This window comes from Comamonas sp. GCA5 (assembly GCF_036541385.1).
GTDB classification, from domain to species: domain Bacteria; phylum Pseudomonadota; class Gammaproteobacteria; order Burkholderiales; family Burkholderiaceae_C; genus Comamonas; species Comamonas aquatica.
On the sequence record NZ_JAZHFR010000020.1, the window covers coordinates 1 to 47,267 of the forward strand.

46 protein-coding genes, 1 tRNA gene and 2 pseudogenes are annotated in these 47,267 nt (G+C 66.4%); 24 read left to right on the forward strand and 25 right to left on the reverse strand.

The features are described from left to right. The 4 genes from SJH88_RS07040 to SJH88_RS07055 all read left to right on the forward strand — a co-directional run. A partial coding sequence (locus tag SJH88_RS07040) for an acyl-CoA synthetase family protein (RefSeq protein ID WP_274754022.1) occupies positions 1 to 635 on the forward strand: 635 nt, incomplete at its 5' end. 39 nt (positions 636 to 674) lie between these two features. Beyond that, positions 675 to 1,355 (forward strand): iron-containing redox enzyme family protein, encoded by a 681-nt coding sequence (locus SJH88_RS07045; RefSeq protein WP_274754023.1) that lies wholly within the window; start codon positions 675 to 677, stop codon positions 1,353 to 1,355. After that, entirely contained in the window at positions 1,352 to 2,233 is an 882-nt protein-coding gene (locus tag SJH88_RS07050; protein ID WP_274754024.1) for an SDR family oxidoreductase, read from the forward strand. The genes SJH88_RS07045 and SJH88_RS07050 overlap by 4 nt, the downstream gene beginning before the upstream one ends. A gap of 40 nt (positions 2,234 to 2,273) precedes the next feature. Then, the gene (locus SJH88_RS07055) at positions 2,274 to 2,969 is read left to right on the forward strand and encodes a tetratricopeptide repeat protein (RefSeq protein WP_274754025.1); all 696 of its coding nucleotides are present in this window, start codon (positions 2,274 to 2,276) and stop codon (positions 2,967 to 2,969) included. A 21-nt stretch (positions 2,970 to 2,990) separates the two neighbouring features. On the opposite strand, the gene SJH88_RS07060 is transcribed toward SJH88_RS07055, so the two are convergent. The 11 genes and pseudogenes from SJH88_RS07060 to SJH88_RS07110 form a co-directional block, all read right to left on the reverse strand. Beyond that, on the reverse strand, positions 2,991 to 4,349 hold the full coding sequence (locus SJH88_RS07060) for an ATP-binding protein (protein ID WP_274754026.1): 1,359 nt from the start codon (positions 4,347 to 4,349) through the stop codon (positions 2,991 to 2,993). Then, on the reverse strand, positions 4,346 to 5,020 hold the full coding sequence (locus SJH88_RS07065; RefSeq protein WP_043381211.1) for a response regulator: 675 nt from the start codon (positions 5,018 to 5,020) through the stop codon (positions 4,346 to 4,348). The genes SJH88_RS07060 and SJH88_RS07065 overlap by 4 nt, the downstream gene beginning before the upstream one ends. A 74-nt stretch (positions 5,021 to 5,094) precedes the next feature. Beyond that, positions 5,095 to 5,334 (reverse strand): hypothetical protein, encoded by a 240-nt coding sequence (locus tag SJH88_RS07070; RefSeq protein WP_154164837.1) that lies wholly within the window; start codon positions 5,332 to 5,334, stop codon positions 5,095 to 5,097. 149 nt (positions 5,335 to 5,483) lie between these two features. Beyond that, positions 5,484 to 6,056 (reverse strand): alkylhydroperoxidase domain protein, encoded by a 573-nt coding sequence (locus tag SJH88_RS07075; RefSeq protein WP_197022614.1) that lies wholly within the window; start codon positions 6,054 to 6,056, stop codon positions 5,484 to 5,486. Between the two features lie 144 nt (positions 6,057 to 6,200). Beyond that, a pseudogene (locus SJH88_RS07080) lies at positions 6,201 to 6,767 on the reverse strand (CMD domain protein); the annotation flags it as partial. 16 nt (positions 6,768 to 6,783) lie between these two features. Continuing rightward, positions 6,784 to 7,872 carry a putative FMN-dependent luciferase-like monooxygenase gene (locus SJH88_RS07085; RefSeq protein ID WP_274754028.1) on the reverse strand — a complete coding sequence of 363 codons (1,089 nt, stop codon included), beginning with the start codon at positions 7,870 to 7,872 and terminating at the stop codon, positions 6,784 to 6,786. After that, positions 7,811 to 9,571: a dipeptide ABC transporter ATP-binding protein gene (locus tag SJH88_RS07090; protein ID WP_274754029.1), complete on the reverse strand. Its 1,761-nt coding sequence runs from the start codon at positions 9,569 to 9,571 to the stop codon at positions 7,811 to 7,813. Before SJH88_RS07090 ends, SJH88_RS07085 begins: the two co-directional genes overlap by 62 nt. Further along, positions 9,568 to 10,512, reverse strand: coding sequence for an ABC transporter permease (locus SJH88_RS07095; RefSeq protein ID WP_083215382.1), 945 nt, complete (start codon positions 10,510 to 10,512; stop codon positions 9,568 to 9,570). The genes SJH88_RS07090 and SJH88_RS07095 overlap by 4 nt, the downstream gene beginning before the upstream one ends. Positions 10,513 to 10,516: 4 nt before the next feature. Further along, positions 10,517 to 11,458 carry an ABC transporter permease gene (locus SJH88_RS07100; protein WP_234686825.1) on the reverse strand — a complete coding sequence of 314 codons (942 nt, stop codon included), beginning with the start codon at positions 11,456 to 11,458 and terminating at the stop codon, positions 10,517 to 10,519. A 9-nt stretch (positions 11,459 to 11,467) separates the two neighbouring features. Continuing rightward, positions 11,468 to 13,135, reverse strand: coding sequence for a TIGR04028 family ABC transporter substrate-binding protein (locus SJH88_RS07105; RefSeq protein WP_274754030.1), 1,668 nt, complete (start codon positions 13,133 to 13,135; stop codon positions 11,468 to 11,470). A gap of 11 nt (positions 13,136 to 13,146) precedes the next feature. Beyond that, positions 13,147 to 14,763: a TIGR04028 family ABC transporter substrate-binding protein gene (locus SJH88_RS07110; RefSeq protein ID WP_239223921.1), complete on the reverse strand. Its 1,617-nt coding sequence runs from the start codon at positions 14,761 to 14,763 to the stop codon at positions 13,147 to 13,149. Between the two features lie 297 nt (positions 14,764 to 15,060). Here SJH88_RS07110 and SJH88_RS07115 point away from each other — a divergent pair, with 297 nt between their 5' ends. The 7 genes and pseudogenes from SJH88_RS07115 to SJH88_RS07145 all read left to right on the forward strand — a co-directional run bounded on the left by SJH88_RS07115 (position 15,061) and on the right by SJH88_RS07145 (position 21,572). Next, entirely contained in the window at positions 15,061 to 15,882 is an 822-nt protein-coding gene (locus SJH88_RS07115) for a VOC family protein (RefSeq protein WP_274754031.1), read from the forward strand. Between the two features lie 75 nt (positions 15,883 to 15,957). Next, entirely contained in the window at positions 15,958 to 16,785 is an 828-nt protein-coding gene (locus tag SJH88_RS07120) for a MetQ/NlpA family ABC transporter substrate-binding protein (protein ID WP_234686829.1), read from the forward strand. A 79-nt stretch (positions 16,786 to 16,864) separates the two neighbouring features. Beyond that, positions 16,865 to 17,623: a MetQ/NlpA family ABC transporter substrate-binding protein gene (locus SJH88_RS07125; RefSeq protein WP_420921725.1), complete on the forward strand. Its 759-nt coding sequence runs from the start codon at positions 16,865 to 16,867 to the stop codon at positions 17,621 to 17,623. 8 nt (positions 17,624 to 17,631) lie between these two features. Further along, positions 17,632 to 18,705, forward strand: a complete 1,074-nt coding sequence (locus SJH88_RS07130; protein WP_274754032.1) for a methionine ABC transporter ATP-binding protein — start codon at positions 17,632 to 17,634, stop codon at positions 18,703 to 18,705. Then, complete coding sequence (locus SJH88_RS07135; RefSeq protein ID WP_274754033.1) at positions 18,689 to 19,342, forward strand: methionine ABC transporter permease; 654 nt, start codon at positions 18,689 to 18,691, stop codon at positions 19,340 to 19,342. The genes SJH88_RS07130 and SJH88_RS07135 overlap by 17 nt, the downstream gene beginning before the upstream one ends. A gap of 155 nt (positions 19,343 to 19,497) precedes the next feature. Then, entirely contained in the window at positions 19,498 to 20,442 is a 945-nt protein-coding gene (gene rpoH / locus SJH88_RS07140) for an RNA polymerase sigma factor RpoH (protein WP_042414991.1), read from the forward strand. Between the two features lie 129 nt (positions 20,443 to 20,571). Then, positions 20,572 to 21,572, forward strand: a pseudogene (locus SJH88_RS07145) (Bug family tripartite tricarboxylate transporter substrate binding protein). 81 nt (positions 21,573 to 21,653) lie between these two features. Here SJH88_RS07145 and SJH88_RS07150 read toward each other — a convergent pair. The 4 genes from SJH88_RS07150 to SJH88_RS07165 all read right to left on the reverse strand — a co-directional run bounded on the left by SJH88_RS07150 (position 21,654) and on the right by SJH88_RS07165 (position 25,666). Next, a complete protein-coding gene (locus SJH88_RS07150) occupies positions 21,654 to 23,390 on the reverse strand; it encodes a putative bifunctional diguanylate cyclase/phosphodiesterase (RefSeq protein WP_274754034.1) in 1,737 nt (578 codons plus the stop codon). Between the two features lie 120 nt (positions 23,391 to 23,510). Then, a complete protein-coding gene (locus SJH88_RS07155; protein WP_183303047.1) occupies positions 23,511 to 24,128 on the reverse strand; it encodes an SCO family protein in 618 nt (205 codons plus the stop codon). 85 nt (positions 24,129 to 24,213) lie between these two features. Then, positions 24,214 to 24,909 (reverse strand): hypothetical protein, encoded by a 696-nt coding sequence (locus tag SJH88_RS07160; RefSeq protein WP_274754035.1) that lies wholly within the window; start codon positions 24,907 to 24,909, stop codon positions 24,214 to 24,216. Then, positions 24,890 to 25,666 carry an SURF1 family protein gene (locus tag SJH88_RS07165; RefSeq protein WP_331699410.1) on the reverse strand — a complete coding sequence of 259 codons (777 nt, stop codon included), beginning with the start codon at positions 25,664 to 25,666 and terminating at the stop codon, positions 24,890 to 24,892. Before SJH88_RS07165 ends, SJH88_RS07160 begins: the two co-directional genes overlap by 20 nt. Positions 25,667 to 25,690: 24 nt before the next feature. On the opposite strand from SJH88_RS07165, the gene SJH88_RS07170 reads away from it, so the two are divergent. After that, positions 25,691 to 25,921: a twin transmembrane helix small protein gene (locus SJH88_RS07170; RefSeq protein WP_155895360.1), complete on the forward strand. Its 231-nt coding sequence runs from the start codon at positions 25,691 to 25,693 to the stop codon at positions 25,919 to 25,921. A gap of 139 nt (positions 25,922 to 26,060) precedes the next feature. Here SJH88_RS07170 and SJH88_RS07175 read toward each other — a convergent pair whose 3' ends face one another. The 7 genes from SJH88_RS07175 to SJH88_RS07205 all read right to left on the reverse strand — a co-directional run bounded on the left by SJH88_RS07175 (position 26,061) and on the right by SJH88_RS07205 (position 32,602). Then, positions 26,061 to 26,942, reverse strand: a complete 882-nt coding sequence (locus SJH88_RS07175; RefSeq protein ID WP_042415000.1) for a cytochrome c oxidase subunit 3 — start codon at positions 26,940 to 26,942, stop codon at positions 26,061 to 26,063. A gap of 56 nt (positions 26,943 to 26,998) precedes the next feature. Beyond that, positions 26,999 to 27,199: a DUF2970 domain-containing protein gene (locus SJH88_RS07180; protein ID WP_179954956.1), complete on the reverse strand. Its 201-nt coding sequence runs from the start codon at positions 27,197 to 27,199 to the stop codon at positions 26,999 to 27,001. Beyond that, complete coding sequence (locus tag SJH88_RS07185; protein ID WP_042415006.1) at positions 27,196 to 27,801, reverse strand: cytochrome c oxidase assembly protein; 606 nt, start codon at positions 27,799 to 27,801, stop codon at positions 27,196 to 27,198. The genes SJH88_RS07180 and SJH88_RS07185 overlap by 4 nt, the downstream gene beginning before the upstream one ends. An 18-nt stretch (positions 27,802 to 27,819) precedes the next feature. Beyond that, positions 27,820 to 27,975 carry a cytochrome oxidase small assembly protein gene (locus SJH88_RS07190; protein ID WP_155895358.1) on the reverse strand — a complete coding sequence of 52 codons (156 nt, stop codon included), beginning with the start codon at positions 27,973 to 27,975 and terminating at the stop codon, positions 27,820 to 27,822. Positions 27,976 to 27,979: 4 nt separating this feature from the next. After that, positions 27,980 to 29,611 (reverse strand): cytochrome c oxidase subunit I, encoded by a 1,632-nt coding sequence (ctaD, locus tag SJH88_RS07195; protein WP_042415009.1) that lies wholly within the window; start codon positions 29,609 to 29,611, stop codon positions 27,980 to 27,982. A 35-nt stretch (positions 29,612 to 29,646) separates the two neighbouring features. Next, on the reverse strand, positions 29,647 to 31,215 hold the full coding sequence (gene coxB, locus SJH88_RS07200) for a cytochrome c oxidase subunit II (protein WP_045266286.1): 1,569 nt from the start codon (positions 31,213 to 31,215) through the stop codon (positions 29,647 to 29,649). Between the two features lie 478 nt (positions 31,216 to 31,693). Beyond that, complete coding sequence (locus tag SJH88_RS07205) at positions 31,694 to 32,602, reverse strand: class I SAM-dependent methyltransferase (protein WP_274754036.1); 909 nt, start codon at positions 32,600 to 32,602, stop codon at positions 31,694 to 31,696. A gap of 78 nt (positions 32,603 to 32,680) precedes the next feature. On the opposite strand from SJH88_RS07205, the gene SJH88_RS07210 reads away from it, so the two are divergent. The 3 genes from SJH88_RS07210 (at position 32,681) to SJH88_RS07220 (ending at position 34,378) form a co-directional block, all read left to right on the forward strand. Then, complete coding sequence (locus SJH88_RS07210; RefSeq protein WP_274754037.1) at positions 32,681 to 33,412, forward strand: ComF family protein; 732 nt, start codon at positions 32,681 to 32,683, stop codon at positions 33,410 to 33,412. Between the two features lie 40 nt (positions 33,413 to 33,452). Continuing rightward, positions 33,453 to 33,935, forward strand: coding sequence for a tRNA (uridine(34)/cytosine(34)/5-carboxymethylaminomethyluridine(34)-2'-O)-methyltransferase TrmL (gene trmL / locus SJH88_RS07215; RefSeq protein ID WP_154164585.1), 483 nt, complete (start codon positions 33,453 to 33,455; stop codon positions 33,933 to 33,935). A 149-nt stretch (positions 33,936 to 34,084) separates the two neighbouring features. Then, a complete protein-coding gene (locus SJH88_RS07220) occupies positions 34,085 to 34,378 on the forward strand; it encodes a DUF4148 domain-containing protein (protein WP_274754038.1) in 294 nt (97 codons plus the stop codon). Positions 34,379 to 34,426: 48 nt separating this feature from the next. On the opposite strand, the gene SJH88_RS07225 is transcribed toward SJH88_RS07220, so the two are convergent. Both SJH88_RS07225 and SJH88_RS07230 read right to left on the reverse strand, forming a co-directional pair. Then, entirely contained in the window at positions 34,427 to 34,897 is a 471-nt protein-coding gene (locus SJH88_RS07225; RefSeq protein ID WP_045266281.1) for a MaoC family dehydratase, read from the reverse strand. Between the two features lie 147 nt (positions 34,898 to 35,044). Further along, positions 35,045 to 35,683, reverse strand: coding sequence for a LysE family translocator (locus SJH88_RS07230; protein WP_042415028.1), 639 nt, complete (start codon positions 35,681 to 35,683; stop codon positions 35,045 to 35,047). Positions 35,684 to 35,750: 67 nt separating this feature from the next. Here SJH88_RS07230 and SJH88_RS07235 point away from each other — a divergent pair, with 67 nt between their 5' ends. Then, on the forward strand, positions 35,751 to 36,239 hold the full coding sequence (locus SJH88_RS07235; RefSeq protein WP_274754039.1) for a DUF1841 family protein: 489 nt from the start codon (positions 35,751 to 35,753) through the stop codon (positions 36,237 to 36,239). 70 nt (positions 36,240 to 36,309) lie between these two features. Here the strand turns inward: SJH88_RS07235 and SJH88_RS07240 are convergent, their stop codons facing one another. Continuing rightward, positions 36,310 to 36,966, reverse strand: a complete 657-nt coding sequence (locus SJH88_RS07240) for a c-type cytochrome (protein WP_043381095.1) — start codon at positions 36,964 to 36,966, stop codon at positions 36,310 to 36,312. Between the two features lie 236 nt (positions 36,967 to 37,202). Here SJH88_RS07240 and SJH88_RS07245 point away from each other — a divergent pair, with 236 nt between their 5' ends. The 8 genes from SJH88_RS07245 to SJH88_RS07280 all read left to right on the forward strand — a co-directional run bounded on the left by SJH88_RS07245 (position 37,203) and on the right by SJH88_RS07280 (position 47,080). After that, entirely contained in the window at positions 37,203 to 38,045 is an 843-nt protein-coding gene (locus SJH88_RS07245) for an AAA family ATPase (protein ID WP_045266280.1), read from the forward strand. Positions 38,046 to 38,145: 100 nt separating this feature from the next. Continuing rightward, positions 38,146 to 38,394 (forward strand): hypothetical protein, encoded by a 249-nt coding sequence (locus SJH88_RS07250; RefSeq protein ID WP_274754040.1) that lies wholly within the window; start codon positions 38,146 to 38,148, stop codon positions 38,392 to 38,394. 25 nt (positions 38,395 to 38,419) lie between these two features. Beyond that, the gene (locus SJH88_RS07255; RefSeq protein WP_274754041.1) at positions 38,420 to 39,046 is read left to right on the forward strand and encodes a GNAT family N-acetyltransferase; all 627 of its coding nucleotides are present in this window, start codon (positions 38,420 to 38,422) and stop codon (positions 39,044 to 39,046) included. Between the two features lie 73 nt (positions 39,047 to 39,119). Further along, positions 39,120 to 40,307, forward strand: a complete 1,188-nt coding sequence (locus SJH88_RS07260) for a vWA domain-containing protein (RefSeq protein WP_043381079.1) — start codon at positions 39,120 to 39,122, stop codon at positions 40,305 to 40,307. 4 nt (positions 40,308 to 40,311) lie between these two features. Continuing rightward, entirely contained in the window at positions 40,312 to 42,174 is a 1,863-nt protein-coding gene (locus SJH88_RS07265; protein ID WP_274754042.1) for an autotransporter assembly complex protein TamA, read from the forward strand. A 4-nt stretch (positions 42,175 to 42,178) separates the two neighbouring features. Then, a complete protein-coding gene (locus SJH88_RS07270) occupies positions 42,179 to 46,252 on the forward strand; it encodes a translocation/assembly module TamB domain-containing protein (RefSeq protein WP_420921724.1) in 4,074 nt (1,357 codons plus the stop codon). 73 nt (positions 46,253 to 46,325) lie between these two features. Beyond that, positions 46,326 to 46,400: transfer RNA gene (locus SJH88_RS07275), tRNA-Arg, on the forward strand. A gap of 287 nt (positions 46,401 to 46,687) precedes the next feature. Further along, entirely contained in the window at positions 46,688 to 47,080 is a 393-nt protein-coding gene (locus SJH88_RS07280; protein ID WP_274754044.1) for a hypothetical protein, read from the forward strand. Positions 47,081 to 47,267: the final 187 nt, after the last annotated feature.

Consider the following 47,267-nt stretch of genomic DNA (forward strand, 5'->3'; position numbering starts at 1 on the left):
GTGCTGGCCGCGCCGGGCCTGGCATCCCGGCCTACGAAGGCTACGGCCTGTCGGAAGGCGCCTCGGTCCAGACCCTGAACCTGCCCGGGCGTGACCGGCCCGGCAGCGCCGGGGCTGCGCTGCCGCACGCGCAGCTGCGCATCGCCGCCGATGGCGAGATCGAGGTGGCGGGCAGCCTGTTCAGCGGCTACCTGGGACAGGCCACGCCCGTGGGCCTCTGGTGGCCCACCGGGGACCTGGGGCGCCTGGACGCCGACGGCTTCCTGCATGTGGACGGGCGCAAAAAGCATGTGCTGATCACCGCCTTCGGGCGCAATGTCGCCCCCGAATGGGTGGAAACCGCGCTGGGCAACGAAGCCGCGATTGCCCAGGCGGTGGTGCTGGGCGACGGCCAGCCCTTCCTGAGCGCCGTGCTCTGGCCGGTGACACCGGCCACCAGCAATGCGCAGCTGCAGGCCGCGATTGATGCTGCCAACCTGACGCTGCCCGACTACGCCCAGATCCACCACTGGTGCCGGGGGCAAGCCCCCTTCACCAGCGAATTCGGCATGGCCACCGCAAACGGCCGACCCCGGCGCGAGGTCGTGCGCCACGTCCATGCCAGCGCGCTGGGCCTGGAAGCCCGCGGCGCCTAAAGGCCCCTCCCCCCATTTGTCCCACCTGAGGAAATCGTCATGAGCTTTTACCAACGCCTGGCCACCGAGACCGCCCCCGACCGTGCCGGCCTGCTGGGCACCCCCATCATCCAGGGCTGCCTGCAGGGCCAGGTCTCCCTGCCCAGCTACCAGGCCTTCTTGCGCGAAGCTTTCCACCATGTGCGCCACACCGTGCCGCTGCTGCAGGCCTGCCAGCAGGCCCTGCCGGCCCGCAACGCCTGGCTGCACGCCCCCCTGGACGAATACATCGAAGAGGAGCAGGGGCACGAGCTGTGGATCCTGGACGACATCCGCGCCAGTGGCGGCGACGCCGAAGCCGTGCGCCACGGACCTCCGGGGCATGCCACGGAAGTGATGGTGGCCTATGCCTATGACACCATCGCCCGTCGCAACCCGTTGGGTTTCTTTGGCATGGTGCATGTGCTGGAAGGCACCAGCGTGGCCATCGCGCTGATGGCCGCCGAGCAGATCCAGCAGCCGCTGGGCCTGCCGGACGCGGCCTTCAGCTACCTGCGCTCGCACGGCACGCTGGACCAGGAGCACACCGCCCATTTCGCGTTGCTGATGGACCAGGTGCAAGCCCGCGAGGACCAGGAGGCCATCGTGCATGCGGCCAAGGCGTTTTACCGCCTGTACGGCGATGTGTTCCGCAGCCTGCCCCTGCCCCAGGCCGCCACAACCAGCGAGGTGCCGGCATGAAAATCAGCGACTGCAAGGTCTTGCTCACTGGCGCCAGTGGGGGCATTGGCTCGGCCTGCGCCCAGCGCCTGGTGCAGGCCGGTGCCAGCGTGATGCTGACCGGCCGCTCGCCGGCGCGTCTGGCAGCGCAGGCCCGAGCCCTGGTGCGCGAAGGCGGCGTGCCGCGCGAGCGGGTCGAGTGGTATGCCACCGACCTGACCCGCGTGACCAGCCTGGCGCCGCTGGCCCAGGTGGCCGCCGAATGGCAGTGCAACGTGCTGGTGCACGGGGCGGGCATGCCGGCCTTTGGCCGCTTCGAGTCCTTCGATGCCAACACCATGGCGCAGGTGATGTACCTGAACCTGTTTTCGCCCATGCTGCTCACCCAGGCCCTGATGCCCCACCTGCGCCAGCAGGCGCAGGCACGCGTGGTGTGCATAGGCTCGGTCCTGGGACGCCTGGGCCTGCCCGGCTACAGCGTCTACAGCGCCAGCAAGTTCGGGCTGCGCGGCTTTGCCGAAGCCCTGCGCCGCGAGGTGGCCGACAGCACGGTGCAGGTCCAGTACCTGGGCCCGCGCAGCACCCGCACCGCATTCAACAGCGAGGCCGCCCAGCGCTACAACCAGGCCACCCGCACGGCCATGGACGATGTCGACACCGTTGCCCAGGCCCTGCTGCGCCTGCTGGAGCGCGGCGAGGCCGAGCGCTTCCTGGGCTTCCCCGAGGCCCTGGCGGTGCGCCTCAACGGTCTGGCGCCGTCACTGCTGGATGGCGCCTTTGCCACCCACCGGCGCAGCCTGGACCCGCTGGAACTGCCGCCCCCCCTGGCACTGAGCCCGGTGGTCGACTTCACCAGCCCGCCCCGGGACGCGCACTCGCTGCGCGCCCAGGAACTTTGACACCTGCCCCTCCCCCCACGCACCTGCAAGGAGTCCGACCATGCCCTTCGCCCCCCAAGCCCTGCCCCCCCTGACACCACACCGCCGCCAGTTGCTGGCCATCGGCCTGCTGACGGCCAGCGCCACCCTCACCGGCCTGCTGCCCCACCACGCCCAGGCGGCACCGGCGGACGACGCCGTCGCCGAGCTGCAGCACGACTGGGAAAGCATCCGCTACCAGGCCCCCGCACCCGAACGCAGCCAACGCTTCGAGGCGTTGGCTGCCAAGGCGCACAAGGTCAGTGCCGCCCACCCCGGACAACCCGAACCCCTGGTCTGGGAAGGCATCATCGTCAGCTCGCTGGCCGGTGAAAAAGGCGGCCTGGGGGCACTCGGACTGGCCAAGCAGGCCAAGGCCCTGTACGAGGCGGCGATTGCCATCAACGGGGATGCGCTGGAAGGCTCGGCCTACAACAGTCTGGGGGTGCTGTATTACAAGGTGCCAGGCTGGCCGGTGGGCTTTGGCGACAAGGCCAAGGCCAAGGAGCTGCTGCAAAAGGCCCTGAGCCTCAACCCCAAGGGCATCGATCCCAACTTCTTCTATGGCGAGTACCTGGTGGAAACCAAGCAGCCCGATCAGGCCATCCCCTACCTGGAGCGCGCGCTGCAGGCGCCAGGGCGCCAGGGGCGGCAGATCGCCGATGCAGGCCGGCGCGAGGAAATCCGCAGCCTGCTCGACAAGATCAAGCCGCGCTGAACCGGGGCTGCCGGCCAGGACTCAGCGGTGGGCGGCATCAAACTGCATCCTGGCGCGCACACCCTGGCCATCGTCGCGGGTGCCCATGCGCAGCTCCAGGCCATGCAGCTGGGCAATGCGCCGCACGATGGAAATGCCCAGGCCGCTGCCGCCATCGGGTTGGCCATCGGGCCGGTAAAAGCGCTCGCCCAGGCGTTCCAGTTGCTCGGGGGGCAGCGGGGGACCGTCGTTGTCCACCTCCAGGTGCTCACGGCCAAAGCGCAACACCACCGCACTGCCTTGCGGGGCATAGCGCACGGCGTTGTCCAGCAGGTTGCGCAGCAGCACGGTCAGCAAATGGGGATTGCCAAGCATGGGCAGCGGATGCCCCCCGGGCGACGGCCACTCGCAGGCCAGCTCAATGTGCCGGCGCGTGGCCAGGGCCAGGCAATCGCCCATGGTCTGCTCGACGATGGCCTGCCAGTCGATTTCGGTCTCCATGTCGGGGATGACCCCGGACTCGGCCCTCGACAGCGCCAGCATCTGCGTGACCAGGCGCTCCATGCGATCCAGGCCAGCACTGAGCTTGTTCTCGGCCAGCCGCCGCTCGGCCGGCGTGCTGGCCTGGCGCACCACATCCCACTGTGCACGCAGCACCGCCAGCGGGGTGCGTAGTTCGTGCGCGGCATCGGCCGTAAAGCGGCGCTCGCGCTGCAGCAGTTGCTGGATGCGCACGAACAGGCCATTCATGGCCCCCAGCAGCGGACGCAGCTCGGTCGGGGCATCGTCCTCCGGCATGGGATGCAGGTCTTGGGCATCGCGGGTGGCCAGTTCATCGGTCAGTCGGTGCATGGGCGCCAGCGCCCGGCGGACCGCCCAGGCCATGACCACCAGCAGCACAGGCAGCACCAGCAGCCAGGGCACGACCTGGGCCAGCGTCAGGCCATAGACCAGCTCATCGCGCTCGTACAGACTCTGGCCCGCAGCGACCTGCCACTGGCCATCGCTGGACGACAGGTAGTACAGCCGCCAGGGCTTGCCCTGCACCTCCAGGTTCGTGAACCCGGTGGTCTGCCCACGAAATGGCAAGGCCATGCCATCGCGATCGGCCAGTGCCAGGTGCCCATGTACATCCCACACCGTCACGGCCAGATCGCGCACATCGGCATCCCCGCTGGCCTGGCCCCCGATGGCCGTCATGGGCAACAGCGGGGTGGTATCAGGTTGCGGGTAGCCCTGCCCCAGCGTGGCCTGCACCTGCTGCGCCAAGCGCACCAGCTGGGTGTCAAACAGCTCATTGACTTCGTGCCGGGCCTCACGGACCGAGAAATAGAGGGCCACACCCCAGACCAGGGGCGCACAGACCAGCAGATACAGCAACAGGCGGCGCTGCAAGCTCATGGCGCCACCCCGCAGGCCCCCAGGGCGTAGCCCACCCCCCGGACGGTGCGCACGATGCCGGGGTCGATCTTGCGCCGCAGGTGGTGGATGTGCACCTCCAGCGAATTGCTCTCGGGCTCTGTGCCACTCCAGTCGTACAGCTTTTCCAGCAGGTGCGAACGCGACAGCACCCGCTGGGGCTGGGCCAGCAAGGCCTCGAGCACGGCCAGCTCACGCCCCGTCAGCGCCACGGGAGCCCCACGCCAGTGCACGGCCTTGGCGGCGGGATCGTAGGCCAGCTCCCCGTGCTGCCAGACGGCCTGGGTGTGCCCTGCGGTGCGGCGCGTCAGGGCCCGCAGCCGCGCGGCCAGCTCGTCCTGCGTGATGGGCTTGACCAGGTAGTCGTCGGCCCCGGCGTCCAGCCCGGCGATGCGCTGCTCCACCGCATCGCGCGCGGTGAGTACCAGGATCGGCAGTTGCAGGCCCGACTGGCGCCAGCGCTGCAGCCACTCCATGCCATCGCGCCCCGGCAACCCCAGGTCCAGCACCACGGCATCGAAGGGGGCGCCGGCCAGCGCGGCATCGGCTGCGGCGCCATGCTGGAACCAGTCGACGGCATGGCCGCGCTGGCGCAGCCCCTGTGCCAGGGCGTCACCAAGCAGGCTGTCATCTTCAACAATCATCAGGCGCATAACGTGGCATCACGAGGGGCAGGAGTCCCATTCTCTTCGAAACCGTGTGCCACGCCACCACCTGTCGGCACCGTTCAGCCCGAACACCCCACCAGGTTCCACCCCGCAGTCGCCACCAGCGTGCACAAGGCGGAGCCATCAAAACGCAGCACGCTGTCCCCGGCCATCGCACGGTAGAACTCGCAATCCAGCGCCAGGATCAGCAGCAGTGCCCCAGCCAGCGCAGCCAGGCGCAGCACCTGCACGATGCGGCGCCGCCCAGGGCGCAAGCGGGTGGATGGCGGGGGGGGATCGGGCATCGAAACGAGAGACATGGGCACTCCTCCAAGGACTGCCCGCATTCTGGAAACCCCAGATTTGTTTTTGCTTAACGCCGTCCTGGGAGCGCGCCCGCTTGCACAGCCCCAGGACGGCCGGCGGGAGGAGGACTGCCCCCCGCGCGGCACGCCCTTTCGCCCACAGCTCAATAGCGCGGTGCGCCCAGCGACAGCATCAGCCGGTTGGCCCAATTGAAGAAGGCTGCCGCATGCACCAGGTCTGCCGCCGCCTGGGCATCCAGGCCCTGGGCGCGCAAGGCCGCCACGTGCGCGACCTCCAGGCGCTGCGGCGTGGCCGTCAGCGCCACGCTGGCGTCCACGATCGCATTCCAGCGCGCGCCCAGATCGGCCTGCACGCCCTCATCCAGCAGGCGCTGCACATCGTCCTTGCGGTGCGAGAAGTGGCTGGCAAAGCGCGCATGCACGGACGCGCAGTAGATGCACCCGTTGTAGCGCGAGGTGGCGGCCGCCGCCAGCTCACGCTCGGCCCTGGGCAGACCCGCCGCGGGGTTGTAGAAGATGTCCTTGTCGGTGCGGGTGCGTGCGCCCAGCGTGTCCGGGTCGCGCGCCAGCAGGCGGAAGTACGGGGATTTGGCACGCGACGCATCCACCAGCCCGTCCAGGTGGCGGGGCGTCAGCGCCCCTTCATCCAGCGGCGCCAGCCAGGGCTGCCACTGCAGCTCGGCCTGGGTGAACACCACGGGCTCCGCACCCGGCACCGGAGTGGCAACCGCTGCAGCAGCACCCTGCTGCGACGCCGTGCGACGCACGGCGGGCCCTGGCTCGACCTGCCAGCCGGCGGCCAGCACGCGCAGACCATCGACCACACGCAGCTGAAAGCTCAGGAACGCCACCAGTTGCGACAGCACGACGATATCGTCGGCCTGCCAGCCGGCGGCTTCCAGGGCCCGCACGCGCTGCGGTTCAGCATCACGGGGGTGGAACACCAGGAAATGCGCGTGCAGCAAGGCGGCATGCAAGCGCTCGCCCAGCACCGCACGCAGTGCCTGCGACAGCTGCAGCGCGGTGCCGTCCTGGTCCTCGGCCGTCAGCGGTCCGGCCGGAAAGTGCCCGTACGGGCCTTGCGTGGCACCTGCAGCCGCTGCATGGCGCACGGCCTCGAACCAGTGGGGCGACAGCTCCTGCAGCAGTTGCAGGTGCCAGTCTGCAGCCTCGGCCTGCTGGTGCAGCAGGGACACGAAGGCGGCCACGGCATGGCGTTCGGCACGGCTCACCTGCCCGGCAACCGGGGCCGTGGGGGTAAACAAGGCCTCGTGGCTTCTCTGCGCCTGGGCCCGTGTTTCAGGGCGTGCACGGCGCAGCTGGTCCAGCCAGTCACCGGGGGCGATGCCTGCCAGAAAATCGATCACATCCACCTGTTCCAGGGGCACCCCGGGCAGGGTGGGCTTCGCTTGCGACAGTTCGGTCATGGGAATACTCCTGGGTTCAGGCGGGTTGCAGCTCGGAAATGGCCGCCGGGGCAGCGACCGGGGCGGTGGTGGTGCCGGGGGCGCTCCAGCCCAGGGCGGGGGCCACGTGCCGGGCCGTCAGCTCCAGCGAACGCAGGATGGCCGCGTGCGGGGGATCGATGGAATGCACCTGGAACACCAGGTCCGTCGTGCGCGCCAGGGCCGTGTCGGCCTGCAGCGAGGCGATGACCTCGTCCGGCGTGCCCAGGTGCACGTCATAGGCCTTGATCAGAGCCTCCAGCGGCGCCGCCGGGTCAACGCGCGGAAAGGGTCCGGCCACCGGCTTGGCATGGCGCACCGCCAAGCGGCGCAAACCGGTTTCGGCCCAGCGCAGCGCGTCATCGCGGCGATCGGCCACGAACAGGGTCCGCGAGCCCAGGATGCGCGGCGCCTGCCCTGCGGGCAAGGCTGCCAGGTAGGCATCGATGATGGGGTTCTGAATGTCCGACAGCGACAGGTCCGGCGTCGCCGCGGGACGTGGCTGGGTGCGCGACAGCATCAGCCCTTCCCCGGCAGCCCCGGCACGCTGGCCGCCCTCCACCGAGAAGGTGGCCTGCCAGACGCGCTGCAGCAGATGGGCGGCTGTCGGATAGACCCGCACACCGCCCTGCAGCGCATCGCCACGCCATGCGGCCCGCAGCACCTCCAGGTTGCGGCCGTAGACGGCGCCACGGTCCTGGCTGGCCACGCCGAAGGCCTCGAACGACTCGGCCGTGCCCCCGGTGCCCAGGCCGATTTCCAGTCGTCCACCGGACAGCAGGTCCAGCACGGCGGTGTCTTCGGCGACACGGATGGCGTTCTCCATGGTCAGCGTCACCACCCCGGTGCCCAGACGGATGCGCTGCGCACGCTGGGCCACGTGTGCCAGGAACACCAGCGGGGATGGCAGGCCGCCTTCGTTTTCATGGAAATGGTGCTGCGCGACCCAGGCCGAGTCAAAGCCCAATGCCTCGGCATGGACGATCTGCTCGGTCACCAGGCGATAGCGCTCGCCCGCGGGCACGTCATCCAGCAAGCGGCTGAAGTAGCCCAAGCGTTTCTTCGTTGGTGGTGTGAGATTGGACAAAATCGATACTCCTTGTGCCGGGAATGGCAGCGATCAGTTCACGGGTGTAATGGCTGCGTGGCTGCAGGAAAACCTGCTCCACCGTGCCCTGCTCCACCACCTTGCCGTGCTGCAGCACGGAGACGGTGTGGGCGATCTGGCGCACCACCGACAGGTCGTGCGTGACAAATACATAGGTCAGTTGCAATTGCTGCTGCAGGGCTTCCAGCAGCCGCAGGATCTGCGCCTGCACGGTCACATCGAGGGCGGACACGGCTTCATCCAGCACCAGCACCTCGGGCTGCAGCACCAGGGCCCGGGCAATCGCCACCCGCTGGCGCTGCCCCCCGGACAGGGCATGCGGCCGGCGCCCCTGCAGCTCTGCAGCCAGGCCGACCCGCGCCAACGTGTCCTGCACCCGCTGGTGGCGCGCAGCGGCCGGCAGCCGGTCGAAGTTGCGCAGCGGCTCTTCGACAATGTCGAACACCGTCTGGCGTGGGTCCAGCGACGCGAAAGGGTTCTGGTAGACCAGTTGCACCTTGCGCCGGAACTGGCGCAGGGCCTCACCGCGCAAGGCTGTGACATCCGTGCCGGCGATCTGGATCTGGCCTGCCGTCGGCCGCAGCAGGCCCACCAGCGCACGGATGGTGGTGGTCTTGCCCGACCCGGACTCCCCCACGATCGCGTGCGTGCTGCCACGCCGCGCCTGGAAGGACACGCCATCAACGGCCAGGAACGGTTCCTCCTGGCCCGGCACCCTGAACTGCTGGCGCAGGCCCTGCACCTGCACCGCCAAGTCCTGCCCCCCATCGTCCACCAGGGGCGCACGGACGGGCTGCGCGGACAAGGCCGGCGCATCGGCCAGCAACTGGCGCGCATAGGCGCTGTGCGGCTGGCGCAGCACCTGCAAGGTCTCGCCAGCCTCCTGGACCTGACCATGGCGCAGCACGACGATGCGGTGCGCACGGTCAGCGGCCACCCCCAGGTCGTGGGTCACCAGCAGCACGGCCGTGCCCGTTTCGCGGCGCAGGGTGTCGATCAGATCCAGGATGCGGCGCTGCACGGTCACGTCCAAAGCGCTGGTCGGCTCGTCGGCAATGATCAGCGCGGGCTTCAGCGCCACCGCCATGGCGATCAGCACGCGCTGCTTCATGCCCCCCGACAGCTCGTGCGGGTACTGGCGGTAGCGCAGCTCGGGCCGCGTCAGGCCCACCTTGCGCAGCAGCTCCACCACCTGTTTTTCCACGGCCACGGCATCGCGCCAGCCGTGCAGCTGCAGCACCTCGGCCACCTGGGCGCCAATGGTGCGCACCGGGTTCAGCGAGGCTGTGGGGTCCTGCGGCACCAGGCTCACCACCCGGCCCCGCAGGCTGCGCCACTGCGCCTCATCCGCCCGGGTCACATCCTGGCCCAGCAGGCGGATGTGCCCCCCGACCACCTGGCCGTTGCCGGGCAGCAGGCCAATCGCCGCCTGGGAGGTGGTGGACTTGCCCGAGCCCGACTCGCCCACCAGGGCCACCACCTCGCCGGGCCGCACCGTCAGCGACACACCGTGCACCACCTGGCGCAACTGGTCGGCCTCCCGGTAGGCGATGCGCAGCTGGTCGATCTCCAACACGGCATCCGGCAGCACCGCTGGGGCCGTTGCCGTGGTGGGCGCCACGAGCGGCAGCCCGGCCGTGCGCAGCCAACGCTGCCGCCAAAATTGCCAGGCACTCATGACTGCCCCCCTGCCAGCGACACACTGATGCGGTTGACCGCCAGCACCACCGCCACCACCACCAGCCCCGGCACCGTGGTCAGCCACCAGGCTGTGGACAGGTAGTTGCGCCCTTCGGCAATCAGCAGCCCCCATTCCGGCGTGGGCGGCGGTGCGCCATAGCCCAGGAAGCCCAGCGTGGCGATGGCCAGGATGGCCGAGCCGAACTGCAATGCTGCCAATGCCACCACCGAGGTCAGCGAATTGGGCAGGACATGCCGCCACAGCACGGCACGGAAGCGCCCGCCACTGCCAAACGCGGCCTCGACATACTCGGTCCTGCGCACCCGAACGACTTCCGAGCGCACCAGCCGCGCAAAGCAGGCCACAGAGGCCACCCCCACGGCAATCGCGGCATTCACGGTGCCGAAGCCCAGCACGATGATGATGGCCAAGGACAGCAGCAGGGACGGCACCGCCAGCAGGACATCGACCAGGCGCATCAGGACATCGTCCGTGCGGCCGCCCACGGCCCCGGCCAGCAAGCCCAGGGTGGTGCCCACCAGCAGGCCCACGCCCACGGCCACCAGGGCCCCCGACAGCGAGTGCACGGAACCATGGACGACACGCGCCCAGACATCGCGCCCCAGCGCATCGGTCCCCAGCCAGTGGCCGGCATGCGGTGCACGCAGTTGCTGGCCCGCCTGGCCGACCAGCGGGTCATGGCTGCTGAACCAGCCGGGCACGATGGCCCACAGCAGCACCAGCGCCACCACGCCCCAGGCCAGCCACAGCCCCAGGGGCGCACGTGCCAGTTGCCGCCGCAGCACCTGCCAACCCCGGCGCTGGGCGCGTGGTGCCGCCTGCGGGGGGGCGCTTAACCCCTGGTGCTGTGGGGCGGCGCCCACCGGTTGTGGCGGCAGCTGCAGCGCCACCCCTTCGTTGTGTGTGAGTGCATTCATCGCGTCAGCCTCCTGCTGCATAGCGAAGCCGTGGATCCAGCCATGGATAGAGCAGATCCACGATCAGATTGATCGTTACAAAGGCCGCGGCCGAGACCATGACCACGGCTTGCAGGACGGCGGTGTCCTGGTTGCCCACGGCCTGCTGGGTCAGGCTGCCCAGGCCGTTGAGGCCAAACACCGCCTCGGTCACCACGGCACCGGCCAGCAACTCGCCAAACAGCACCCCGGCCATGGTCAGCACGGGCAACAGGGCATTGCGGGCGGCATGGCGCAGCAGCACGTGCAGCTGCGACGCCCCCTTGGCCCGCGCCACGGCCACATAGGGCTGGGCCATGGCGGCGTCCAGGTTGCGCATCAGGATCTGCGCCAGCGGTGCCGAGATGGGCACGGCCAGTGTCAGCGTCGGCAGGATCAGTCCCTGCCAGGGGCCGGGGTTGATCACCGGCACCCACCCCAGGCGGAAGGACACCCACTGGATCAGCATGATCCCCAGCCAGAACACGGGGATGGACACGAACAGCGAAGGCAGCGACTGCAGCAGCGCCCGCACCGCCCGAACGCGCACCACACTGGCCGCCAGGGCCAAGCCCAGGGCCAGCAACAGCGCCGCCGCCAAGCCCAGCGTGGCCAGGCGCAAGGTGGGGGGCAGGTTGGTGGCCAGACCTTCACGGACGGGCACCCCGGCCTGCAGCGAATAGCCGAAATTCCCCGTCAGAAACTGGCCCAACGTATGCAGGTACTGGCGCCAGGCAGGTTGGTCCGTGCCGTAGGCGGCCTGGATCTCGGCAATCTGCTCCGGCCCCAGGCCCAGGTCCGGGTTGAGGAACTTGATCAGGACAGCATCGCCGGGCATCAGCTGCAACAACACGAACGAGGTGGTGAAGGCGGCCCACAGCACCAGCAGGGCCTGACCGATGCGCCGCCACAGATAGGAAGTCGTCATGCGAAGCCCTCAGTGCTTGTCCAGCCAAGTGGTATAGAAGCTGGGCCGACCCACCGCCTCGAACGCCACCTCCTTGACCCAGGGGGCACCCGCAAACACCTGAGGCTCCTCGAACAAGGGAATCACATAGGCCTGGTCGACCAGGTAGTGCTGCACCTCGCGCGTCAGCGCCAGCCGGCGGGACACCACCGGCTCCCGGGCGATCGCGTCCAGCAGGCCGTTGAGCTTGTCATCCACAAAGCTGTGGACCTTCTGGCTCACGCCGCCCTTTTGCAGCAGCAGGTTGCGGTTGGTGGGGTAGTAGTTGCTCTTGATCACATCCGGATCGGCGCGACCGACCATGGCCGGGATCAGCGGTGTCTTGAGCGGGTCCAGGCTGTCCAGCGTCTTGCTGCCCAGATCGCCCGCCAGCACGTTGAGCCGGACGCCCACCTGCGCCCATTGCTGGGCCACCAACTGCAGCACTTCCTTGTTCTGCAGATAGTTCAGCGACTCGTAGGTGGTCAGCACCAGGGGCTGGCCGTCCTTTTCGCGGATGCCGATGGTGCCGGGCTTCCAGCCTGCGTCATCCAGCAGGGCCTTCGCCTGCTCGGGATTGAACTTCAGCTTGTCCGACAGGTCCACATAGCCCGCCGCCGTGGACACGATCACGCCAGTGGCCTGCGGATAGTGGGCCGAGAACAGCGTCTGCACGATCTGCCGCGCATCGGTGGCGTGCAGCAGGGCCTTGCGCACGCGCACATCCGCCACCAGGGGGTTGTCGGGGCGGAAGGCCAGGCTGTCGTTCACACCGCGGGTGGAGGAAGCGTAGATGAGGAACTGCTGGTCCTGCACCCGCTTTTCGTCGTAGGCCTGGATCTGGCGAATGAACCCCGCCTGCCCGGCCAGCAGTGCGCCGATGCGCACCCCGTCCTCGGGTGCCACCACGATCTGTATGCCATCCAGCCGTGCGCGCCCCTGGTGGGCCAGCTTGGCAGGGCCCCAGGCATAGTCCTGGCGCGCCACCAGGTGCAACTCCTTGCCCAAGGTCTCGCTGGCCACGACGAAAGGACCGGAGCCAATCACCTTGGTCGCATCCCCCAGCTCATCCAGCGGTAGGGCCAGCGTGGCCACCGACACCAGGCCCGAGCCGATCACCGACGTGGCCTGCAGGAAGCCCGGCGATGGCTGGCTGAAGTAGAACCTGACCGTGTGCGCATCCACCACCTCGCTGCGCTGGTAATTGTTGATGACCTCGGACACCGAATGCTTGAGCGCCTTGTTGCCCAGCCCGAAGGTGTCGAAGTTCTTGGCCACGGCGGCCGCATCCAGCGGTGTGCCGTCCGAGAAGGTCACGCCCTGGCGCAGCCGGAAGCTGTATTCGGTCGCTTCATCGTTGACCGTCCAGGACTCGGCAATCCAGGGCTCAATCTCCAGCGTTGTGGGGTTCTGGTAGGTCAGCTTGTCGGTGATCTGGTTCAGGATGCCGCCGTTGGGGTAGAAACCGCCGGCCGGTGGGTAGAGGCTGGTGTGGGCCTGTTGCTCCAGGTACACCAGGGTGACGCCCTGGATTGGCACGCCGGACTGCGCTGGCGCATCCGCCGTGCCGCTCTGGGGCGAGCAACCGGACAGCCACAGACCTGCGGCTACGGCTGCCAGCAGCAGCCCTGTGCGGCGGGAAATGGTTTGTTGCACCATGGGTGTCACCTTCAACGCTTGCTCAGCCAGGTGGCGTAGAAGCTGGGACGGCCCACGGCCTCAAAGCCCACGTCCTGCACCCAGGTGGCCCCTGCGAAGGCCTGCGGCTCCTCGAAGATCGGAATCACATAGGCCTGCGCGATCAGGTAGCGCTGCACCTCACCAGCCAGTTGCAGACGCCGGGTGGTGTCGGTTTCCGCGGCAATCGCATCCAGCAGGCCATTGAGCTTGTCGTCCACAAAGCTGTGGACCTTCTGGCTCACGCCGCCCTTTTGCAGCAGCGCATTGCGGTTGCTCGGGTAGAAGTAGCTCTTGATCACATCCGCATCGGCACGCCCCACCATGCCGGGTGTCACCGGCGTCTTGGTCGGATCCAGGTTGTCCACGGCACGGCTGCCGGCATCCCCGGCCAGCACATTCAGCTTGACACCCAGCTTGCCCCATTGCTGGGCCACCAGTTGCAGGGTTTCCTTGTTCTGTGGCTGTGGCAGCGCCTCGTAGGCGGTCAGCACCAAGTCCTGCCCGTCCTTCTGGCGCAGGCCCTGGCTGCCCAGGGTCCAGCCGGCTTCGTCGAGCAGGCGTTGGGCTTTCTCGGGATCGAACCGCAGCTCCGACGCCAGATCCACATAGCCAGCCGCCGACTTGGCCACGACCGAGGTGGCCTGTGGATAGTTCGCGGAAAACAGGGTCTGCACCACCTCGGCCGTGTTCGTGCCGTGCAGCAGCGCCTGGCGCACCCGCAGGTCCGCCACCAGCGGATTGTCCGGACGGAAGGCGACGCTGTTGTTCACGCCACGCGTCGAAGGTGCGTAGATCTGAAAGCCCTGTTCCTGCACACGCTTTTCGTCATAGGCCTGCACCTGGCGGATCAGGCCGGCCTGCCCCGACAGCAGGGCGCCGATGCGCACACTGTCTTCGGGGGTCACCACGAAGCGGATGCTGTCCAGGCGTGCACGCCCCTGGTGCGCATGCCGGGCCGGGCCCCAGTTGTAATCAGCCCGTGCTTTGAGTAGCAGTTCCTTGCCCAAGGTCTCGCGCTCCACCACGAAGGGGCCCGAGCCGATGATGCGCGTGGCATCACCCAGCTCTTCGAAGGGCCGCTCCAGCGTGGACAGCGACACCAGGCCGGAGCCGATCACCGACGTGCCCTGCAGGAAGCCGGGCGACGGCTTGCTGAAGTAGAACTTCACGGTCAGCGGATCGACCACCTCGCTGCGTTCGTAGTTGTTGATCACTTCGGACACCGGCAGCTTCAGGGACTTGTTGCCCAGGCCATAGGTGTCGAAGTTCTTGGCCACGGCCGCCGCATCCAGCGGGGTGCCGTCGGAGAACGTCACACCGGCGCGCAGCTTGAACGTGAACGCCGTGGCGTTGTCGTTGATGCTCCAGGACTCGGCAATCCAGGGCTGGATTTCCAGCGTCTTTGGGTCCTGGTAGGTCAGCTTGTCCGTGATCTGGTTGAGCACCCCGCCATTCGGATAGAAGCCACCCGCTGGGGGATACAGATTGGTGTGCGCCTGCTGCTCCAGATAGACCAGTTCCCCGCCCTGCACGGGGACGCCCTGCTGTGCGGCGGTCTCCGTGCCGGTTTGCTGCGAGCAGCCGGCCATCCAGACCCCTGCCACCATGGCTGCCAGCCACCACCCTTGACGTTTGCTTTTGCTGTGTTTCTGCACGAGACCATCCATCCTTCATGCCATTGCGGCGCTGTAATGCAAGAACTGGGAAGGCAAAACCCCTCTCCAGCTGCCATGCATGCTAGGAAGTGCACTCGCTTTTTTGAAGCTATGTTTTCACGCTTAGATATGCACGAAACAGATATGAATTCGGTGGCGTCGGACGCATAAGCAAGCGCATTTTTCGCATTTGTGCGCGGCCCCTGAAAACCCGATGCTGGCGCTTTCCCTCCTTCGAGAAAGCCCCCCATGTCACTGCCTTTGGACCACATCGTGATTGCCGTGCACGATCTGCACAGCGCCATCCATGACTACCGCAACCTGGGATTCACCGTCACCTCGGGCGGCGACCACCCGGGCCGCGCCACCCACAACGCGCTGGTGGTGTTCCAGGACGGCTCCTACTTCGAGCTGATCGCCTGGAAGGCCCCAGAAGCAACCCATCCCTGGTGGCCCAAGCTCAGCCGCTTCGGCCCCGGCATCGTCGACTTTGCGCTGCTGCCCGGCACCACCCCCCAGGTGGTGGCGCAGGCGCTGTCGCGCGGCCTGGCCTACCAGCCCCCGGTGGATGGCGGGCGGCTGCGCCCCGACGGGGTGGAACTGCGCTGGCAGAACGCACGTCCTGCCACGCCCGATCTGCCTTTCCTGTGCGGCGACGTGACGCCCCGCGCCCTGCGCGTGCCCGAAGGCCCGGTGCGCGAACACGCCAATGGCGTGCAGGGCGTGGCCGAGCTGCGTGTGGCCGTGCACGATGTGGCTGCCACGCTGGAACGCTACCGCGCCCTGCTGGGTCTGGCGGAGGTCCCGGTCCCCGCCGAAGGTGCTGCCAGCCTGCAACTGGGCCGCACCGTGCTGAAGCTGGAAACCGCCAGCGCCGGTGCCGAGGCCGCGCAGCGGCTGGCCCTGCAGGGTGAAGGCCCGTTTGCCATCGGCCTGCACACCACCCAGGCCCACCTGCTGGGCCCTGTGGTGCATGGCCACACCCATGGCGCACAGCTGGAGCTGATTGCCTTGCCTGAGATGTTGGCCGGCACCGCCCCTCGCCCTCATGCGCAAAGCGCATTTGCATAGCCGCAAAGCTTCGTTGCCCGGGCCCCGGCGGCCCGGAATACTGCCTTTTACTTCCTCCCACCGACCGGTTTCACCATGAACAAACGCGACTTTCTACGCACCTCTGCCGCCTTCCTGCTGCCGGCCGCCGCAGGCACCTTCTCCGCCCTGGCCACTGCGGCTGCCACCACGCCGGCCCTGATCCGCGTGGGCGTGCGCGGGGGTGTGGACGAGGAGATCTGGGAAGTGGTGACCAAGGTCGCCAAGGAGCGCGGCCTGAACGTCAAGCCCGTGGTGCTCAGCGGCTCGGTCAGCCCCAACGAAGGCGTGCACAACGGCGACCTGGAAGCCAACTCCTTCCAGCACCAGCCTTTCCTGCGCGACCAGAACCAGCAGCGCGGCTACCAGCTGGTGTCGGCGGGTGACACCTACATCTCGCCCATCGCCTTCTATTCCCGCAAATACAAGCGCCTGGCCGACCTGCCTGCCGGCGCGCGCGTGGGCATTCCCAACGACCCCAGCAACCAGACCCGAGCCTTGGTGGTGCTGCGCGACCAGGGGGTGCTGGATCTCAAACCCGGCTTCGACCCCTTCACCGGCACCGCCTCCCTGGCCGATGTGACGGCGCTGCGCCAGAAGGTGGAGCTGGTGGAAGTGGCCTCGGTGGTGCTGGCCCGTTCGCTGGACGATCTGGCCGCCGCCGCCATCGTCAACAGCTTTGCCTACCAGGCGGGACTGATCGCCACCCGCGACGGCATTGCCGTGGAAAAGCGCGAGCGTAACCCCTATACCAACCTCATCGCCGTGCGCGCCAAGGACCAGGACGCCCCTTGGGCCAAGCAGCTCGTGGCCGCCTACCACTCCGAACCGGTGCGCCAGTTCATCCTGCAGAAATACCAGGGCTCGGTGATCCCCGCGTTCTGAGAGAGCCTTCCATGATCCATTTTTCCCGAACTTCGCGCCGCGGCGCCCTGGCCGCCCTGCTGGGCGCCGGCGCCACCACCTGGCTGCAGCTTCCTTCCGCCCAGGCGCCCAGCGCGTGCGCGTGGGCATCCGTGGCGGCATCGGTGAAGAGCTGTGGGCCGAAGTGGCCAAGGCCGCCAAGGCCAAGGGCCTGGATGTGCAACTGGTCGTGCTGGGCGGTGCCGTCAGCCCCAATGAGGCACTGAACAACGGCGACCTGGAGGCCAATGCCTTCCAGCACCTGCCCTTTCTGCAGGACCAAGTGCGCCAGCGCGGCTACCAGATCGTCTCCGCAGGCAACACCCTGATCGCCCCGATCGCCTTCTACTCCCACAAGCACAAGCGCCTGCAGGATCTGCCGGCCAAGGCACGCGTGGGCATCCCCAACGACCCCAGCAACCAGACCCGCGCCCTGGTTATCCTGCGCGACCAGGGGCTGATCCAGCTGCGCGACGGGTTCGACCCCTTCTCCGGCACCGCAGGGCTGGCCGACATCACCGCCAACCCGCGCCAGCTGCAGCTGGTGGAAGCCGCCTCCAACGTGCTGGCCCGCTCGGTGCCCGATCTGGATGCCACCGCCGTCATCAACACCTTTGCCTACCAGGTCGGCCTGATCGCCACCCGCGACGGCATCGCCGTGGAAAAGCGCGAGCACAACCCCTACGTCAACATCATTGCCGTGCGCAGCAAGGACCAGGACGCGCCCTGGGTCAAGGCCCTGGTGGCGTCCTTCCAGACCGAGGCCATCCGCCGCTTCATCGAAACCAAGTACGAAGGCACGCTGATTCCGGCGTTCTGAGCGACTGCATGACCACCCTCCCTCCTCCGGTGCAGCTGGCACCGCACATCGTGTTCGACGGCGTGGGCAAGTCCTACGCCGGCCGCAGCAGCCAGGTCCAGGCGCTGTCGGGCGTGAACTTTGACATCCACCATGGCGAGGTATTCGGCATCATCGGCCGCAGCGGCGCCGGCAAATCGACGCTGCTGCGCACCATCAATGCGCTCGAGACCCCATCCGAAGGCCGGGTCCAGATCCATGGCGTGGACCCGGCGCAGCTGGACGAAAACGCCCTGGTCGCGCTGCGCCGGCGCATCGGCATGATCTTCCAGCACTTCAACCTGCTGTCCGCCAAGACCGTGCGCGAAAACGTGGCCCTGCCGCTGCGTGTGGCCGGCGAACGCCCGGCCATCATCAAGGCCCGGGTGGACGAGCTGCTGGCCCTGGTCGGCCTGTCGGACAAGGGCCATGCCTACCCGGCCCAGCTCTCCGGCGGCCAGAAACAGCGCGTCGGCATTGCCCGCGCCCTGGTGCACGGGCCCGAAGTGCTGCTGTGCGACGAAGCCACCAGCGCGCTGGACCCGGAAACCACGCAGTCCATCCTGTCCCTGCTGCGCGACATCAACCGCCAGCTGCACCTGACGGTGGTGCTGATCACCCACGACATGGCCGTGATCCGCGCCATCTGCGACCGCGTGCTGGTGCTGGACCAGGGCCAGGTGCAGGAAATCGGCGAGGTCTGGCGCGTCTTCGGTGCACCGCAGTCTGCCGCCACCCAGGCGCTGCTGCAACCATTGCAGCAAGGCCTGCCGCCCGACCTGGCCCGCCAGCTGCTGCCCCAGCCCTCCAGCAGCGCCGACCGCGCCGTGCTCAGCCTGCGCTTTGCTGGCGCCCAGCGCCCCCAGGGCCTGCCGCTGCAGGCCCTGGTCGCACTGGGCAGCCAGGCCACCTTGCTGCATGGCGGGCTGGACCGGTTGCGCGGCCATTCTCTGGGTCAGTTGCTGGTGTCCACACCAGCCACCGGCCTGCCTTCCCTCGATGCACTGCGCCACTCCACCGGCGCCGACCACCTGGAGTTGCTGGGCTATGTCCGCGCCGATTGACAGATACCTGCAGGCTTTTGCCGAAACCCTGTTGATGGTGGGTATCTCCTCGCTGATCGCCATCAGCCTGGGGCTGCTACTCGCCATCGTGCTCACCATAACCGGCCCGCGCGGTCTGTACACCCGGCCGCGCTTTTACAAAGGGCTGTCGGTAACGGTGAACATCTTTCGCGCCATTCCCTTCATCATCCTGCTGGTGGCCTTGCTGCCTGTCACCCGCAGCATCGTCGGCACCACCTTGGGCACCTGGGCGGCCGTGGTGCCGCTGTCGGTCAATCTGATCCCCTTCTATGCCCGCATCGCCCAGGTCAGCCTGAACGATGTGGATCCGGGCCTGGTGGAAGCCGCACGCGCCATGGGCTGCAAGCGCTGGCACATCGTGCGCCATGTGCTGCTGCCCGAAGCCCTGCCCGGCATCATCGGCGGCATGACGGTGAGCGTGATCGCCATGGTCAACGCCTCGGCCATGGCCGGTGCCGTGGGCGCTGGTGGCCTGGGCGACCTGGCCATCCGCTACGGCTACGAACGCTATGAAACCCTGGTGATGTTCGAAGTCATCGTGATCCTGGTGGCGCTGGTGTCCATCGTGCAGTTCGCCGGCGAGTTCCTGTCGCGGCGCGTCAACCACCGGCACTGATCCAGCATACCGGCAGGGCCGCATGCCTTGGCCTCCACATCCGTGCGGCTACTCTGCCTGCTATTTCCCGCTGCCGCCAAAGCTTGGGAACTTATGACTTAGCACTCAATCACAGAGAGTGCTAACATGAAGCAATGGATGAAAGGATGACTGCAATGACCTATACCACCGGCACCGTTGCGGCTTCGGCCTTGGCACCTGCAAATCCTTGGGCCTTGGTGCCACCTCTGGGCAATCTGGATGCCTACATCACGGCCGTGAACCGGCTGCCCATGCTCACCCAAGAGGAAGAGCAGGACTACGCCCGCAAGCTCAAAGAACACAACGACCTGGATGCCGCCGGGCGCCTGATCATGTCCCACCTGCGTCTGGTGGTCTCCATCTCGCGCCAGTATCTGGGCTATGGCCTGCCCCAAGGCGACCTGATCCAGGAAGGCAACGTCGGCTTGATGAAAGCCGTCAAGCGCTTTGACCCCGCACAGAATGTGCGCCTGGTCAGCTATGCCATGCACTGGATCAAGGCAGAGATCCACGAATACATTCTGAAGAACTGGCGCATGGTCAAGGTGGCCACCACCAAGGCACAGCGCAAGCTGTTCTTCAACCTGCGCTCCATGAAGCAAGGCATGCAGGCCGATGCCGCCCTGGACGACGAACTGACCCTGCGCGATACGCTGACCGAGCAGCAGATCGACGCCATGGCCGCCAAACTGAACGTCAAGCGTGAAGAGGTCATGGAGATGGAAACACGCCTGGCCGGTGGTGACGTCTTGCTGGACCCTTCGCCCAGCGATGATGGCGAGCATGCCTTCGGCCCGATTGCCTACCTGTCCGACGCTGCGCACGAACCCACGCAGATGATCGAGTCGCGCCAGCGCGATGTGCTGGCCACCGACGGCATCGCCCAGGCGCTGGACAGCCTGGATGCCCGCAGCCGCCGTATCGTGGAAGAACGCTGGCTGAAGGTCAACGACGATGGCTCCGGGGGTATGACCCTGCACGAACTGGCCGCCGAGTACGGCGTGAGCGCCGAGCGCATTCGCCAGATCGAGGTAGCGGCCATGAAAAAGATGAAAAAAGCGCTGACTGAGTTTGCCTGAATGTGCTGCTGCACCATCTGGCCTACACCGGCCAGATGACAGCCCCACCAAGCCCGGATAATTTCCGGGTTTTGTTTTTTCCACCCAAGCCCATAGATTTCTCGCAGCTTCTCCGCATCCATCGCCACCATGAACTTTCTCCGCCCCTTCACCCGACGTTCTGTCCTGGCTGCAGGCACCGCATTGGTAGCAGCCGCCAGCACCCATCTGGCCTTTGCTGCCGACTGGCCATCCAAGCCCGTGCGCATCGTGGTGGGCTTCCCGGGGGGCTCCTCGCCGGACCTGACCGCCCGCACCTTTGCCGATCCTCTGTCCAAGCTGCTGGGGCAACCCGTCATCGTGGAAAACAAGGTGGGCGCAGGTGGCAACATTGGTGCCGCCGAAGTGGCCCGCGCCAAGGACGACCACACCATCGGCCTGATGATCAACGGCAACATGACGATTGCCAAAATCCTCAACCCTGCGGCCCCCTACGACCCGCTCAAGGATCTGGCTCCACTCTCGCTCATCGGGGTGTCCCCGCTGGTGCTGACCGCGCCAGTCGAGCAAGCTGGTGTGCCCAAGAACGTCGATGCCAAGGCCTTCTTTGCGGCTGCACGCGCCGCCGGTGACAAGTGGAGCTATGGCACTCCGGGGATTGGCACCATCGGCCATCTGGGCACCGAACTGCTCAAGGCCCGCAGCGGCATCGCCCCGATCCATATCCCCTACAGCGGCTACCCCCAGGTTGCCACCGCCATGCTGGGCGGTCAGCTGCAGATGGCCCTGCTGCCACCAGCGCTGGCACTGTCCCAGGCGCAAGCCGGCAAATTGCGGCTGATTGGTGTGACGTCCAGCGGGCGCAGCGCGCTGGCTCCCGGGGTACCCAGCCTGGTGGAAGCAGGCATCAAAGACTTTGACCTGCAGATCTGGAATGCGTTTGCGGCCCCCGCAGCATGCCTGAGGCCCTGCGCACCAAGCTGGCTGGCATGCTGGTAGAAATTGCTCGCACCCCGGAAGTGCGCGAAAAGCTGTTTCAGCAGGGCTGGCAGATGGTGGCCACCTCGCCCGAAGGTTTGGCCAACCGTGTGCAGAAAGACACCCAGGAACTCAGCCGCCTGATCAAGGAACAGAAGATCAGCAACCAGTAAATCGCACACCCCCTGGATCGCCAAGCCGTCCCTCTGTGGCGGCTTTTTTTGGCCAGTCCACTCGGTGCGTGCGGTGCTCACTCACAGGTGCTGCACACGCCAGGCATCAAACTGTGACGCGCTCATGGCCTTGGACGACAGCCAGCCCTGGTAGCACCGGCACCCCAGCTTTTCCAGTTGCGCCCGCTGGGCCTCGGTCTCCACCCCCTCGGCCACCATGTCCAGCTCCAGGGCATGGCACAGCTGCACCATGGCGCCCAGCAACTTGTCCCGCAGGCGACCGGCACGCATGAAATCCTTGCCCAGCTTCAAGCGACGGACCGGCAAGAACTGCAAATAGGCCAGCGATGAATGCCCGTTGCCAAAATCATCCAGCGCCAGCCCCACCCCCAGCTCCGCCAGCTCTCCCAGCACACGGCAGGCATGCTCCGGGTCCTGCATGGCCTGGGACTCGGTCACTTCCAGCTCCAGCCAGTGGGCTGGTACCTGGTGCCGCACCAGGGCCGCACGCACCTGGTCCACCAGGTTGTGCTGGCGCAGTTGCTGGGGCGAAAGGTTGATCGCCACCCGCACGGGACGCTCGTGGTCCATCCATGCGCGGATCTGCCGGCATGCGGCATCCAGCACGTAGCTGCCAAGCCCCAAGATCAATCCCGAAGACTCGGCGACCGGAATGAAGCGATCCGGCGGGATCTCCCCCAGCACAGGATCGGTCCAGCGCAGCAGGGCTTCCACACCACAGACCTTGCCTGTGGCCGTTTCGATCTGGGGTTGGTAATGCAACTGAATGCCGCCATAGCCCAGGGCCAGCCGCAGGCGCTCCGACAACAGCACTTTCTCGGCCATGGCGTGTCCCATGCTTTCCTCATAGAACACAAAATTGCCGCGACCGCGTTCCTTGGCGCGGTACATCGCCATATCCGCACAGCGCATCAAGCTGGGAGGATCGCGTGCGTCCAGCGGAGAGAGGCCCACCCCGATGCTGGTGCCAAACTCGAGTTGCACCTGCCCCCACGCACAAGGCGCCTGCATGGCATGCAGGATCTGTTCGGCCCACTGGGCCGCAACGTCGGCATCGGCATGGGGCAACAGCACGGCAAACTCGTCGCCCCCCAGGCGTGCCAGCCAGCCCTGGCTGCGCAGCACCGCTTTCAGGCGCTTGGCCACTTCCTGCAGCACATGGTCGCCTGCCGGGTGGCCATAACCATCATTGATGGCCTTGAAATTGTCCAGGTCCAGCAAAAGCAGGGCCGATGGCTCGCCCGTGACCTGGGCCTGCTGCATGCACTCCTGCAAGTGCTGCTGGAATACCCAACGGTTGCCCAGGCCTGTGAGCGTGTCGTGCGTGGCCTGGTACTGCATGCGCTCTTCCATGCGCCGCATGTCGGTGACATCCCGCACAAAAGCCGCCACCAAGGGCTGCCCCTTGCGCAAGAAGCTGCCCAGGGCGATGTCCACAGGAATGTGCACCCGGTCTTTGCGCTGCAGCCACAGGATGCGCCCCTGCCCCATGTTGTGCCTGCGCGGCTGCTGGAAGAACTGTTGCAGATCCCCCCGGTGCTGCGCATGCAAGGCTTCGGGCAGAAGAATTTCTACCGACTGTCCGCGCAACTCCTCGGCCGAAAAGCCCGAGATCAAGCCCATCGCGGAATTGCTCACCAGAATGCGCCCCTGCGGATCAATCAACAGGATGCCGTCGGGCGCGGCATTCCACGCCTCCAGCATCCAGTCGTTCAGCATCGCCTCCTCCACCGCCGGGGCGGTGCCGCCCGAACGGGCCGCTGGGTGAGATGCTGGGGCGAATCCGGTATTGCTCATGTGCCAGCCCGATGGCTGCCCACCGCCGTGCAGCAGCCAGCCTGACTTGCATGCGCTATCACACGGGCAAACGCGTTGCAACGGCGGCATGCACCCGGTAGCCCACGGCGGGCGCAAGGCTTAGGCGGCTGCAGTTTCATCCAGCAAAGCCTTGGCGTCCTTGGCCAACGCCTGCGCGCCCTGCCCATAGCGGTGGTAGACGCGCAAACGCCCCTGGGGATCGTAGAGGTACAGGCCCGCCGAATGGTCCAGCGTATAGCTGCCTGGCTGGCGACCCTCGACCTTCTTGAAGAAAACCTTGAAGTCCTTGGCCACGGCCGCGATGTCGTCCTTGGAGCCGGTCAGTGCCACCATCCGGGGATCGAAGGCCTCAGCATAGGCGCGCAGCACTTCGGGGGTGTCGCGGTCCGGGTCCAGCGACACAAACACCCCTTGCAGGCGTTCGCCCTGCGCCCCCAGCAAGGCCTTGGCCTCCACCAGCTCCTGCAGGGTCGTCGGGCAGACATCCGGGCACTGGGTATAGCCAAAAAACACCACCACCACCTGGCCGGCGAAATCCTTCACGGAACGGCGCTGGCCCTTAGCATCTGGCAACGGAAAGTCCTTGCCGTACTCGGCGCCGGTGATGTCCACGCCCTCAAACTTGATCGGCGCAGGCTTGCACCCGGCAAGCAGGGTGACAGCCCCGGTGGCAAAAGCCCCTGCGATCAGGGTCTGCAAGGCATTTCTTCTGTGCATGGCAATCTTCGACAAATTCAGGCGGTCCATGCCGCAACCATAACCGACTGGCGAAGGCCCCCCGCAAGCCCGGGTTTGCGCCATGTCAGCGTCCCGGCTGGTCCCACGAGGACGAGGCCCGCAGCAAGCGCTCCAGATCGCGCCGGGCCTTGGCGGCGTCGGCGGCCTGCAGGCCCGCTGGAAAGCGCAGCATCCAGTGGCCTTGCGGGTCAATCATATACAGGTGTTCCGACAGCGCGTGCCCGGCGGCAGGCTGCAGCCAAGCGCCCAAGGCGGCAGCATCGACCTGCAGCACCTGGGCCGATTGCAAGGCCGCCTGCAAACGCGCGGGCGGCCGTTGGCCATCCTGGATCAGCCACACCCAGTCGACACGCTCCTTGTCGCGGCCCAGGCTCTCACGCAGTTGGCGCTGCAGGTACAAATGCTGCTCGCACGCGGCATCACAGGCACCGGGCGCGGTACTGAGCAGCAGCCACTGCCCCTGCAACTGGGCCAGCGGCACTTCCTGCCCCTGCAGGGTGCGGGCCATCAGGCCGACAGGCAGGGCGCGCTGCGGTTCGATCAATTCACCAAAATTGCGCCGCCCTTCAGGGCGGATCACGTAGTACGTGAAATAGGACGCCACCACCGGGGCGGCGCAGACCAGCAGCACGGCCAGCATCTTCCAGCGCCCCGTGCGCTGGCGTTGGGCGTCATGGGCCTGCGCGCGCAAGGCCTGGATGCTGGGTGGGTTGTGGACGGTCAGCCCCAGGGGCTGCAAATCAGTCTGGTTGTGCGACATGGGAAGCCTGGACGTTACGCAATGGCCGCAGCCATTGAAACCACAGAACCATCACCGCCAGGACGGCAGAGATGGCGAACCATTGGAAGGCATAACCGTGGTGGGTGGCAACACCACTGCCAGGCTGCGGCCAGGCGCGCAACAGGCCTTCGCTGGCGGCACCGCTCTGGACCACGGTCACGGGCCACAGGGGCAGGCCACTGGCCTGGGCGAAGGCCCCCAGGTCCAGGTTCTGCCGTATCTGCGGGTGCTGGGCATCGCTGGACTGGGCATCGCCCAGCTCGTAAAGGCGGGCGGGTGGGCCGGCCAGCCAGCCCTGCACCGTCACCGGGCCTGCTGGGGTCTGCACCGCCTGCAAGGCCTGCCGGTCCTGGAAATTGCGCGCAATCCAGCCACGCTGCACCAGCACGGCCTGGCCGCTGCCCAGTTGCAGGGGGGTGAACACATAAAATCCCGGGCGTCCCTGCATCTGCCGGTTGTCCAGATAGATGCTGTGCGCCGGCAGCCACTGGCCTTGCAGCACCACCGGCCGGTACAGCAGCGCCTGCACATCGCCAGCCTGGGCCTGCAGTGCCTGCTGCACGCCGGTGGCATCCAGGGGTTGCGCCGCGGCCTGGGCCTGCATCGCCAGGTGCCGCTGCTGCTTTTGCGCCGCCCGGTCCAGCTGCCAGAACCCCAGCGCGATGGCCACGCCCACCCCCAGCATGCCGCCCAGGGTGGCCAGCCAGCGCCACAGGTTGCCCCGCTTGCGCATCATGGGCAGCTCCCCATAATGGGCCGCATGACATACGCAGTGGCTTTGTTCTTTCTGGCGATCCTGGCCTGCCTGGCGGCGGCAGGGTTCTTCCTGCTGCGCAAAGGCGACGATGGCGCCAACGATGCCCAGCGCAGCCAACGCATGGCCCGCGCACTGGCCTGGCGCGTGGGGCTGTCCGTGGTGCTGTTCCTGTGCCTGCTGCTGGCATGGAAGCTGGGGTACATCCAACCCACGGGCTTGCTGCGCGCTGCATGACATAAAAAAGAGAGCTGCTTGCGCTGAATTTCTGAGGCATTCAATATGCTTGGATATTGAATCCTTGGATGGGCGTGCGCTAGCTGCTCTCTTTTTTTCAAAACTCCCTCCCGTGCCAGGGCGCCGGCCCTGGCGGCGTTCACATCCAGTAGACCAACACGTACAGGCCCAGCCAGACCACGTCCACAAAGTGCCAGTACCAGGCAGCGCCTTCGAAGCCAAAATGCCGCTCGGCCGTGAAATGACCGCTTTGCAGACGCAGGGTGATGAACAGCAGCATCAGCATGCCGACAAACACGTGCAAGCCGTGGAAGCCCGTCAGCAGGTAGAAGGTGGAGCCGAAGATGCCGGAGTTGAGCTTGAGGTTCAGGTCCGTGTACAGGTGGAAGTATTCATAGCCCTGCACGCACAGGAAGGTGATGCCCAGCAGCACCGTGAGCCACATGAAACCGATCGTCTTGGCGCGCTGCCCCAGGCGCAGGGCGTGGTGGGCGATGGTCAGCGTCACGCCGGAGGTCAGCAGCAGCGCGGTGTTGATGGTGGGCAGCCAGAACGGCCCCACGGTCTGGAAAGGCTCCACCGTACCGGCCGGCGAGGCCGTGGCCCCCGGCATGACGCTGGGCCAGACCGCCGAGAAGTTGGGCCACAGCAAGGCGTTGTCCAGGCTGCCCAGCGCAGGCACCGAGTGCGCCCGCCCCCACCACAGCGCGGTGAAGAAGGCGCCGAAGAACATGACTTCCGAGAAGATGAACCAGCTCATGCTCCAGCGGTAGGACAGGTCGATCTTGCGCCCGAACAGGCCGCGTTCGCTTTCCTGCGCGGCCTCGCGGAACCAGCGGAACAGCACCACCAGCCACCAGACCATGCCAAACAGCAGGCTCCACATGCCCCACTGGTGGTCGTTGATCCACATGCCGGCGCCCAGCACCACGAAAAACAGGCCAGCGGCCGCCCAGATGGGGTGGCCGGATTCGGCAGGCACAAAGTAGTACGGTGTGCTTGCAGTGTGCGGTGTCGCCATGTCAGCTCCTGTCATCACGCGTCAAAACGATTGCTCTTGCGGCCCTGCGCTGTGCGCTAGACCACCCAATTCACCACCCAGATCAACAACAGCACGAACGCAAAGATCGCCACCAGGCCCACGGCCACGATCTGCAGCGGCCGGACCTGCGCAGCGTCCTGCTGCCACTCGCTGCCTTTGCGCACCCCCAGCAGCGACCAGGCCACGGCCTTGATCGTGCGCCAGAACGAGGGCGAGGGATTGGGTGAGGTGCTCAAGACGCCCCCCCTGCTCCCGCGGCGGAGGCATTGGCCGCCACCGGCGCTGCGGGAATGCGCCCGCCCACCTCGAAAAAGGTGTACGACAAGGTGATGGTGGTCACATCCTTGGGAATGCGCGGATCGATCACGAAGGCCACGGGCCATTCCTTCTTCTCGCCCGGCGCCAGTTCGTACTGGTTGAAGCAGAAACACTCCATCTTCACGAAATGGGGTGCAGCCTGGCGCGGCGCATAGCTGGGCACGGCCTGCGCGGCCATGGCCCGGTCCTGCACGTTCTGGAACTCATACATCACCGTGGCCAGTTCGCCTGGATGCACCTGCAGGGAATGACGTTCGGGCTTGAAGTCCCAGGGGCCGCGCGCATTCGCGTCGAATTCCACCGTGATGGTGCGGCTGGTATCGACCTGGGTGTTGGCCGGCAACCGGCCCACAGCGCCGTTGCCGGGCACCTGGCGTTCGGAGATGCTGAGGATGTTGATGCCCAGCGCCTCGCACACATGGCGGTAGATGGGGATCAGCGCGTAGCCAAACGCAAACATGCCCACGGTGATCACCAACAGCTTGGTGACCATCTGCAGATTGGCGCGGCGCTTGTTCATCTCGGCACTCCGCAGCGGTCAGCCGCCGAGCAGGGCCATCTTGGCCACAAAGCCGACAAAGAAGGCCACGGCGATCGAGCCCAGAATCCAGCCCATGCGGGCATTGCGCTGGCGCTGCAGCATCCAGGCCTCGGTACGGTCGTCCATGGCATTGCGGTGCGTTGTCTTGGTCATGGTGTCATCCAATCACACGGGTGGCCGTGCTGTCCAGTTTGGGAGGTGTTTCAAACGTGTGGAAGGGCGCGGGCGAAGGCACTTCCCACTCCAGGCCCTCGGCGGCTTCCCAGGGTTTTTGCGGCGCCTTCTCCCCCTTGCCACGCATGGCAGGCAGGACCACGGCCACGAAGAAGTAGACCTGCATCAGACCAAAGCCGAAGGCCCCCACCGAAGCCACCGCGTTGAAATCGGCAAACTGCATGGGATAGTCGGCGTAGCGGCGTGGCATGCCGGCCAGCCCCAGGAAGTGCATGGGGAAGAAGGTGATGTTGAAGAAGATCAGCGAACCCCAGAAATGGATCTTGCCGCGCGTTTCGGAATACATCACCCCGGTCCACTTGGGCGACCAGTAGTAATAGGCCGCAAACATGGAAAACAACGAACCCGCCACCAGCACGTAGTGGAAGTGCGCCACCACGTAGTAGGTGTCCTGCAGCTGGATGTCGATGGGCGCCATCGACAGGATCAGGCCGGTGAAGCCGCCCATGGTGAACACGAAGATGAAGCCCACGGAGAACAGCATGGGCGTCTCGAAGGTCATGGAGCCACGCCACATGGTGGCCACCCAGTTGAAGATCTTCACAGCCGTGGGCACGGAGATCAGCATGGTGGAATACATGAAGAACAGCTGCCCCGTGACCGGCATGCCCGTGGTGAACATGTGGTGCGCCCAGACGATGAAGCTCAGGATGGCGATCGAGCTGGTCGCGTAGACCATGGAGGCATAGCCGAACAGCTTCTTGCGGCTGAAGGCCGGTACGATCTGGCTGATGATGCCGAAGGCCGGCAGGATCATGATGTAGACCTCGGGGTGGCCGAAGAACCAGAAGATGTGCTGGTACATCACCGGATCACCGCCGCCCGCGGGGTTGAAGAAGCTGGTGCCGAAATGGCGGTCGGTCAGCGTCATGGTGATGGCGCCGGCCAGCACCGGCATCACGGCGATCAGCAGGTAGGCGGTGATCAGCCAGGTCCAGGCAAACATAGGCATTTTCATCAGCGTCATGCCGGGCGCGCGCATGTTGAGGATGGTGACGATGATGTTGATCGAGCCCATGATGGAACTGGCACCCAGGATGTGCATCGCGAAGATGCTGGTGTCCATGGACGGGCCCATCTGCAGCGTCAGCGGCGCATACAGCGTCCAACCCGCAGCAGGCGCGCCACCGGGCATGAAGAACGAGCCCACCAGCAACATCCCTGCCGGCACCATCAGCCAGAAACTGAAGTTGTTCATGCGTGCGAACGCCATGTCGCTGGCGCCGATCTGCAGCGGCAGCATCCAGTTCGCAAAGCCCACGAAGGCCGGCATGATGGCCCCGAACACCATGATCAGGCCATGCATGGTGGTCAGTTGGTTGAACAGCTCGGGGTTGACCAGCTGCAGCCCGGGCTGGAACAGCTCGGCCCGGATCAGCAGGGCCAGCACGCCCCCCACCATCAGCATGGTGAAGCTGAACAGCAGGTACAGCGTGCCGATGTCCTTGTGGTTGGTGGCGTACAGCCAGCGGCGCCAGCCGGTGGGCGTGGCATGGTGGTGGTCACCGTGCGCATCGTGTGCCGCATCGTGAGAAGGTGGGTAAATGGCGCTCATCTACAGATCTCCCAATCGCTGTCTTGTGCTTGCACTCATTGCGCGGCCAGAATGTCGACGCGGCGGGCCTGGTCGCTCGCACCTGCACTGTCGGTGATGGTTTCGGGCTTGCGCAGCTCCAGGCGTTCCGGCGCAATCCCGGCCTCGGTCAACGCCTTGGCCACCGCCTGGGCGCGTTGCTTGGCCAGCTCCGCATTCACTTGCGCGCTGCCCGTGGCATCCACAAAGCCGGAGAGCACGATCTTCACATTCGGTTGCGCCGCCAACTGCTGGGCCGCCTGCCGGACAGTGGCCAGTGCCTGGTCGTCCAGGCTGCCCTGGCCCGTGGCAAAGAACACCTGGTAGGACTGGGCAGCCACGGAGGCCACAGGCTCGGCCGCAGCACCAGGGGCGGGGGCAGCGGGTGCCGCAGGGGCAGCAGTCCCGCCCTCAGGGAACTTGCCGGCACGTGCGGCGGTGAACTGGGCAGGCTGCACCGCCTCTCCGGTGTGGTTGCTCCAGTTGTTCTTGACGTAGGTGAGCACGGCAGCCAGCTCCACATCGCTCAGCTGCTTCCAGGAAGGCATGGTGCCATTCACCCGCCCTTCCAGCAGCACGTGCATCGGTTCCGCCAGCGAACCCTTGACCAGGGCACTGCCATCCAGCGGCTTGATGGGCCCCGCCCCCTTGCCGTTCGCCTGGTGGCAGGCGGCACAGTTGGCCGCATACACCTTGGCACCCCGCGCCACCAGCTCGTCCAGCTTCCACTCCTTGGTCGGGTCGTCGCGCTTGGCCGACGCCAGTTTCTGCTGCTGCTCCACCCAGGCCGCATACGCCGTGGCTTCCAGCACCTTCACGTGAATGGGCATGTAGGCATGCTCCTTGCCACACAGCTCCGCACACTGGCCGTAATAGTCCCCGGGCTTTTCCGCCTTGAACCAGGTGTCGCGCACAAAGCCGGGAATCGCATCCTGCTTGATGCCGAAGGCCGGCACCATGAAACTGTGGATCACGTCGTTGGCGGTGGTGATGATGCGCACCTTCTTGCCAACCGGCACGACCAGTGGGTTGTCAACCCGCAGCAGGTAATCGTTGGGGGCGTTCGAGAGATTGCCGCTGTCGGACATGGCGCGGTGGCTGCTGTCCAGGGTGGACAGAAAGCTCAGCCCCTCGCCGGGGCCCTTGAGGTAGTCATAGCCCCACTTCCACTGGTAGCCCGTCACCTTGATGGTCAGCTCGGCATTCGTCGTGTCCTTTTGCGCCACCAGCACCTTGGTGGCCGGCAGCGCCATCAGGATCACGATGATGAAGGGGATCACCGTCCACACCACTTCGACCGTGGCCGATTCGTGGAAGTTGGCCGCCTTGGCCCCCTGCGACTTGCGGTGCTTCCAGATGGAATAGAACATCACCGCAAACACGCCGACGAAGATCAGCACGCAGATGGACAGCATCATCCAGTGCAGGAAATGCTGCTCCTGTGCAATCCGTGTGACCGGTGGATGCAGGTTCAATTGCTTGACAGCGGGGCCACCGGGCAGGTCCTGGACGGCATACGCTGCCGTGGCCAGCCCGTATGTCGCGGCGGTGCACAGAGAAACCAGTCGAAAGATTCTGCTTTTCATACTTCTCACTTGCATCTAAGCCTCTGGAAATCCGTTGCCTGCGCTGGCCCGCACCACGGCGGTTCAGCCGGTGGGCACAGCGGTGCGATCAGGGCGCCTGGCGCGATGTGCCAAGCTGACTCAGACACAGTCTGCGCGACGGGTCGGCCGAAGCGCACAGGGATTTCAAGCAGAGCGAGGCACTGCGGCGACAACGTGCTGTAGGACGTTGCGCAGAAAGCGATCGGTGGAAGTGCCGGACACACGCACGCTGGCATGCACGGCGAAAAGAAACAAACACACTGCAGGCGGACGCGGGGGTTGCAATCCAGCCTGTCTGCAAGGCATAGCGACACACCAATTTTGTCTCCCTGATGGCCTTGGGCCGTTGGCTTTGCAATGCCCGGGCCTTGGCCCTGCGACAGTGCTTGCTATCAGTAGTTTGAAAAAATTGTAGTGTGCTTTGCGGTAAATCAAAGCAGCAAAAACGGCGTTTCGCCTATCGCAAACCCTGCTCCCGGCCTTGCTTGAGCATGCTGCGCATCTGGTCCAGCGAGACCGTGCTTTCGCCCTCCAGCGCCACGCGCGGCGCTGGCTTGAAGGCATGGCCATAGACCAGCTCAAACGTCAGGGCCAACTGCCCTTCGCTGTGTTCGACCCGCAGGTGCTGCCCCAGGGCCGCATGCAGCTGTGCTAGCCATGCACGGCCGCGCAAGCCGGCGAAGCGCTGGGGATGCAGGTTGCAGCCCAGCTCGCGCAGCTCTTGCAGCAGGCGCTCGGGGCTGGCAAAGGTCAGCGTGATGGTTTCCATGTCCATTACCGGCTCGGCAAACCCGGCATGCACCAGCATGTCGCCCCAATCGTGCATATCGGTCAGGTTGTGGCCTGCAGCCGGCCAGCCAAGCTGCTGGTACAAGTCCCGCATTTCCTTGACCGTGTCGGGCCCCAGGCAGGAAAACATCACGAAACCATCGACTGCCAGGGCCTGGTGCCACTGCTGCAGCATGTCCTCGGGGCGGGACTGGGTGTGCAGCAGCATGTTGGCCCACAGCAGGTCCACACTGCCAGCCGGTGGCTGGCCAACCACGGTTTTGGCGCCCGCCCAGCGGTCGGGGCTCCACCAGGGCTTGGACCAGCGCGCCTGGGCAGCGGCCTGCATGCGCGGCGCCGTTTCCACCACATAGCAGGTGGCCTGAGGATAGCGCTGCGCCACCGCATCGTGGGCCTGCAGACCGCCCCGCACCGGCTGCCAGTCGCACCACCGCTGGGGCGTGCGGCGGATCCATTGCAGGCGGTCCTCCATCCGGCGCCCCACCTCCTCGTGCAACCAGGGGGACTGCACAGGCGCTGCCTGGTGCCAGCGCGCAGCGGCAACGGGATCGATGGTGGGGGGCAGGTTTTCAGACATGCAAAGGCCAATACACAAAAAGCACCCCTCCGCCACACGGCATCGCGGCCCAAGGGAACGCGGCAGTATATTGATTCCATGCAACTGCGCTGGCCAGCATGGCTATCCCGTTTGGCGCCTGCGGCGCTGTCGCTTCCCAGCCAATGCGGGGCCTGCCGCGCCTGGCCCTGCCGCGATGTGCTGTGCCAGTCCTGCTGGCAGCGCTTTCACCACACGCCACGGCGCTGTACGGGCTGCGCACTGGCACTGCCAGGCATCGCCGCAGAGCGCCCACGCTGCGGCCAGTGCCTGCAGCACCCGCCACCCTGGGTGCAAGCCCATGCCTGGTGCGATTACAGCTACCCCTGGCAGACGCTGATCACCCACTGGAAGCTGGGCCAGCAGCCCGGCCTGGCCCGGCACCTGGCCGGCTGGATGCAGCAAGCCCCCGACATCGCCCAGGCCGTGGCGCAGGCCGAGCTGCTGGTGCCCATCCCGCTGTCGAGCGAGCGCCTGCGCACGCGGGGCTACAACCCGGCGGCGCAGTTGGTGCAGCACCTGGGCGCCGCACGCCACAAACAGTTGCTGGCCGCCCTGGTGCGCACCCGGGACACCCCGACCCAGCGCGGGCTGACACGGGCCCAGCGCCTGCGCAACCTGCGCCAGGCGTTTGCCGTGCCGCAGGCGCATCTGGCAGTAATTGCGGGCCGGCACATCCTGCTGGTGGACGATGTGATGACCACCGGCGCCACCTTCGCCAGCGCCAGCCAGTGCCTGCTGCAGGCGGGCGCCGGCAGCGTCAGCGTGCTGTGCCTGGCGCGCACAGCGTGAGCGCCCCAGGGACAAGGCCAAAAGCGGACAATACGCCGCCATGTTTCATATCGTTCTTGTCGAACCCGAAATCCCGCCCAACACGGGCAACGTGATCCGCCTGGCGGCCAACACAGGCTGCCAGCTGCACCTGATCGAGCCCCTGGGCTTCTCCATGGAAGACCGCCACATGCGCCGTGCCGGGCTGGATTACCACGAGTACGCGCGCGTGCAGCGCCATGCCGACTGGCAGAGCTTCCTGGACCGCATGCAGCCGGCGCGTGACCGCATGTTTGCCATGACGACCCATGGCAGCCAGCCCACGCATGCGCTGCAGTTCCAGCCCGGCGACTGGTTCGTGTTCGGCTGCGAGACGCGCGGCCTGGCGCCGCAACTGCGCGAGTCCTTTCCCACCACCCAGCGCCTGCGCCTGCCCATGCTCGAAGGCCAACGCAGCCTCAACCTGTCCAACGCCGTGGCCGTGACCGTGTTCGAAGCTTGGCGCCAGAACGGCTTCATGACCCCGCAAGGGCCAGCCCGCTGACCCGCCGATTGCGCGATTAGATCGATTTTCGCGACAGTGTGTTCGCCAAAACAGGAGCAATAAACACTGAACTGACAACGTCTGCTTCCGCTCTATCCCCTGTGCGCTGTGAAAGCGCAGTTTTTGTCACAGGAATGAAAGGAAAGAAGATGTTTGCCATTCGCACCATGGGTGTTGTGATTGCCCTGTCCGCCACTGCGGCTTTTGCCGGCGACCAGACCCTGCTACGCGCCGACGAGGTCAGCCTGCAGTCCGGTCTGACCCGCGCCGAGGTGATTGCCGACTACCAGGCCGCCCGCGCGGCCGGACGGATCGCCGAAGGCGACGGCAACGTGCTGCGCCCCGATGAGGCCCAAGCCCGCTCCACGCTGACCCGTGAGGCAGTGATCGCCGACTTCCAGGCCGCACGGGCTGCAGGGCAGATCCCCAGCGGCGACCAGTAACGGGTGCGCCCACTGCAGCGGCCAGGCTGCTGCAGCCTGTCGCGCCGCCTAGGCGCCCATCGGCGCGCCGTAGCTGCGCGACAGCGATTCGGCCACGCACACGGGTTTGTCGCCCCCCTCGCGCTCCACGGTCACCAGCCAGGTGATCTGGACGCTGTCCGGGCCCACGGGATCGACCGCCTGCACCACCACCCGGGCACGCACGCGGCTGCCCACGGGCACGGGAGCGGGAAAGCGCACCTTGTTCAAGCCGTAGTTCACCCCCATGGTGGCGCCCGCAATGTGCACCGCCTGGCTGAAGAACAGCGGCAACAACGACAGGGACAAGAAGCCATGCGCAATCGGCGCACCAAACGGGCCTTGCGCGGCACGGACGGGGTCAACGTGGATCCACTGGTGATCGCCCGTGGCATCGGCGAACAGATTGACCTGCTCCTGGGTGATGGTGGTCCAGTCGGTGACGGCGACCTCCTGGCCTGCGCAGGCACGCAGTTCGGCGTAAGAGTTGAAGGTTTTCATGCCTTCAATCTAGGAAGCCTGGGTGCAGCCGTCAGTCGGCCCAGCGACAGGGGTTGACCCGTAGAAATTTGTATGAAATCGGCCTTTAGCGCTTATCCAGCAAGCGCTGGAAGCTATCTTTTCAGATCCAGCACAGCCGCCCCAGGATTACCCGGAGTGGCCCGAGCGCTGCACAAAGAACAGGCCCAGACCCACCAGCATCAGCAAACCGCCAAAGATGCGGTTCTGCCAGCGCACCGCCTCCGCGCTGCGCATCCAGCGGCGCAGGGCGCTGGCACTGGCGGCATAACCATGCATGACCACCGTGTCGACGGCCAGGCAGGTGATCGACATCACCAGCAACTGCTGCCACAGCGGGCGCTGTGCCGTCAGGAACTGCGGCAGCACCGCCACCATGAAGATGATGCCCTTGGGATTGGTCGCGTTCGTCAGGAACCCGGCCAGGGTCCGCTGGCGCCAGGGCATCGGGCTGGCCTGCAGGTAGCCCACATCCACGCCGTTGCCCACGCTGCGCCACTGGCTCCAGCCCAGGTAGATGAGGTAGCACGCGCCCAGCACCTTGACCGCGGTGAAGGCCACATCCGACGCAATCAGCACCGCCCCGACGCCGCCCCCGGCAACCAGCAAAATCAGCAGCAGGCCCAGTTGCAGGCCGCCAATCGTGGCCGACGTCTGGCGCACGCCATAGGCCAGGCCATGGCTCATCGACAGCACGGCCCCCGAGCCCGGAGAGATGGCGATGAACACGCACGCCGAAAAAAATGCCAACCACGTCTGAAATTCCATCTGCCACTGCCTGTCTGGGGGCGCCATGCCCGAAAGGCGGTGATCTTAAGCCGACACGCAGGAGCGGATGGCCCCCGGGGGACAGGTCTCGACCGCCCATGCTACGCTGCCGGCCATCATGCTTTTCAACCCCACGCAAGCCGATGTGCGCCGCTTTTTCTGCAGCGTGCGCAGCAAAATGAAGAATGACGCCCCGATGGAGGCGATCGAGACCCTGGCCAGCCTGTGGATCGCGGAGCACCCCGAGTACTTCGCGGAACTGGACGACGTGGACGCCGCCGTGCAGCGCAACTACGACCTGGAGCCGGACCGCACCAACCCCTTCCTGCACCTGTCCATGCACCTGTCCATCAGCGAGCAGTGCAGCATCGACCAGCCGCGTGGTATCCGCCAGGCCGTGGAACTGCTGGCCAAACGCCGCACGGACCTGCACACCGCCCACCACGAGACCATGGAATGCCTGGGCCAGATGCTGGCCGACAGCCAACGCCACGGTCACCCGCCCGACGGCAACCAGTACGTGGCCGCCGTGCAGCGCCGCGCTACGCGCGACTGAACACCAGCCACACACCACCAAAAAAGGCCCGCATCCGCGGGCCTTTGGGTTCACGGGCACGACTCCCCGGTCAGCGGAAATGGGCCTGTGGCACGGTCTGCAGGTCGCCGGGCAGCTTGCCGATGTAGTTGGCCAGTTGCTTCAGCTCCTGGTTGCTGAACTGCTGGGCAATCGGCGCCATGATGCCGTTGCTGCGGCCCACATGGGGGTTGTTGGTGGTCTTGTACTGCTTCAGGGCCACATACAGATAATCGGGGTGCTGGCCCGCCACCTTGGGGTAGCTGGGGTCGATCGGCTTGGCAAAGCCCTGTCCATGGCAGCTGAAGCAGGCCCCCTTCTCGATCAGGGCCGCCACCTGGGCCGGCGGGTCATGCGGCTGGGCGGGGCTGGCGGATGGCGTGGTGTGGGCCTGGTAATAGGCGGCCACATCGGCGATGTCCTGGTCACTCAGGGACTGCGCCACGGCGCGCATGGACGGGTGGCTGCGGTCCCCCTTGCGGTAGGCCTCCAGCGCGGAAGCGATGTAGGCCGCCGACTGGCCGGAGATCTTGGGCACCTTGTGCACCTCCGGAAAACTGGCCTGGTAGCCGGCGATGCCATGGCAGCCGATGCACATGGCCACCTTGCCTGCCCCCGCCTGGGGATTGCCTTGCACAGCCTGCGCGGAGGCGGACGACGTCGCACAAGCGACAAACATTGCAAACACCGTGGTCCATGTTTTCATCATTTTGTGCACACAATCCTTTGCAAATTCAGCCTGGGATCTGCTTGGAGACACTGGCACCGCCCGGCACACCGACAATGTGCGCTGGCAGCGAAGTCCCTGGACGCTGGCCGTACCCGCAAGTACGCCCGATCCAGGTGCTCACGCCGCCAGGGTGGCGCGAATGGCTCCCATGGGTCAAACCATTATGAAAGCAGCTGTCAAGGCCCCACATCAATGTTTACGCTGATACCAAGCCCATGAAATTCCAAGGTTCCGACAACTACGTGGCCACGCAAGACCTGATGCTGGCTGTGAACGCCACCATCCAGTTGCAACGCCCCCTGCTAGTCAAGGGCGAGCCCGGCACCGGCAAGACCATGCTGGCCGAGGAAGTGGCCGCCGCGCTGGACATGCCACTGCTGCAGTGGCACATCAAGTCCACCACCAAGGCCCAGCAGGGCCTGTATGAATACGACGCCGTCAGCCGCCTGCGCGATTCGCAGCTGGGCGACGAGAAGGTCAAGGACATCCAGAACTACATCGTCAAGGGCGTGCTGTGGCAGGCCTTCACCGCCGACCGTCCGGTGGCCCTGCTGATCGACGAAATCGACAAGGCCGACATCGAGTTCCCCAACGACCTGCTGCGCGAACTCGACCGCATGGAGTTCTACTGCTACGAGACGCGCGAGATGGTCCGCGCCAAGCACCGCCCGCTGGTGTTCATCACCTCGAACAACGAAAAGGAACTGCCCGACGCCTTCCTGCGCCGCTGCTTCTTCCACTACATCAAGTTCCCCGAAGCGGAGACCATGCGCCAGATCGTGGCCGTGCACTTCCCCACGCTCAAGGGTGACCTGCTCAGCGCCGCGCTCAAGACCTTCTACGATGTGCGCGGCCTGCCCGGCCTGAAGAAAAAGCCCTCGACCAGCGAGCTGATCGACTGGCTCAAGCTGCTGGTGGCCGAGGACATTCCGCTGGAAGCGCTGCAGTCGCCCGACCAGAAGGTGTCCGTGCCGCCGCTGGTGGGTGCCCTGCTGAAGAACGAGCAGGACATGAGCCTGTTCGAGAAGCTGGTGTTCATGAACCAGCGCAACCGCTGACACCGCACTGACAGCCCTGCTGCAGGCTTGCCCCGATGCGCAAAACCGCCGTTTGTCCTAACTTTGCAGTTTTGACCACAACGAATTGGGGAGACTGACCATGGCTTCTGCGCAAAAAATGCTGCTCGAAGGGGTGTCCGACGCCGTCTGCTTTGTCCTGGGCGCGCTCGCCGGCTACGGCCTGGGCCAGGCCGTGGGCATCGACATCTTTGCCGATGGCTACAACGGCGCCGGCATCGTGGGCATCCTGATGGTCGGCCTGGGCGGTGGCGCGGGCCTGCACATCGCCCGCATCTGGCGCGGACGCCAGCAAGCCAAAGACCGATTGAAAGAAGCCGAGGCCGATTGACCTCCCCCTCCCTGTCCCCCCTGCCATGCCTGATGCACTGACTGCCACACCGTTTGCGCCCCCCGTCCCGTTGCAAGACTGGGGCCTGCGCCTGGAACCCCTGAGCCTGGCGCACACCGCCGGCCTGCAAGCGGCGGCCGCCGACGGGGAGCTGTGGCAGCTGCGCGTCACCTGGGTCCCGCGCCCCGAGGAAACCACCGCCTACATCCAGCTGGCGCTGGACATGCAGGCCCAGGGCACGCGCTGCCCCTACGCCGTACTGGACGCGGCCAGCGGCCGGGTGCTGGGCACCAGCAGCTACCACGACATCGTGCCCGCCGTGCAGCGCCTGGAGATCGGCTACACCTGGTACGCCGCCAGCGTGCAGCGCAGCCACGTCAACACCGCCGCCAAGCTGCTGCTGATGCAGCACGCCTTCGGCCCCCTGGGCTGCGCCGTCGTAGGCTGGCGCACCGACATCCTGAACACGCGCAGCCAGCAGGCCATCGCCCGCCTGGGTGCGCAGCGCGACGGCGTGCTGCGCCACCACACCCTGCGCCGCGACGGCAGCGTGCGCGACACGGTGATGTACAGCATGCTGGCCGCAGAATGGCCGGCGGCCCACACGCGCCTGCTTGAAAAACTGAAGCAGCTTGCGCCTGGTATTGCTTGATTTCAGGCATAAAAGCCCTTGAAACACAGTAAACACCTGCGCTGACAGCTTCATTTTTTGAAAGCCCTTTGCCATGCTGATCGACTTTTTCTACACTTTGCGCGCCGCCAAGCTGCCGGTTTCGGTCAAGGAATACCTGATGCTGCTGGAGGCGCTGCAGGCCGGCGTGGTCGGCCCGCGCAGCGAGGACGGCTGGAGCCTGGACGACTTCTACTTCCTGGCGCGCACCACCCTGGTCAAAGATGAAAAGCACTTCGACAAGTTCGACCGCGCCTTCGCCGCCTACTTCAAGGGCGTGGAGATGGTGGCCGACTTCAAGAAGGAGCTGCCCGAGGAATGGCTGCGCAAGCTGCTGGACAAGGAACTGACCGACGAGCAGAAGGCCGCCCTGCAGAAGATGGACTGGGACGAGCTGATGGAGACGCTGAAAAAGCGCCTCGAAGAGCAAAAAGGCCGCCACGAAGGCGGCAACAAGTGGATCGGCACTGGCGGCACCAGCCCCTTTGGCCACGGCGGCTACAACCCGCAGGGCGTGCGCATCGGTGGCCCCGGCAAGAACCGCAGCGCCGTCAAGGTCTGGGAGCAGCGCGCCTACCGCGACTACGACGACACCCAGGAGCTGGGCACACGCAACATCAAGGTGGCGCTGCGCCGCCTGCGCAAGTTCGCACGCCAGGGCAGCCACCTGGAGCTGGACCTGCCCGACACCATCCGCAGCACCGCGGCCAACGCCGGTTGGCTGGACATCAAGATGGTGCCCGAGCGCCACAACAACGTGAAGGTGCTGCTGCTGATGGACGTGGGCGGCACCATGGACGACCACATCCAGCGCGTGGAGGAGCTGTTCTCGGCGGTCAAGAGCGAGTTCAAGCACCTGGAGTTCTATTACTTCCACAACTGCGTTTACGACTTCATGTGGAAGAACAACCGCCGCCGCTTTGCCGAGAAGTTCGACACCTGGGACATCATCCGCAAGTACAACAAGGACTACAAACTGATCTTCGTGGGCGACGCCACCATGAGTCCTTACGAAATATTGCAACCTGGCGGCAGCGTGGAATACCACAACGAGGAACCCGGCGCCGAATGGCTGCAAAGGCTGACCCACGCCTTTCCCCAGCACGCCTGGATCAATCCGGAGCCGCAGGGGGTCTGGGAATACCGGCAGAGCATCGACATCATCCGGCGCCTGATCGGCGATCGCATGTACCCCCTGACTTTGAAAGGACTGGAGGAATCCATGAGGCTGCTGTCAAAATGAATCCATGCTCAAGCCTTTTCCTGCAAACACGCCGGCCTTGAGGCCGGCGTTTTTGTTGGCCAGCGTGCTGCTGCTCAGCGGTTGCAGCCTGCTGTCCAAGAACCCGATCGACGATGCCAGCGGCAACGGCCCTCCCAGTTTCGAGCTCGAAGTCGAAGCGCCCAGCGACGTGCGCGAGCTACTGCTGCAGCACATGGAGCTGCAGCAGTACCGCCGCCTCAGCGACCTGCGCCGCAGCGAGCTCAGCCGCCTGCTCGGCGCGGCCGACGCCAACATCCGCAGCCTGCTGGGCACCCTGGGCTATTTCTCGCCCACCATCGAACTGCAACTGATCGAACCCCCCAGCGGCAGCGACACCCCGCGCAAGGTGCGCGTGCAGGTGGAGCCCGGCCCCGCCACCATCGTGCGCAGCACACAGATCAGCTTCAGTGGCACCAACGCCGAGGACCCCTCAGGCCGCGGGATGCGCGAAGGCATCCGCCGGGATCTGGAACGCTTCAACGGCGAACGCTTCAGCCAGTCGGCCTGGAGCAATGCCAAGAACGAGGGCGTGCGCCGCCTGCAAAACCGCCGCTACCCCACGGCCAGTCTGGTGGACAGCCGCGCCGACATCGATGCCGACCTCAACGAGGCCGAGCTGCGCATGGACTATGCCCCGGGCCCGGCCTATTCCTTCGGCCCCCTGGTGATCCAGGGCGCCGAGCGCTACAATCCGGCGGGACTGATTCGTCTGGCCCGCCTGCCAGTGGGCGAGGAATACCGCCAGACCACGCTGCTCGAGACCCAGCAGCGCCTGGCCAACAGCGGCTACTACGACTCGGTGTTCCTGACCCTGGCCACCGAGGTCGCCCAGCCGGGCGACACCGAGGTGCAGGCCCCGGTGATCGCCGAGGTGCGCGAGGCCAAGCTGCAAAAGTGGATCTACGGCCTGGGGGTCAGCACCGACACCGGGTTTCGCTTTTCCATCGACCACACCCACAACCGCGTGCCCTACCTGGGCTGGCGCGCCCAGAGCAAGCTGCAACTGGACCAGAAGAACCCGCTGCTGTCCACGCGCCTGACCTCGCTGCCCGACTACAGCGGCTGGAACTACTTCGTCGGCGCCAAGGCCGCCCGCGAGGAGCTGGCCGACTACATGGCCAACAGCGCCACCCTGGTCGCCGGCCGCAGCAAGAGCGAGGACAAGATCGACCGCGGCTACTACCTGCAGTACGACATGGCCAAGGCCCAGGGCGACGGGGCACCACCGTCGAGCTCGTCCATCACGCTCAACTATGGCTGGACGGGCCGCTACTTCAACAACCCGACCAACCCCACGCGTGGCTACGGCCTGGGCTGGGAAGTGGGCGCGGGCAACACCATCACCCCCGAGCGCAAGCCCTTTGGCCGCATGGCGGCGCGCTGGCTGTACTACCTGCCGCTGGAACGCGCCGAGGGCGACACCGGCCGCCGCAGCCGGCTGGCCTTTCGCGCCAACGGCGGCGCCGTGATTGCCAACGGCAACACGGTGGTGCCCATCACCCAGCTGTTCCTGTCGGGCGGTGACACCACCGTGCGCGGCTACAGCTACCAGAGCATTGGCGCGCGCACCGACAACGGCAAGCTGATCGGTGGCCGCTACATGGCCTCGGGCAGCGTCGAATGGCAGCGCCCCATCACGGTGGCCGGCAACCGCAGCGACTGGGAGCACGCCACCTTCGTCGATGCCGGCACGGTCACGGACGCGCTGGACACCTACACCGTGTTTGTCGGTGTGGGCACCGGCATCCGCTGGCGCAGCCCCGTGGGCCCGCTGCAGGCGGATCTGGCCTACGGCCTGGAAACCAAGAAGGTGCGCCTGCACCTGCGCCTGGGCTTCAATTTCTGATTCCATGCAAGAACGGCAAGAACCTACCCTCGCTCCGGCGTCGTCCCCCCCCGCAGCGGCGGCACCAGTCCCCCCGCGTTGCCGCCGCCGCTGGTTGCGCCGACTGCTGTGGACCCTGGCCCTGTGCCTGATCACCCTGTCCAGCCTGCTGGGCCTGGCCTGGTGGTGGTCAGGCCAGAGCGACTCCCTGGCGCGCACCCTGGCCCGCGTGGCCAGCTGGATGCCGGCCGACCAGAAACTGGAAGCCGACGGCATCGAAGGCAGCCTGCGGCACGGTGGCCGCATCGACTTGCTGCGCTGGACCAGCCCGGCGCTGCAGGTCGAGATCAAAGGCGCCGACATCGCCTGGCGCCTGCAGCCGCTGCTGCAGCGCGAGCTGCGCTTCGGCAAGGTGAACATGGACGAGCTGCGCATCCGCAGCACCCCCCAGCCCGAGGACGACACCCCGCCCACGCCGCTGCAGTCGCTGCTGCTGCCGGTGCGCATCGACGTGCCGATGCGCATCGAGCGCCTGGTCTGGGAAGGCCCGCCGGAAACCGTGGTCACCGAACTGCAGGGCCACTACGCCTACACCGGCAGCCACCACACGCTGAAAGTCAGCAGCCTGCGTTACGCGCAAGGCTTCTACGAAGCTGACCTGCGCCTGCAGGCGGCCGCCCCGATGGCCCTGCATGCCGAGCTGCGGGGCACGGTCAAGGCCCCGCTGCCCCAGCAGGACGACCAGTTCCTCTACATCACGGCCAAGGCCAGCGTGCAAGGCACCCTGGCCACCGAGGCCGCGCGCCTGGAAATCACCGCCCAGGCGGGCACGGCCACCCCGGCTGCCAGCCAGGACACCGGCCTGGCCGCCGACATCCGCGCCACCCTGCAGCCCTGGCGACCCCAGCCGCTGGAAGCGGCACAGGTGCAGCTGCGCCATGTGGACGCGGCCCTGTTCCTGCCCGATGGTCCCCGCACCGACCTGAACGGCACGCTGCAGGCCGGCCCCGAGGGCGAGGGCTGGCAACTCCAGGCCGACCTGCACAACCGCCTGCCCGGCCCCTGGGACCGGCAGGCCCTGCCGGTGCGGGCCTTGAGCGCCGACCTGCGCTTTGACGGCCTGCACACCTGGCTGCTGCAGGGCGCCCGGATCGATCTGGGCACCACCGGCGAAGGCCAGCTGCAGGCCCAGGCCCGCTGGGATGCCCAGGCGCAGACGGTGGAAGGCACGGTCAAACTGGCGGGCGTCAACCCCGCCGACCTGTACAGCACGCTGGAGGCCGCCCCCATTGCGGGCACGCTGCAGGCACAGACCGATGCTGCGCAGCGGGTGCAGTTCGCACTGAACCTGCAGTCTGCACGCGCCCGCCATCCGGGGGCCCTGCGCCTGGAGTCGGCCCGTGCACAAGGCAGCTGGCAAGCCCCGCTGCTGCAGGTGCGCGATGTCCAGATCCAGGCGCTGCAGGGCCTGCTGCAGACCCGGTCGCTGGACATCCGCACCGACACCCAGCACCTGCAAGGCCAGCTGGAGCTGCAGGTACCCGGCACCCGTGCCCAACTGGCCCTGGATGCCGGCCCCGACAGCGGCCAGGGCAAGCTGCAGTTGCAGATCACGGAGGCCCAGCAGCTGGGCCAGTGGCTGTCGCGCCTGCCCCTGGGCCGTGATCCGCTGGCGGGTGCCAGCCTGCAGGGCCAGGCCCAGCTGGAGCTGGCGTGGCAAGGCGGCTGGAACAAGCTGCAGCAACGCCTGCTCAACCCGGCCGCCGCCCAGCAGGCCAGCGGTTTGCGGCTGCAGGGCCAAGTGCAGGCACGCGCGCTGCGCTACACGCCAGAGCACGGCACGGCCAGCCTGCTTCAGCAGTTGCAGCTGAGCCTGTCCGGCACGCCGGAAAACCTGCAGCTGCAGACCGAGGCCCAGCTGCAATCGGGAACCCAGACCCTGTCGCTGGACACCGCGCTGACCGCCGGACTCTTGCAGGCCCAGGGGGCCGCACCGATGGACTGGCAGGCCCGCATCCAGGCCCTGTCCGTCCGCTGGAGCCCGACCGGCAAGGCCGACGCCACCTGGCAGGCCCAGCTGGCCGCGCCGCTCAGCGCCAGCCAGCGCACCACCGGCAACCCGGTGCGCACCGCCCGCATCCAGGCCAGCGAAGGACGCCTGGTGGTCACCGCCCCCGCCAGTGCCGGGGCCCAGAACGCCCACCTGACCTGGTCACCCGTGCTGCTGCGCCAGGCCGGCAATGGCAGCTGGGGGCTGCAAAACCAGGGCCGGCTGGAAGGCCTGCCCCTGGCCTGGGTGGATGCACTCAGCCCCAACCCACAGCAGCCCCTGCTGGCGGCAGCGGGCATTGGGGGCGACCTGGTGGTCCAAGGGCATTGGGACATCGACAGCACCGGGCGTGCGCTGCGCGCCGACGTCGTGCTTGAACGGGCCAGCGGGGACATCCGCCTGTCGGTGGAAGACAGCGAGGCGGCCCCGGTCACCGTGGTGCGCAGCAGTGGCGCCAGCGAGGTCAACCCCGATTCCGGCCAGATGCAATCGCGCGCGCTGCTGACCAGCCGCGGCATGCGCACGCGCCTGCAGGACCTGCGCCTGCAGATCGGCGCCCAGGGCACTGACGTGCGCACGCAACTGACCTGGAATTCCGAGCGCGCCGGCCAGTTCCAGGCAGATGTGCGCAGCCAGTTGCGCCAGACGGCCGCAGGCCTGGCCTGGCCGGAGACGGCCCCCCTGTCAGGCACCCTCAAGGCCAGCATGCCCAACATCGGCCTGTGGGCCTTGTTCGCCCCGCCCGGATGGCGCGTCAGCGGCAGCCTGAATGCCGACGTCACGCTCTCCGGCACCCGCAGCGCGCCGCAGTGGAGCGGTGTGCTCAGCGCCGACCAGTTGAGCATCCGCTCCCTGCTGGACGGCGTGAACTTGCGCGAGGGCCGCCTGCGCGCCAAGCTGCAGGGCACGCGGCTGGACCTGACCGAGCTGTTCTTCAAGGGCGGCGAGGGCAGCAGCACGCGCATCCTGGGGCAAAGCGGCAACCTCACCCAGGCACCCAAGGACGGCGGCACGCTGACCGGCAGCGGTTTCGTGGAATACAACCCGCAGGCTGGCGAAGGCCGCTCCGGCATGCGCATGGACATCCGCACCGTCGCCGAGCGCCTGCAGGTGCTGATCCGCGCCGACCGGCAGGTCAGCGTCAGCGGCAACCTGCAAGCCGCGATACAGGAAGGCCAGGTCACCTTGCGCGGCGGTCTGAAGGTGGACCGCGCCACCATCATCCTGGCCGACAGCTCGGCCCCGACCCTGGACGATGACGTGCACGTGCATTCCGCCGCCAGCCGCAAGGCCGCGCAGGAGAAGGCCGAGCAGGCTGCCCGGCAGGCCCAGGCCCCCGGCACGGTGCGGGCGGTGCGCCCACCGGACATCCAGGTCAGCATCGACCTGGGCAACGACTTTGCCCTGCAAGGCTATGGCATCACCACCCGCCTGGAGGGACAACTGCAGGTGGCGAACGGACCACGCATCACCGGGGAAGTGCACACCGTGAATGGCCGCTACCGCGCCTGGGGCCAGGCCCTGGACGTCGAAAAAGGCACCGTGCGCTTCAGCGGGCCGTATGCCAACCCGGCCATCGACATCACCGCCATCCGCCCGAACATCGCGGTGCGGGCGGGGGTCAAGGTCACGGGCAGTGCCAACCGTCCCCTGGTCACGCTGTTTTCGGATCCCGACATGTCGGACGCGGAAAAGCTGTCCTGGGTCGTCATGGGCCGCAGCGCCGCCACCAACGGCGCGGAAACCGCATTCCTGCAACAGGCAGCGCTGGCCCTGCTCAGCGGCGGCAACACGGGCGGCAACTTTGCCGGGCAGCTGGGGCTGGACGAGGTGGGCTTCAAGGGCCCCAGCGACGATGGCACCGAGGGTGCGGCCGTCACCGTGGGCAAGCGCCTGTCCAAGGATTTGTACGTCGCCTATGAGCAAAGCCTGTCGGGCGCCATGGGGACGCTGTACATCTTCTACGACTTGTCGCGCCGCCTGACCCTGCGGGGACAGACGGGGGTACAAACCGCCGTGGACCTGATCTACACCCGCAGCAAGGACTGATCCGCAGCGGCGGGGCTGGCATGCACGGTTTGACCGTCAGCCCCGCAGGCAACACTTACAATACCGCCCGCGTCCCCTTGTAGTTCAATGGATAGAACGGACCCCTCCTAAGGGTCAGATACAGGTTCGATTCCTGTCGGGGGGACCACATTTAAGGCCGTAAGCGTCCATCAGCTTCCGGCCTTTTTTGTTTTCCACTCTGTAGAGCGCATTTTAAAGTCCATCAAAGTCCGCTGAAGTTCGCCACCATCCGGGGGCATCTGGGGGCACATTTTCAAAAAGTGGGGGCACATTTCTAAAGCCCCGCTTTCTGCACCCAAGCCTTCACTGCCCCTTCTCATTGCATGGGGCCGCGAGCTGTTGGCGAAGGCACGGAGAACAGCAAGACTGCGTCCGATACCTTTGCTACGATGCGGCCAGATTGGAGACGTCTTTATGTTCGACTGGCTTCGCCAGCTATTGCTTAACGCCAAAGCACGCCGGGAGTTGCTAGAAGTATTGGAGCATCAGGCACAGGCGGCGAAGGAGCAGTTAAACGAATCGCTGCTATTGGCCCATACCGCAACACACCCTGAGACGAAAGTTACGCGCCTGGAGTTTGCGAAATCCAAATTTGCCGAGTTGCAAACCATTGCCGCAGAACATCCCAGGATGCGCCTCACCAACGAGCAAGAAGTCGACGCCGCCATCAAGCTGCTGGAGGAAGAATTTGCTCAGGCTGGCTATTACGCGATGGCGGAGGCCAGGCGCAGACAGTCTGTGTCTGCGCATGTCAATCTCAGCCAAGAAGCTGAAAAGCTGCTTGCAATCAACCGTGAACGGCGATGAGGTGTGATGCCTCAATGCACCAAGCCCGCGACAGAGGGCTGGGTTGTTGGGTGCCAGTTCTGACTTAGAACGTGTTTACGATCCTTCTATGACTCGACAATAGCCGAGTGAAGAGAAAGCCCTACGCCAGCGACGTCAGCAGAGAGAAGTTTGCGCAGATCGAGCCGCTGCTGCGCAGCGTGCGGCG

Bases quoted from the DNA above. Each gene is read 5' to 3' on its own strand.
- SJH88_RS07045 (WP_274754023.1), top strand. From the start codon at position 675: ATGAGCTTTTACCAACGCCTGGCCACCGAGACCGCCCCCGACCGTGCC.
- SJH88_RS07050 (WP_274754024.1), top strand. From the start codon at position 1,352: ATGAAAATCAGCGACTGCAAGGTCTTGCTCACTGGCGCCAGTGGGGGC.
- SJH88_RS07055 (WP_274754025.1), top strand. From the start codon at position 2,274: ATGCCCTTCGCCCCCCAAGCCCTGCCCCCCCTGACACCACACCGCCGC.
- SJH88_RS07060 (WP_274754026.1), bottom strand. From the start codon at position 4,349: ATGAGCTTGCAGCGCCGCCTGTTGCTGTATCTGCTGGTCTGTGCGCCC.
- SJH88_RS07065 (WP_043381211.1), bottom strand. From the start codon at position 5,020: ATGCGCCTGATGATTGTTGAAGATGACAGCCTGCTTGGTGACGCCCTG.
- SJH88_RS07070 (WP_154164837.1), bottom strand. From the start codon at position 5,334: ATGTCTCTCGTTTCGATGCCCGATCCCCCCCCGCCATCCACCCGCTTG.
- SJH88_RS07090 (WP_274754029.1), bottom strand. From the start codon at position 9,571: ATGAGTGCCTGGCAATTTTGGCGGCAGCGTTGGCTGCGCACGGCCGGG.
- SJH88_RS07095 (WP_083215382.1), bottom strand. From the start codon at position 10,512: ATGAATGCACTCACACACAACGAAGGGGTGGCGCTGCAGCTGCCGCCA.
- SJH88_RS07100 (WP_234686825.1), bottom strand. From the start codon at position 11,458: ATGACGACTTCCTATCTGTGGCGGCGCATCGGTCAGGCCCTGCTGGTG.
- SJH88_RS07105 (WP_274754030.1), bottom strand. From the start codon at position 13,135: ATGGTGCAACAAACCATTTCCCGCCGCACAGGGCTGCTGCTGGCAGCC.
- SJH88_RS07110 (WP_239223921.1), bottom strand. From the start codon at position 14,763: ATGGTGGCAGGGGTCTGGATGGCCGGCTGCTCGCAGCAAACCGGCACG.
- SJH88_RS07115 (WP_274754031.1), top strand. From the start codon at position 15,061: ATGTCACTGCCTTTGGACCACATCGTGATTGCCGTGCACGATCTGCAC.
- SJH88_RS07120 (WP_234686829.1), top strand. From the start codon at position 15,958: ATGAACAAACGCGACTTTCTACGCACCTCTGCCGCCTTCCTGCTGCCG.
- SJH88_RS07130 (WP_274754032.1), top strand. From the start codon at position 17,632: ATGACCACCCTCCCTCCTCCGGTGCAGCTGGCACCGCACATCGTGTTC.
- SJH88_RS07135 (WP_274754033.1), top strand. From the start codon at position 18,689: ATGTCCGCGCCGATTGACAGATACCTGCAGGCTTTTGCCGAAACCCTG.
- rpoH (WP_042414991.1), top strand. From the start codon at position 19,498: ATGACCTATACCACCGGCACCGTTGCGGCTTCGGCCTTGGCACCTGCA.
- SJH88_RS07150 (WP_274754034.1), bottom strand. From the start codon at position 23,390: ATGAGCAATACCGGATTCGCCCCAGCATCTCACCCAGCGGCCCGTTCG.
- SJH88_RS07155 (WP_183303047.1), bottom strand. From the start codon at position 24,128: ATGCACAGAAGAAATGCCTTGCAGACCCTGATCGCAGGGGCTTTTGCC.
- SJH88_RS07160 (WP_274754035.1), bottom strand. From the start codon at position 24,909: ATGTCGCACAACCAGACTGATTTGCAGCCCCTGGGGCTGACCGTCCAC.
- SJH88_RS07165 (WP_331699410.1), bottom strand. From the start codon at position 25,666: ATGATGCGCAAGCGGGGCAACCTGTGGCGCTGGCTGGCCACCCTGGGC.
- SJH88_RS07170 (WP_155895360.1), top strand. From the start codon at position 25,691: ATGACATACGCAGTGGCTTTGTTCTTTCTGGCGATCCTGGCCTGCCTG.
- SJH88_RS07175 (WP_042415000.1), bottom strand. From the start codon at position 26,942: ATGGCGACACCGCACACTGCAAGCACACCGTACTACTTTGTGCCTGCC.
- SJH88_RS07185 (WP_042415006.1), bottom strand. From the start codon at position 27,801: ATGAACAAGCGCCGCGCCAATCTGCAGATGGTCACCAAGCTGTTGGTG.
- SJH88_RS07190 (WP_155895358.1), bottom strand. From the start codon at position 27,975: ATGACCAAGACAACGCACCGCAATGCCATGGACGACCGTACCGAGGCC.
- ctaD (WP_042415009.1), bottom strand. From the start codon at position 29,611: ATGAGCGCCATTTACCCACCTTCTCACGATGCGGCACACGATGCGCAC.
- coxB (WP_045266286.1), bottom strand. From the start codon at position 31,215: ATGAAAAGCAGAATCTTTCGACTGGTTTCTCTGTGCACCGCCGCGACA.
- SJH88_RS07205 (WP_274754036.1), bottom strand. From the start codon at position 32,602: ATGTCTGAAAACCTGCCCCCCACCATCGATCCCGTTGCCGCTGCGCGC.
- SJH88_RS07210 (WP_274754037.1), top strand. From the start codon at position 32,681: ATGCAACTGCGCTGGCCAGCATGGCTATCCCGTTTGGCGCCTGCGGCG.
- trmL (WP_154164585.1), top strand. From the start codon at position 33,453: ATGTTTCATATCGTTCTTGTCGAACCCGAAATCCCGCCCAACACGGGC.
- SJH88_RS07220 (WP_274754038.1), top strand. From the start codon at position 34,085: ATGTTTGCCATTCGCACCATGGGTGTTGTGATTGCCCTGTCCGCCACT.
- SJH88_RS07225 (WP_045266281.1), bottom strand. From the start codon at position 34,897: ATGAAAACCTTCAACTCTTACGCCGAACTGCGTGCCTGCGCAGGCCAG.
- SJH88_RS07230 (WP_042415028.1), bottom strand. From the start codon at position 35,683: ATGGAATTTCAGACGTGGTTGGCATTTTTTTCGGCGTGCGTGTTCATC.
- SJH88_RS07235 (WP_274754039.1), top strand. From the start codon at position 35,751: ATGGCCCCCGGGGGACAGGTCTCGACCGCCCATGCTACGCTGCCGGCC.
- SJH88_RS07240 (WP_043381095.1), bottom strand. From the start codon at position 36,966: ATGATGAAAACATGGACCACGGTGTTTGCAATGTTTGTCGCTTGTGCG.
- SJH88_RS07245 (WP_045266280.1), top strand. From the start codon at position 37,203: ATGAAATTCCAAGGTTCCGACAACTACGTGGCCACGCAAGACCTGATG.
- SJH88_RS07250 (WP_274754040.1), top strand. From the start codon at position 38,146: ATGGCTTCTGCGCAAAAAATGCTGCTCGAAGGGGTGTCCGACGCCGTC.
- SJH88_RS07255 (WP_274754041.1), top strand. From the start codon at position 38,420: ATGCCTGATGCACTGACTGCCACACCGTTTGCGCCCCCCGTCCCGTTG.
- SJH88_RS07260 (WP_043381079.1), top strand. From the start codon at position 39,120: ATGCTGATCGACTTTTTCTACACTTTGCGCGCCGCCAAGCTGCCGGTT.
- SJH88_RS07265 (WP_274754042.1), top strand. From the start codon at position 40,312: ATGCTCAAGCCTTTTCCTGCAAACACGCCGGCCTTGAGGCCGGCGTTT.
- SJH88_RS07270 (WP_420921724.1), top strand. From the start codon at position 42,179: ATGCAAGAACGGCAAGAACCTACCCTCGCTCCGGCGTCGTCCCCCCCC.
- SJH88_RS07280 (WP_274754044.1), top strand. From the start codon at position 46,688: ATGTTCGACTGGCTTCGCCAGCTATTGCTTAACGCCAAAGCACGCCGG.